We start from the raw sequence: 56,116 nt of genomic DNA, 5'->3' as shown, positions 1-56,116 counted from the left end.
TAATGATATGTGATTCCATTCCACGAAGGTGCTGCTACCAGCGAGGGCGGCAAGTGCAACATTTCCGCCGTGCGCGGCATAGGTAGTCTGCACAACAAGCAAACTCTCGTAGCTGCACAACTCATTGCGACAGCAAGCGCCTGAACCGCTTGAGCCAAGCTTTGCCTGGGAATGTTCGCTGATCTCATATATGTACCCCAGTTGATGAAGCGACTTTGTCTGATTCATCTGCACCCATTACCTGTTTAGCGGTCATGGGCCCATGAAAGCGTTGTTCGAATTTTCCCCCGAGTATGAACAGCAGAAACGCGATGGCAATCAGCGCTGCCGCACCGGCACGGGCTCGGCCACGCTGTGGGCTCTATCGCAGTCCGCGCGCAGGCCGTTGCCCGACATTATCGAGCGGGCCGCGGCCGCCGGTTACGACCTCAAGGGTGTAGTCCGGCGCATCGCCAATGGCGGCCGCACGTAAGAATCACGATCCAACGCTACCCCATTTCCGGGTAAGGAGTGTCTTCAACAGGTCGTTCGGGCCGAGGACGAGAAGTCCTGCATAGGTGAATGTCACAAGACTGATCGCAAGCGGCAGCGGTCGCAGTTCCGCCAAGCCATGAATGCCGATGAACAGGCCAAGAGCGGCATCTGCGACGATGGCAATGGCAAGTGTCCTGCTCGGCCGTGACGACCAGAACGCGCGGCGCTCACGGACCGAGACGATGGAAAAGAGGGCGAAGAAGAGCAAGGTCTGGAATGTGAAAGTCTGCAGCTTGCCGCCGGCATCCGCGAGTCCAAAGCGATGCCAGCCGAATGCGAGGAGTGCCAGCGACTCGACCAACATCAAGAAGCCAAGAGCGATGGCCACCCGCACAAGCGGGCCAATATTCCAGGTCTCCGGGCGTTTCGAAGGATGCACGCGGTCAGTCGCCAGGGCAATCTTGACAAAATCCGTCATGAAGACGAGCAGGACCATGCCAAGCGCGGAAATGGCGAATCTTCCCGTGGCCAGGAATGCCACAACGACGAAGCCGGCTTTCAGTATGGTGCGACTTACCTTGTTGATGATCCATGTCAGGACGCGCTGATAGATGGCGCGTCCGCTTTTCACCATGTCGACGATGTCAACCAAGCCCTCATGGGTTAGCACCGCGCTTGCGGCGCCCTTGGCAACGTCGGAGGCCCCGCTTACAGCAATGCCGACCTCCGCCTGGCGCAGGGCTGGCGCATCGTTCACGCCATCGCCTGTCATGCCAACCACATGGCCAGCTTCCTGAAGGCGCTTGACGACCAGGAACTTGTCCTCGGGGAATACCTCCGCATAGCCGTCAACGCCTTGCACCGGGCTCCCACCCTTCGCCATTGACTGCTCACTATGCAAATCGGGAACGCGCGCAATCGTGCCGAGTCCCAGGGCCGCCGCGATGGCTTGCGCCACCGGCAAGGCATCACCGGTCAACATCTTGACCTCGAGGCCGAGTCGGCGAAGTTCGGCAATGAGACGCGCCGAGTCGGGACGCGGAGCGTCATACAAGTAAGCCAGGCCGATCAGCTCCAGTGGACCTGCTTCAAAGGCTCGCGCCACTGCCAGAACACGCTCTCCCTTGCGCGCTTCGATGCTGGCCTGATCCTCTAGCTGCATGATCGCGTCCTGCGAAAGGCCTGCCGCCTCTGCCACGGTTCGCAAGGCTCCCTTCACGCATCGCAACGTGCCCCCGTCCACCGACACAATTGCTTCCGTACGTCGCGTCGCGGCGGAAAACGGCTGGAAGGACAGGATCGTTGCCTTGTGGCCCTCCTCTTGCCCCGACGTCCCCGCAGCGCGCAAGAATGCGAGGTCGATAGGGTCCGCGTTTGCCAGATTCGATGCCAACGCGGCGAACCGGACCACGTCGTCATCGCTGAATCCGGGCCGAGGTTGCACGAGCTTGAGGGAGAGCTGGTTCATGGTGAGCGTCCCTGTCTTGTCAGTGCAAAGCACGTCCATCGTAGCCGCGTCCTCGATACCGCTCAGGCGGGTGATGAGCACACCCTGTCGGGATAGCTCCATGGAGCCCAGTGCCATGCTCACGGTGAACATGACTGGTAGCGCGACGGGAACAGCGCTCATCAGGAGGACAAGTGCAATAGGCAAAGTATCTGGCAGTGGCAGCGCATTCAGGTACGACACCACCAGGGTCACCAGCACCAGGGTGCCAACGATCAGGAACAGCCAGCGAACCACGCGGGAAACAACTTCCTCGACATGCAACTTCGGATGCGCGCTTGCGACAAGCTCGGTCGTGCGACCGAAGTAGGTCTTGACACCTGTTGCCGTGACGATTCCGGTTCCCTCGCCATAGCAGACCGTTGCGCCGCCGTACAGCGTATCGCCGGTGGTCCGCTCCACCTCTCGCGACTCGCCCGTGAGCGCTGCCTGATCGAGCCGCAGATTCCCTTGCACGAGCAGCATGTCCGCGGGAACAAAGTCGCCAGCTCGCACCCGAACAATGTCACCTCGCACCAATGCCTTGGCGGAAATGGTCTTCCAGCTTCCGTCGCGCATCGTCCGGACTGTTATATTCAACTGTTGTCGCAGTGCAGCGACGGCAGCGGACGCGCGTTGCTCCTGGAGGAAACTCAGTACGGCATTCACGACGAGGAGGAGCAAAGCGACGACAAGGTCTGTCGTCTTGTGAAGAACCAACGACAGCAGGGCAATCAATTCGACCATCCAGGCGGACAGCCCCCAGAATTTGGCCAGGAAGCGGAGCACGTAGTGCGGTTTCCTTTCCGGCACCTCATTCGGTCCATCGCGCTTGAGCCGGATCTGCGCTTCCGCTCTCGACAGGCCAGTCTCGCAGTTCGAGCCCGATACTTGCAATGTTTCTGCTACCGCCCGCGGTAGCGCTTGCTGCGCGTTCTCTTGCTGCATCATCGTATGTCTGGGTGGGAGTGAGCGTTGCACGCCAGATGGCAGCGTGCTCTTCAACGCACCAGTAAGATTGGAGTTCGGCTCGCGCAGGATGCGATTGGTCAACTAGCTGGGCGCGGACACTCCGGTGGGGGTGGCATGGTGAGGCACCAGGATGACCGGGATGGTGCTCAGCCGGGCGACGGACTCGGCAACACTGCCAAGTACAAGGCGCTGAGCGCCACGCCGGCCATGCGTTCCGATGACGATGACGTCGGCATGCCAATCTAGCGCGACCGACTGAATTGCTGAAGCGACGCCTCGCCCGCCAGCATCCAGCGCCAGGGTGTCGCCCTGGACGCCGGACAAGTCCAGCAACTCTCTTGCTCGGGCGAGAACGCCTTCGGTTTCGGTACGCACCACGGCCTGCTTCGTCGAAGCGTGTTCGAGACCGCCTCCTAATCCGATGATATTGGGCAGTTGCTCAACCACGCCGACTACCCTGACTACCGCATGCAGTTCGTCCGCGAGCGCGAGAGCCGTAGCGAGTGCCGCGCCAGAGGCGGAACTGCCATCAAACGCGACCAGTATCCTTTGGAACAACTTCGCCTCCTCTGACAGGGAGACACCGTGGCACGTCGAAGCTTGCAGGCATCGGGCCATTGGCGCGCAGAGCGCTTCTAATAGGGCACGCCCTCTTCGATAGGCAAAGAGAGGTCCCTCGACCACTCATTCCACGAACCAAGATAGAGCCGGACGTCGGCTATCCCGGCTTCTTCCAAGGCGACAAAGCTATTGGAAGCTCGCGCCCCTTTGAAGCAGAAGACGACGACGGGCGTTTCACGACGAATTCCGACGGTAGCACACTCGGCGAGAATTTCCGCAGGTGACTTGAACATCTGGCCGGCCGGAGTCGGCTTCATCATCCGGTACCACTCGATCCAGACAGAGTTTGGAATTCGGCCTTTGCGAGGACAAAAATCCTTGCCGTAGGGCGAGGAGCTATCGGCTATCCACTCGTCGACGTCGCGTACGTCGAGTTTGACAATGTGTGGGTCCGCGACCGTCTTCTTCATTTCTTCCAGGTCGACGAGGATGCTGGCCTGCGTGCTAGCAAGCGGAAACCTGGCAGGCGCGGGCATCGGGGTGTCGGTTGAGCTGGGAAAGCCCGCCGCGTGCCATGCACGGTAGCCACCGTGGAGCACCTTGATCTTGTCCCGTGGATATCCAAGGTATCGGAGGAGTACGTATCCTCGGCAGGATTGACCGAATCCAGTCGTCATCGATTGCTCGTAGACGACGGCCACTTCCTTTCCCGACAGTCCGGCCTTGCCGAACGCCTCGGCAAATGCTTCCCGCAGGGCGGCCAGGCCCTCTTGTGTCGTTGTTGCCAAGTAGGTAAATATCTCGTGGATATTCACCGCGCCTGGCAGGTGAGCCTCGGCGTAGCTCGCCGCGTCTCTCGTATCGATGAGCACGACGGACTCAGTCCGCATCATTTCCGCCAGATCGGCCGGTGATATGAGAACCCTTACGTTCATGACGACCCTCATCTGATCGCGCCAAGCTTGCTTTGACGGGACAATTGACACTGGAGCACAGCAAGCTTTCGGACGATTGGAATAGTCCCGTTCATTCTGAATTCTGGGATGGGAAGGGCCGCGGTCGTTGATTTCTGTCAACTCAAGTCAAGTTACAGGGGCTGCTTGGCACCCGCCTGCGTCAAGACCTGGAGGGCCTGTCCGGCTGGCCGCCACCCGTTACGGCCTCGGGTGCCGCCAGCCGAGTAGCGAAGTAGGACAAAGCCTGACAACGATCGGCCCCGCCACGCGCTACAGTGAATTGCTTGTTTGCGGGTGCTCCTGTTCTGCGTTGCGGCCATTCCATGCCTGTCTCCTGCTCCATCGAAAAATGGCCGGCAACATGCGTGCTAGGCCTGCTGATCGTGGCCCCCCCTGCGGGTTTCGCAGCCCAGCCTCTCTCCGATCTGGCCAGACTGCTGCTTGGCACCGTAAGCGGCAAGCCAAGCGGCATGTCGGGCGTGACGCGGCTGACCGCCCGCGATGCCGAGCGCCAGCTGAGCCTGGCATGCTCGGAACTGGCTCGGTCGGCGCCGATCGTGCTGGATAACTCTACACGCCTCACTGGCTGCGCCGTCCGCCCCGGCAAGGTTGTGGAGTTCCAACTCAAGGTAAGCGGCGTGGACCCGCGGCGCGACGACACCAAGAAATTCATGGCTTTTGTCAGGCCGATCCTCGAGCGCGGAATCTGCCGAAACCCGGATGTGCCCTTGCTGGGCAGGCTCGGCGTGACACTGGACTACCGCTATCTGGTGGGCCAGGAGCCTCTGGTGGCGCTACACATTTTTCCTGACAGATGCACGGAGAAGGCCGAGACCTGACGTATCTCTCCAAGCACGTCCCTATCGCCATCCATTAGTTCCGCCGCTGAAGGTCCGGCACATGAGCCAGTCAGCAATTGATTGGTGACTGCCATTGCACCTGCAACGGTGTCAGTGCACGTATTGCCAGTCTTCGCGCGTCAATGGGTCCAACTGCAATGCGCTCAGTTTGTGCCGCCCGCGCCCGTATCGGGTGGAGCGTACGTTGCAGACGGTGCGGTTGGTGCGGGCGCGGCCGTCGGCGCCGTGGCGTCGGGCTTCGCGGCGGGGGCTACCGTGGCCGTCGATCCATCAGGCGCCTGCGACGTCACCGAAGGCGACGGGGTCGCTGGAGCTGGTTCAGGTGCAGCAGCGGGCGGCTGCGCAGGAACGGACGGGACGCGCGGCGTCGGCACAGCGGGCGTCGCCGTAGCGGTCGGTCGTCTGCACCCGCTTTGGCGCGGTCTTCATTTAGCGCTTTCCCTTAATGCCTTTCCCCAGGTGCTACTGATTGCAGTTGTGCCCATACTGGTGGCTCGCCGTTTCGCGTGGCGATCACTTTGACTCGTGGAATCTGCCGCCATGTTTGCACTTGCTGCTTGGATCACCTGTTCCTTCGCGGTTGGCCTTTTTGCTAACGCACTGGGACGCTCCGGCGCCACATGGATCATCTTCTCGTTGATCCTGAGCCCGTCGCTTGGGCTGATGGTCGTCGCCGTGCTCGACAAGAAGTGGACCAGGTCCGCTCGCGGGATGACTGCCATTGCACCAGCAACGGTATCTGTGCCCGTATAGCCAGCGGTAGGACCAGGCGAATTCGGGTGCCGTCCAGGGGTGAGGACGAGGAGCTTTGGTCATGAAACTACTGCCTGCGCGTGATAGAGCGACAAGGCTTTGATGGTGATTGGGGACTCAATGCCGGCCAGGGTCACGACTTTTGTCAGGGCGTCGGCCCAGATGCAGCGTGGAGCGATAACGGAGACGCTGGGGTATCGCGGCGTTTTCGGAGCTTGCCCGCGCAAGCGAGCGCCGCTGACAATCGCATACTTGCCAGCACTGTGGCCAAAGCTATCCAGAAAGTAGGCGCTGCTTGTGGCAACCGCGCCCCGATTCAATGCACCGAGTAAATGCGTTTCTGCTGGTCGCTGGGGTGACCGAACAAAAATCGGCTGGTCGGTATCGCCAAACACTCTAAGGTCGCCGCCGGCAGAAACCGCACCCGCGCGAACCCCCGCATCTCGCAAGGCACCGACGGCTACGTCAACTGCAAATCCCTTTGCGATACCTCCAAGGTCTAGCCAGACAGCCTCTTTGCGAACGACGGTGCAATCCGAATGAAGAACTATGCTATCGAAAGTGGTGCTAGTGGCTGGTCTCGGTCCAGCTGGGGCAGGCAGCAAGCCGTCCGCAACCAATGCTGCTGCAACCGACGGGTCGAATGTCCCAGAAGTTAGCTCAAACATTCGGAACGCTTGACGGAGAACATGCATCGTCCATGGATGTACGCTAACTCGCTGGCCAGGCTCTGCGGCGTGCAAGCGGCCAAGGTCGCTGTCGTGGCGATGAAAGCTCATCAGCTTATCGACGTACGCAATGGACTCGAATGCAGACGCTACTGCTGGCTCGGCGAGTCGCGCCGGTATTGGCCCCTCCGGAGCGCCGTCGACACGTATTTCAACGATAGTGCCAAGCAGTGGCCGCGCCCGCTTTAGCATCTCACCCCTTCGCAAGCACGAGTTCGTACAGTGCCAGTACGCGTTTGACGCCCTGTGTAACATTCTTGCACGACAGGGTTGCGCCACTGATATTGCGGATGTCCTTGCCGAGTCGGAGTGCATCGCGAGATGTTTTCCCTACGAATTGAGCCCGCCACTCGGCATTGCCGACTTCACGACCGTAGCTCTCTTGATAGGACAGGATTTCAATAGCACGGACAGCACCATTCGAATCCAATCCCACGGCATAGCCAATTTTCCCGTGCTTGCTGGTAACGTGGTCGACGATGAACCAGCCGCCAGTGGACGCCTTCCAGACGCCCTTTTCGTCGAAGGGCTCATGGACACCGGAGCGGTCGTACATGGCATCACGTACGCTTTTGCTCAATTTCAACAGAACTGGCTGGAAGGTAGCACCTTGGAACATCTCCGCTTGCGCTTGCTCGACGGTCAGATAATCGCTGGCGTACGCCGGCGCAACCAGCATGGCGAACGGTATTGCAGCAACTGGGGTCCATTTCATGGGAAGACTCCGACGGCTCAGAACGGAATGGCGACTTTGATGATAAGCCCGTTGCGGGCTTGCTTATCGCCAAAGATGCGGTGCGCAGTGCACTGCTGATGCTGGCGTCGCTGTCCGCCTTTTCAGCTGAAGAGCAAGCCTCGCCCTGCCCGTCCCATGTCCAGATCATCGTTGACCCCACACGCCGGAAAATGTAGGGTTCGCCAGAATCTGAAGATCCTACCTAAAGCAGGCCTTTGGCGCGTGGTGCGGCCGGCTGGAAGCCGTCCGCACTTACTTCAGCATCTTCAACCGGTTGTTCGCCACATGCGCGCCTTCGGTACCGGGATACTTGGCCACCACCTGTTCCAGCGTTTTGCGCGCGGCCGCCTTCTGGCCGGACTCAAGCTGATTATTGGCCACCGCGATCATGGCGTCCGGCACCTTGGGATGCGTCGGATTGGCATCGATCATTTTGTGCAGCACCCAGGAGGACCCCTTATAGTCGCGCTGCGCTTAGAGCGAGTTGCCGAGCCAGTACTGCGCCAGCGGCAGGTACGGGCTCTGCGGATACTTCTTGATAAACGACGAGAACGAATTCCCGGCGCTCTTGAAATCGCCCGCCTGGAAGTGCTTGAGCGCGGCGTCGTAGTCGGGCTTCTCGCCCGGCTGCGACGTGCCTTGGCGGTCTTCGACTGAAGCCTGCTGCGGCTCGAACTTCTTCAGGCGTGCATCCAGGTCGGCGTAGTAGTCCTTACCAACTGGCGCCGGCCCGTCTCCAGTTTCGTGCGCCCCGCCTCGAGCCGGGCCTGCGTGGCGGCGTGCGCCTGCCGCTCCGCGGCCAGGTCCGCCTGCACGGTCTCGGGGGCCTGCCGCGCTTCCGCCAGCTGAGCGGCGATCGCCGCGGCGTCCTCGCGCGCGGCGGCCGTCTCCACGCGCGCCGCATCGCGCTCGGCTTCCGCTTCGCTCGCGGCGTGCCGGGTTTCCGCGCGCAGCGTGGCAAGTTCCGCCATCGCGGCCTCGTTGGCCGACTGCCAGACGGTCTGCACCGCCTCGGCGGCGATCTGCTTGAGCGAATCCGGCAGGTCCGGATGGTTGATGGTCACGCGCGTGCGCCCGCGCAGCTCCTGCCAGAGGGCCGGCCGGGATTCGCCCTTATGCTCTGCAGCGCATAATTGCGAATCCCGGCCCCCCCTCCACCCGGAAACCCGCATGAATGCTTGGGTCAGTTACCCCGGTAAATTGCACCGAAAACAAGGGGATACCCGTGCAGGGTCGGGTTTTGAAAGGGGACGTTCCCTTGTACAGGGGATGAATCCCGGCTAAGTTGGAACAGCCATCATGGGCCGGCGGGGGCAGATATGGTGCGTTTGGCACATCTACCGAGATTGCTGGCCTTTGCGGCCATGCTGTCCGGACCAGCGCTACTTGCCCAGCAGAGGCCATCCATGCCGCTCATACTGACATCCTCCGCGTTTGCCCAAGGCGGGGAGATTCCCACTGTGCACACGTGCGAAGGCGCCGATGTGTCACCGCCCCTGACGTGGTCAGGGTTGCCCCCCTCCACTGCCAGCCTGGTCTTGATTGTCGATGATCCGGATGCGCCGGACCCGGCGTCACCGCAAATGACATGGGTCCATTGGCTCGTGTACAACCTACCTCCGCTCCCCGGCTCGCTTGCGCAAGGGATGAGCCGGCATATCTTGCCGGCCGGCGCTCGCGAAGGAATCAACGACTGGCATCGTGCCGATTACGGCGGCCCGTGTCCTCCAATTGGCCGGCACCGGTATTTCCACAAGCTATATGCCATGGACGTCGTGCTGCCAGATCTCGGCAAGCCGGACAAGGCGGCGCTGGAACAGGCGATGCGGGGGCATATTCTGGCGCATGCCAACCTAATTGGGACCTACCAGAAGCATGCGCGCTGACGTAGTCGTGCAGGCGGGACCATCAATCTTTCACCTTTACCTCATCTCCGTCGGGGCTCTTGCATTCCTGGAGTTTTCCAAACACCTGCGCGACTAGCGGCACTGTCGTGATAACTCCTACGGCAAGCAGCGTCCATCCGATGGCGCGGCGTTGTTTCGGATCAATTCGGTTGCTTAGCAACAGTGCGAGGCCCGCCGCACCCGCCGCCCGTGTTCCGGCAATCAATCCAATTACAGGAATGGTCAGTGATACCTATTTCATCTTTGCCTGCTCGATGAGTTGGATGGGTCTGGCCCGAGTAGTTTGTGGCGCGAGCGGCGGGCGCCTGTCCGCAAGCAAACCCGGCTGTGAAGCGATGGCAGAACGGCCGCCCTCACCCTCCGACGAGAATCTTTTGCCTTCGTCCCGATCCAATCGCTAAACGGGCGCAACACTACTCAGGAAAATATCACTTCTCCCTATTGAGCATGCAACGCACGCTGATCATTCTCGGTGGCCTGCTGATGATCGCAGGAGTCGCGTGGCCATGGCTATCCAGGCTGCCTTTCGGGCGCCTTCCCGGAGATATCCATATCCTCCGCGACGGCTTCACGTTCTACTTCCCAATCACTACTTGTATTGTGATCTCGCTGTTGCTGTCGGTCCTGTTCTGGTTGCTTCACCGCTAACGGCGATCCCTTGTGGCGCCCTTGAGACGCCCCGCCGTTACGTCGTCCGGTCGGGCAGCCGTGGCTCGAATTGGCTATGCGTATCCCCGGCCCACGCAATCCGTACTTCGGCGGCCAACTCGGCGGCGCGGCCCTCATAGCGTGGCGAGAAATGAAAGGGGGTTACCGCGCGAGCACCCGTGCAGCGGGCGATCCGGCCGGCCTGGGCTGCGGTCAAATGGTTCTTGCGCAAACCGTGAGCGCTGTCCTGGTCCAGAAACACGCTCTCGATGAAGAGCTCGTCGACGCCCTGCATAAATTGCGACAACGCTTTCACATTCTCGTCCGAGTAGCGCAGGTCGGTGACGTAGCCGATACGCCGGCCAGATCCGACATCAAGGATCAACCGGCTCAGCTCGCCTACCTGCCGCGTCGTCGCATGCTCGCCCGCGCGATCGCTCCATTGCACAAGAATCGGCGCATCATCGGGCGCGCCAGTCAGGACAGCGTGCTTCAACTCGCGCAGCCAGGCTCCTGTCGTCAGACCTGACGCGGCCAGCCGCTCCTTGTTGATACCGGGACGTGCCTTTTCTTCCAACAGATAAGCCAGGCAAGGCGTTCCATGATCCACGAAGCACGCGCGCACCCGGAAGGTTGTCTCCTCGTGGACGATGTCGCCGGTACTCCCCATCGGCACCTCACCCTGCTTCGCGAAGCCGTGCCGGCTGGAAAAGCAGGCTCTGCGCCGCTGCCAGTCCAAGCCAAGTTCGACCGCTTCAACCTTGAGCTCGATTGCATAGCGATGGACCACATTCCACGTGTAGCAGTGCAGCTTGTGCTCAATCTGCGCCAGGAATCCTGGTCCGCCGTACAGCACGATTCGATCCTTGCGTCCGAGCAACACGCGCAGCAGGTGGTCGAAGCCGGAGAAATGATCCATGTGTGCATGCGTGACGAACACCTGTGACAGCCGCATCAGCTCGCGCGGCATCAGTACGGAGATGTCGCCCAGATCGAACAGCAACGCACGCCGTTCGTCCAGGAAGTCGACGAGGAGTCCAGGATCGCCAAAGACATCGTTGACGAGGCGGACTTCCAGCAAGTGACGCATGATGGCCACGGTGCCATGAACACCGTCAGTTCCTCCGTTCCCAGCCATTTCTGGGAACTCGACATCGACATCCTATGCGCCAATTCCAGCCCCGCCAAGACGCGTGTCGTGCGCACGAACGGGACGCCGCGGGAGCCGCACGCCTTCAAGTCAGAACCGGTGCACGATGCCCGTATAGACACCCTGCTGACTTGCACCCGCCAGAGGCCGGTTGCTGCCAGCCTCGACGGAGAACGCCGCATTTCCGCCGTTCATGACGGTACCGACCGTCCCGTACAACAGGGTGCGCTTTGAGAAGAAGTAGTTTGCGCCGAGTGCAAGCAGGGTTCCGTTGCCGGCAGAGTTGTTCCGGATTGCCCTGTATGCACCACCGATCAACGTCAGCGCTGGCGATACCTGGTAGTTCGCGCCAAGCCAAAACTGTTGCTGCTTATTGGCGGCCATGGGATTGTCAGCGTCTGCCACCGTTGCGCCGCCGGAGCGAGTAAGACTATAGCCCCCGAACAGTTTCAAGCCGCCTACCACATACGCGGCGCCGGCCTCATAAAGGCGTGAGGCAGTGTATAGATTGGTAAATTCCCCTTTGGCATCTCGAATTTCTTCATAAATCGCCTTGATCAAAATGGGGCCGTTGTCGTAGCTCAAACTACCAGCCAACTGCCTGCCGGCGTTGAAATTTCCTGCGACACCATTGAGGCCGGCCTGCGCCCGGAACGAGAGTCCTCCCCAGTCCGGTGAAGCGTAGGTGATGGCATTACCACGGGACCCCCAACTTCTGCCATTTTGAAGTGTGCCAATGCTGATGGCCTGCATACCCATCGGATCGACGGTCCAGCCCTCCGAGTCAGGCAAGCCCATGGCGCGACCAAGCCACAGGGTTCCGTATGTGCTGCTGGAAAGCCCGACAACAGCATAGCGACTGAAGAGGCCCACGCCCGCTCCCTGCCCGTCACCCGATGAGAATGCGCTCTCCAGGTTCATCACCGCACTGAGACCGTCACCCAGGTCCTCCTTGGCCCGGAGCCCCCACAGGCTTACCCCCCATTGATTGCTGCCGTAACGCAGCAAATCGGCGGTTTGCCCATTTCCGGTGGCGATCTTGTTCATATAGTCGACGCCGCCTGCAACTCGCCCATAAAGGGTGATACTTCCCTGCGCATGCGCGACCGCCGCCACTAGCAACATGATCGCCACCGCCGCGGCCCTGGCACACAGCCACTTATTGCGATACCCCAGAAACATCTGTCCCTCCACTACCTGCTTCAATTTCCTGAATTAGCTTTGAAAATGGTCCCATGCTGCGCGCCGCAGAATCTCGTCATGGCAGAAAAGAGGCAATAGCATCCCCGCCCGTTCGTGAAACTCGAACAGACCTCATAGCCTGACTTGCACTTTGTGGCTGGCCGCTCCGACAGCGCCTCGACGACCTATCTATCGAAGCGACCTCGCGATGGAATCGCTCGCGTCATTCGGCGTCAGCCTGATGGAATTCCCCCGTTGTCGAACGCAGGCGAGTGCCGGGAGGAGCGGCCGATAGCGTGCTCGTTGGCCCGTCTCGGCAGCCCCTTCCGTTGAACAGAGGCATCCATGTCTTGTCTCCTTCGGTTGCTCTTCCTGGCTACAAGGCGATGTGAGAGTGACCCTGCTGGCGCGAGACAGGAAACAATCCCGGGACGCAGCCAAGAGGACTGAGTACCGCTATCACCTCTTCAGATTCGCCGCGACAGGCTCCGGCGTCGTCGAAGTTTGTCGTATTATTTAATTCACGTTGAATTAAATAATACTGAGGCATAGAACTCAACCGAGGGAATACCCGTGCGGCGAATAAGACGCTCGGGCTGCGCCCGTGGCAGGCCGACGAGCACCACGCAGGAACGAGCCGGAAATGCGTCGAGTTATTCGGGGTGATGGTGCTTTCGGTGCTGGTTGACACGGTTTCAGCAAGGAAACCGCTCTGTATCAATGATTTGCGCAAAGAGCCTTTCGTGCATAAGCCAGTGTGTGCAAACCATTGATTTCAAACACGATTTCACCGACCGGCGTATCATTTTGCAGCGAAAGCACGATCACCCCTACTTGGGCGAGCACGCATCCCGCCGGCACGCCGCCTTAAGCTCGGCGATCTCATCATGGTGGGTATCGGTCTGGACGCGCGTGAGCAGGCGCACGCTGCCGGCGTCGATCCGCAACGCATCCACTTCCAGGTATTTTCCCGAGCCGGCGGTGAGCTTGGAGATAACCAGCGCCTGGGTGCCGTCTCCGGTGATATCCGCGAACTTCACGCGCAGCTTGCCGTCATCCCGAAAGATGGTGCCGTTGCGCGAGAAGACCGCGCCGGCGTCGAAATGCAGGAGCTGCGCATCCTTGAACACGGCGACGCTGTAGCTGCCCATCGAGGCAGCTTCCAGATCGCCCTCGGACAGCACAGCGACCCGCTGGTCCGGCAGCGCAATCGCGACGCCGTCTTTCGCCATCGCGCGCAGGCCCGCGAACCCGATCGAGGCCGCAGCGCAACAGATCAGAGCGCCTTTCTTCACAGAATCCTCCTTCGGCATGGCTCAGGGCCCTGCTCGGCATTGCACACGCAGCCGAACGAAGAATCAAGAGGCGCGCGGGCGGGCCGGCGCGCCGTGCGTGCGCGCGGACTCCGGGGCAAGGTCATTCGCATGCTGCCATCGATGCCAAGCCCTCCAAATGAACAAGGGCCCCCGAAGGAGCCCTTGTCAGTAACTTTTCTGTTTCGAGGTCAGTTACAACCCAAGGCGGCTGTTAGGCGGCCAATGCGAACTTTTCGTCGTTAGCATTTACTTCGATTTAGTTTTAACGTCTTCTCTGACGAGTTGCCTCACGACCCTATCTCCCCCTGTCGAAACCAGGTCAGGCCCATCAGAAGCGCACTGCCCGTGCAATGTGCTTCTGGTGGACCTGGGCGGAATCGAACCGCCGTCCAGAAGGCCTTCAAGAAGAAGGTTCACAACCATTATCGGGAACCTTGCAGCACCCAACAGTCCAGATTCTACGCGTCCTCCCGGCAGCGTCAAGGCAGTTTGCCTGGGGCTCTACAAGGACCCGACCCGGTAAGACTCCAACGACTGCCCCGCATTGACCGCCCGCTTGAGCCACGACGGCATCTCGCCCTGCCCGTCCCAGGTGAGCCCTTCCGCGTTGCGGTAGCAGACCACCGGCGCCGGTGGTGCGGACGGTGGGGGTGGCTCCGGCGAGGGCGGCGGCGCGAAGCACCCCGCCGCGTCGAGCTCTTCGAGGGTGAGCCCGTAGTCGTCCATCTGCGCCTGGATCCAGCGGATCGCGTCCGCCCGCTCAGTTTTTGCTGTCATCGCTGCCGTCACGGCTGTCGTTGCCTTCGTCCTGGTTGTTAGGCAGCGCCACCGCCCCCGGCTCGTCTGAGTGCAACGCTGCCACTACCGACGCCTGCATCACTGGCTTCACCCATGACGGGATCCGCGTCGCGCATCGCCTGAGCGATGGGAAGCGTCGGCCGCCGTCTCGCACGAGGTCTCGCTCAAGGCAATCCGCGACGGCTGGGATGGCTTGTTGCGCCTGATCGCCTCCATCCACTCGGTGAAACCGGACGGATACAACATCGGTGAAATGTAGTCGATAAGACCACCTAGGGTTTCAAGCTGCTGACCGATGGCGGTATCGTCGAGATTCCAGCAGACGTAGCCGAAGATGTCTGCGGATAGGTAGATGTTGTAGTGCCGCAGGCGATCACGCGCCGCGGACAGAAATCCTGTGATGGCGGCCACGCGTCTGGCGCTGGTGTTGGTCTCGCTGAAGCGGAGTCCTGGCGCATCGGGAAACCGCAGATAGTCGAACTGCACCTCGTCGAACCCCATGCGTGCCGCTTCTTCGGCAAGCAGCGGCGCCAACGCGATCGCGCGAGGCGTGGTTCCGTTGGCGACCGTCTCCAGGCGCGCGTACCCCGGCGTACGGTCATCGCAATGCCGCCATCCGGACCGTTCATCGGCATCATGAACGTCCCGTCGTTTGCCGTCACCCGCTCCGCCCCGGCACTGACGACGGTTGCGCCTGCAATGGGGAGCCCTGTCACAACGTCGACAACCGTCATGGCAGCCGTCGCCCCTTGCGCGGACGTCCATGCCATGAGGCAACCTATCCAGGCGAGCCAGATCGCCAGCCGTCTAGTCATGCTGATTCTCGGTGGCGACTAACAGGCGGCTCAGGCAATGCACATCGCACTGATCGGTGATGAGGTAACGCGGCAGCGCCATCGCGGGCTGCCGCCGCGTTACCGCACCCGCCTCGATCGTGAATGCCGAGACATAACCCTCCTGCGTGGCAATCGCTTCCAGCTCGGCGTCATGAATGCCGAACGGCCAGGCAAGCAGCGTCACCGACGCGCCCACTTCCGCCTCGATCCGCTCGCGTGACCGGCGCAACTGGTCATGCGCAAAATGCCGGAATGCATCGGGCGCCAGCCGCGCCCGCTCGGTTCTGAAATTCGGGTGCCAGTACGAATGCGATTCGATGTCGAACCACCCCGTGCGCTTCAGCGCGCGCAACTGGTCCCATGTCATGGCATAGGGCGCGTTCGAGATGGCCGAAGGATAGATAAACAGCGTCACGTGCACCGGACGGCTGGCGAGCATCGGCCACAACACCTCGTAGACGGAGCGGTGGCCGTCATCAACGCTCAGCACAACCGCACGCGGCGGCAGATTGTCGGGACCCCCTGCTCGCCACGCCAGCACATCCGCCAGTGGCACGATCCTGTAGCCGTTGTCTTCGAGAAAGCGCAGATGTGCACGCATCCTTTCCGTGCGGACCGTCATCGTATCGACCGCGTGTTCGGCGAAGCGATGGTAGACGAGCACAGACACTTGACGCGCCACAGGCTGTGCATACCCAGGGTTCGCCATGGTCGGCACAAGGAACAAACAACCCAGCCATGCGAGAAAGCGCATTCTCTCTTCCATGCGACCGGTCTTCAGGGCTCGGAAGATACGGAAGATCCCCCACCGAGGGCCACAAGATGCGGGCGTGAACGTCTTGTCCATTTGCTACATGGTTCGCTTGAGCAGGCAGCGCAAACTCCGGAAGCTCCCGGGCATTGAGAACGTCATCGGCTTCCAGCCAGCCCCTTCTGGCTTGTGACAGGCCAAGCGGCAGATTGTCCAGGTCGGCGATGCGGTGTGCATCCGAAGCGATGCTCACCAGTACGCCATGCTCCCTGGCCATCCGGCAAGCGCTGTCCCACAGGTCCAGCCGGCTCGGCTGACTGTTGGCTTCGACAAAGCAGCCGCGCTCGGCCAGCGCCTTCATTACGCAGGGAACGTCGAATCTGCAGCCGTCCCGCTCACCGAGCAGGCGGCCGGAAGGATGGGCAAGGATGCTGAAATGCGGATGGTCGATGGCACGGAGAATGCGTGCTGTCTGTTTGCCTGGCGATAAATCGAAGTGGCTATGGATGGCGCCTACCACCAGATCGAGCCGGCCCAGCACCGTGTCCGGCAGATCCAGCGAGCCATCTTCCAGGATATCGACTTCCACGCTCTTCAGTATCCATGGCATGCCACCCACGCCATTGAGCGCATCGATGCGTTCGGCCTGGACAGCCAACCGCTGCGCCCCCAACCCATGGGTCATGCCCATGCGCGGCGAATGATCCGTGATCGCCAGGTATAGCAGACCGAGCCTGCCTGCTGCCTCGACCATTTCTTCGAGGCTGGCAAGTCCGTCGCTGTCACGGGTGTGGATGTGCAGGTCACCCTTGATGTCCTCCCTCCCAACGAGCCGGGGCAGCCTGCCATCGCGAGCAGCCTGTATTTCCCCGGTGTCCTCGCGCAGTTCGGGCGGAATCCACGGCAGGCCAACCGCAGCGTAGACCGATGCTTCATCGCGACCTGCGATCTTCCTGCGCCCGCGGAAAACGCCGTATTCGTTGATCTTCAGCCCCATTGACCGCGCAAGTTGGCGCAACGCCAAGTTGTGCGCCTTCGAGCCGGTCAGGTAAACCATGGCCGCGCCATAGTCCGCCGGTGGCACAACCCTGAGGTCCACCTGCATCCCGTTCGACAGCATCGCGCTCGCCCGCGTGGTGCCCGCCGACAAGACCGTCTGCGTCATCGGGTAGGCGGTGAAGGCCCGAATGACCGTGCGGGGAACGGTGGACGTGGCCACGATATCGAGGTCCCCTACCGTGTCCTTGCCCCGTCGAAGACTCCCCGCCACCGTGATCGCCGCCATCTTCGCGTTCTCGTGCAGGTACTGCATGAGCGGTGCGGCAGTACGCGCGGCGACGTCTACATTGAAACGCCGGTTGCGATCCATCTGGCTCTGGACAGCCTCGAGCAGGCGCTGTTCGCTACGCGCCCCGAATCCCTTCAGCAAACGGACACGGTGCTCGCGCGCCGCGCGCCCCAGATCGTCCACCGACGCGATATGGAGTTCACGCTGCAACGCCTGAACGCGCCGAGGCCCGAGGCCGGGCAATTTCAGCAATGCGCCCGCCTGTCCGGGCACCTCGTCGCGCACCTGGCGCAGCAGCGCACAGGTACCGGTATCGGCGATCTCGCGAATCTTGCCTGCCAGATCCCGCCCGATGCCCGGGAGGTCGGCGGGATCGCAGCCGCGCGTGAGAAAGCTCCGCAGGTCCTCTGTCATGGCGCTGATGGTGCGCGCGGCATTGCGGTACGCACGAATCCGGAATGGGTTCGCACCCGAAATATCAAGCAGGTCTGCAATTTCATTGAAGATGGCAATGACATCCTCATTGAGCAAGCCCTGCGGTGACCCAAGGTGCCCTTCCACGTCCGGAACCCTTGCCAGCTTTTGCAGCCGCGCCGGCGCGCGTAGGGGCGTCGCGCTTTTCCCCTTCGCGGCAATCGCATCTCGTACTCTGGCCGTCACAGCTAACTCCCGCGCGTATCCGTTCCCAAACATTCTGGTCGACAGGTCGCCGAACGGCTTGCGGAATGTCAAAGTGCACGGGCGTGCAGCGGCTGGCCAGGCGCAATCCGGTGACGTCACACGAAGGCAATGCGCACTGCCGGCGCCCCGCTTTCGACATCACGGGCCGCGCCGACTACGCTCGCGCGTTTCACCGTGGTTGTCGCTTCTTCCGGGTGACCCTGGTGCCGGGCTTCCTGCGGTGCAGCGGACGGGGAGGCGGCGTCAGTCCGACTTGCCGAATCCGGGCCAGCTCGGCGAGTTGGATCGCCACCTGGTAGTTGACCGAGCCTCGTGGAATTTCCCCTTCTTCGTCCGGTTCACCGGCTTCGACACCGGTCAGCAGTTCAATCGCCTCTTCGATCGTGCGCACTGCCCAGATGTGAAAGCGCCCTTCCTGGACGGCCTCGACTACCGCCGAACGCAACATCAAGTGGCAGACATTGGCGGCCGGGATCAGCACGCCCTGCTGCCCTGACAGGCCGCGCGCCCGACAGACCTCGAAGAAGCCCTCGATCTTTTCGTTGATGTCACTGACCGGTTGAACCACGCCGAACTGGTTCACGGAACCACTGACCGCGAGCGACTGCCGCACGGGAATTCCCGACAGCGCCGACAGCAGGCTGGCGAGTTCGGCCAGCGAAGCGCTATCTCCCTCGACGCCGCAATATGACTGCTCGAAAACCAGGGTGGCGCGCAGCGAGAGCGGCATCGCACACCCGAATCGCGCCGCCAGGAACGAGGAGAGAATCAGCACACCTTTCGAGTGAATCGGCCCGCCAAGCTCCACCTCGCGCTCGATGTCGACGATCTCGCCCTCGCCCATGCCGACCGTGGCCGTAATGCGTACCGGATGGGCGAACGTCGCGTCGGCCAGCGCGATCACGGCCAGCCCGTTGACCTGCCCGACATGCTCGCCGCTGGAGTCGATCAGCAGTTGCCCGCGGAGGATGTCTTCCCGGTAGCCTTCCTCGAGGCGACGGTTACGTGCGCGGCGTGCATCCAGCGCCGCTTCAATCTGCGCTCGCTCGATCAACGGCGCATCGGCCACGGCAGCCAGGTGATCGGCTTCCTGCAGGAGATCGCACAGCGGTTGCGTCTGCGTGCTGAGTTTCTCTGCGTCCCCCGCCAGGCGGGCCGCATGTTCGATGACGCGCGCCACCGCGCCCGCCGACAATGACCGCAGGCGATCGTTCCTGGCAAGCGTGGCGATCAGCCGGGCGTAATGAAGACAGGATTCCGGCGTCCTGTCGATCTCGCTTTCGAGTTCGGCATTGATTTTGAAGAGGGACAGGACATCCGGATCGAGTTCCGCGATTACGTCATAGGTGGAACGCTCGGCAATCAGGATGACCTTGACATCGACCGGCACGGGTTCCGGCTGCAATTGCGCGGAGCCGCCGAGGCCCACCACGTCGGCAAGCGACTCGATACGGATTTCGCCGGACTGCTGCGTGCGCTTGAGTGCTGCCCACGCATGCGGCTGGCTCAGTAGCTGCGCGGCGTCAATTACCAGGAACCCGCCGTTCGCACGATGCAGCGCACCCGGCCTGATCAGGGTGAAATGACTGACCATCGTTCCCATGTGGACCCGGTGGTCGATACGTCCGACAAGATTCTGCAGGGTTGGATTGGCTTCGAAAACCACGGGCCGCCCGCCGTCGGGTGGATTCTCCACGAGCAAATTGACGACGTAGCGCTGGCCGGCTGTCATCCCGGCATCCGGCGACGTGTCCGCTTCGCTGCCCCGGCGGGCCTCGTACGAGGCTTGGCCCGTTTCGACCGCGTCTTGCAGGACCGCATCGAGATACGCGACCACAGCCGGCAAATCGGCGTACGCGGGCCTGATCTCCGCAATCAGGTGCCCGACGGCCAGCCGCAAGGCGCGATGGCCGACCTCTCTGATCGCTTTCTGCAAGTTCCGCCGCCAATGGGGAAGCTTGCTCATCAGGCGCTGCAACTGCTCGTAGTGCGCATTGACGCCTTGGCTCAGCTTCTGTTGCTGCGCCTCCGGCAATCTGGCGAATTCCTCCTCGGAGATCGTTTTCTCAGCGTCGTCCTTGAGCGGCGCAAAGACCAGGCTGTCCGGCTCGCGCAACATCGCGATGCCATGTTTGCGCGCGTCCTCGCCCAGCGCCTGCAGTGCGGCTTCTTCGCGCGCCTTCTCTTCCTCTTCCAGCGATTCGACACGACTCTGGTATTGGACATCTTCGAACGCCGCTGCCACAGCGAGTCCTACCTCGCCGGAGAAGCGCTGCATATCCTGAAAGAGTTGCCTGCCCCGGCCGCCCGGCAGCCGTAGCAGCTTCACGCCTTCCGATGCTGCGAAATCGCAGACATAGCACCAGTCCTCCGGCTGCGGCCCTTCGGGCGCCGCCGCTTCCAGGATGTGACGCACCAGTGCACGGCGCCCGCTTCCCGGCTCGCCCAGTACGAACAGATTGCAGCCGCGAACACGCATGCCGATCCCAAGCTGGATGGCGGCCACGGCGCGCGGATGTATCAGGGCAAGATCGACATCAACAAGTGATTCGGTGGTGTCGAACCCAAGGCTTTTCGGTTCACACGGCGTGTACAGCCTTTCCGGCGGAAGCTCAGCGATCATCGTCATGTGCGGGCGGGACTGGTCACTGCTGCGCTTCCAGGGCTCCGGCCAGCGCATCGTCCACCGTTTCCAGTGCCACGAAGCGAAGCAAGCTGCGCGCGTCCGCAGGAATGTCTTCGATATCGGGCATATTGCGCACGGGCAACATGATGGTCCCAATTCCGCCGCGCTGCGCAGCGAGCACCTTCTCCTTGATGCCGCCGACCGGCAATACCACGCCGCGCAAGCTGATCTCGCCGGTCATGGCCACATCCCGACGCACGGGGCGGCCCATCATCAGCGAAGCTATCGCGATGAACATCGCGACACCGGCGCTCGGACCGTCCTTGGGTACCGCACCGGCGGGCACGTGCACGTGGACATCGCTCTTGTCGAACGCGGCGCTATCGATGCGCAGGCTCGTGCAGCGCGACTTGACCAACGTCAGTGCGGCCTGCGCACTTTCCTTCATCACGTCACCGAGCTGCCCGGTCAGGACCAGCCTTCCGGAGCCGGGCGTGATGCTGGCCTCGATAAACAGCAGGTCGCCACCGGCCGGCGTCCATGCCATGCCCGTCGCGACGCCTGGCAGGCTGACCCGCATCGCCGCTTCGCTCTCGAACCTGTGATGCCCCAGGATAGCCGGCAGGTCGTCAGGTCCAATCCGAGACCGCGCGCCGGGATCCTCGGCCACGCGCATGGCCGCGTACCGGAGCACGGCGCCGATTTGCCGCTCAAGACCACGCACGCCTGCCTCGCGCGTGTACTGGCGGATGATGGCTGAGAGTCCCGCAGCATCCAGTTCGCACTGGTCGACCGTCAGGCCACAAGCTGCGAGCTGGCGGGGAACGAGAAAGCGCGTCGCAATCTGCAGCTTTTCGGCATCCGTATACCCCGGAAGCTCCAGCACCTCCATGCGATCGCGCAGCGGGCCCGGAATGCTCTCGGCCTGGTTGGCTGTGCCGATGAAGACGACGGCCGACAGGTCGAACGGCATGCCCAGGTAGTTGTCGCGGAAGGTAGCGTTCTGCTCCGGATCGAGCACCTCAAGCATGGCGGCGGCAGGGTCGCCGTGCACACCACGGCCGAGTTTGTCGAGTTCATCCAGCATCATCACGCAATCACGGGTGCCCGCCTTGCGAATGGCCTGGATGATATTGCCCGGCATGGCGCCGACATAAGTGCGGCGGTGGCCGCGAATCTCGGACTCGTCATGCAGACCACCAAGGCTTACGCGTACGAATGGCCGTCCCATCGCATGCGCGATGCTCTGACCCAGGGAGGTCTTGCCGACGCCCGGCGGCCCGAGGAAGCAGAGGATCGGTCCCTTCCCTTGCGGATTGAGCTTGCGCACAGCAAGGTATTCGAGGATGCGGCGCTTCACCTTCTCCAGGCCGAAATGCTCGTTGTCCAGAATGCGTCGCGCCTCTGCCATATCTACGGATTTCTCCTGCGGCAGGCCCCACGGCAGCTCGGTCAGCCATTCGAGGTAGCTCGTGCACATCGAGTACTCGGAAGACGCCTCCGGCATCCGCTCCAGGCGCGCCAGTTCCTTGCGAGCCTGTGTCTCGATGGAGGCCGGCATGTGGGCGCCGTCGATCGCCTCGGCCAGCCTGCGGATGTCTTCCTGGTTTTCGCCGCCTTCGCCGAGTTCGTGCCGGATAGTCCGGAGTTGCTCGCGCAGCAGCATTTCGCGCTGCCGCTGGTCGAGGCGGTCCCGGGTCTGTTCGCCAATCTCGCGCGACAGGCGCAGCACTTCGATGCGGCTGGCGACAGCATCGAGAACCTTGTCCAGCCGCTTGCCGACATCGACGGTCTCGAGGATCTCCTGCCTGCGTTCAAGCGGGATGTCGACCAGGCCTGCCACCGCGTCGGCGAGCAGCCCGGGCGAATCGATCGCCTGCAAGGCAGTCGCAAGCTCGGCGGGCACATTCGGAAGCAATCCGAGCATCTCTGCGGCGCGTTCCCTCAAAACGAGCGCGCGAGCATCGGTCGCCGCGTCGGCCTGCTCCGGGTCCGAAAGGAACTCTACGCGGCAGGCGCGCAGCGGGTGGCCAGGCAATGGTTCGCGCAGCCGGAAACGCTGCGTTCCCTGGCACACAAGGTGATGCGAGCCATCCTCAGGGTTGGTCACGTAGCGCAGCACATTGGCCACGGTTCCCATGGGGTAGAGTCCCTCGAACGCCGGATCGGCTCTCTGGGGATCGCGCTGAAGCACGATGCCGAGCGGCAATTGTTCCAGGACGGCGGCCTGCACATCGGCCTTGCTACGCTCGCGGCCTATGGATAGCGGCACCACATTGCCCGGGAACAGCACGGTATTGCGTACCGGCAGCACGATCACGCAGTCGGGAGGGAGTCCTGACCCGGGCTGGATTGCCTGGCCTGGCGGTGGCGCGTCCGGGCCGGTTGCAGTGTCTTGGTTCATGGTTTTCCGTCCAAAGCGATGTGTTGCGTAACGACTCAATCCAGCCGCTCGAGTACCAGCAACAGACAGCCATCCTCGCTGCTGCGCTGGCGTAGTTGGTAGGGCCCCGGTGGCAGCGCGAGACGTCTCTCGAAGCGGCCATAGGGAATTTCCAGGCAGTGAACCGTGCCGCCACTGAACGCGCGGGGCAGGTGGCGCTGGGCGCGAATTGAGAGGACGTCGCCCTCCAGCGTCAGGTCCACGGCGTCAGGGCTGACTCCGGGAAGCGCCACGATGACCATGAGCCTGCCGCCCTGCTCGACCAGTTCCACGGGGGGCTCCCATACCGGCACTTGCCGTGACTGGCCGGCAAGGCGGAATAACTGGAGGTGCAAATGCCCCGCCCGTTCAAGCGCTACCAGCGCTGTTTCCCACATCGGGTTGAATCTCTTGTCAGGCATGGCGAATTCCCCCCCTTTCTTGCCCCGCATGGACCAGGCCCATTCCGCTGCACCGGCAACGCAGGCCCCGCTCAATCCGGTCGGACCGATGCTCCAGGTTGACCCCGCGCCGGATCGCCCCGCTCCCGGTCGTCCGCCTCAGCTTGAATGGCCGCCGCCAGCAAATTTGCAAGCACGATACGATTGGACGGATGCTCGACGGTGTCGCAACTCACAACGTCGGCAGCGACGGCGCAAAGGTCCGCGTAGGCAGTGCCGGCAAACAGCGCATGGACGCCTATGCACACTGGCGGCCGGTAGCCGTGCTCCTGCAGGCGCCTGGCGGCCTCCAGCATGGTGTGCCCCGTGGAGACGATGTCGTCGACAAGCACCGGCGTGCAGTCTCCCGCGTCAGGCAGGTTCCGTGCCGCGATATGGACGGCCATGTCGCTCAACCTGTCCTTCTCCAGCACAACGGCTGTGGCCTGGCACCGGGCTGCTATGTCCGCCACCCACTGACGGCTCTCCTCGTCCGGACCGATGATCAGCGGCGCCGTGATCTCATTGCGGATCCATTCTGCAATGGCCGGCGCAGCATGAATCGCGACGGTCGGGATGGAGAAGATCTCCGACAGACAGCGAATGCGGTGCAGGTGCGGATCGACGGTTGCCAGCCAATCGAAGTGGCCGGACAGCAATGCGGCGAAGTGCCGCGCGGAGACAATCTCTCCGGCGTGAAAGACCCTGTCCTGCCGCATGTAAGGCAGATAGGGCGCCAACAGGCCCGTCCGGGCCGCGCCATTCTCGCGCACAGCCGTTGCAAGCCACAGCAACGGCAATACCTTGGCGTCAGGGCGGTCCAGCGTGCAGACGAGGATGACATCCCGGCCCGCCACGTCCTCCTCCAGCCTGACGGCGGATTCGCCGTCAGCAAAGTGCCGCACGATGGCGTTGCCAGCCGTCGCATGCAGCGCACGGCAAAGCGCCGCGGCCTGCCGCTCGTTCCCTGGCATGGAAAAGACCACTTGCCGTGTACTGGGCTTCGGACTCATCGCGCCTCCATCGATACACCGACCGCCATAGACGCCGGTTGCCTGGCACTACCGGCGGCCGACGGCCAGCGCCACGATCGCGCCTGTCGCCGCACCGATCGCCGCGACAGTTCCGATGCATTGCCACGGATGTTCGCGGACATATAAGTCCGCCGTCTCGGCGAGCTGCCCGACACGATCACGGCCAACCTCACGCAGCGCATCGAGGCGCACCTGTAGCGCGCGCAGCCGGCCTCCGAGTTCGGTTCCCGCCTGGCTGGCTTCGGTGCCAGCCTCGTCCGCGACATCCCTGAGCAAGGCCTGTACGTCGCTGAGCAATACATTGGTGTCGCGAATCAACGCGTCCCTGTGTACCGCAAGATCTGCACGGATATCGTTCATCGTTCACTCCCTGTTCTGAAATTGCCGTCGCGGAGGCGGCAGCCATGGCGTACCGGCGCAAGGTCAATATAGGGGCGTCCTGGCACCGCGGTTTGATAAGGAACAAGACCAGGGACCAGACCGCCCTCACCCTATCCTGGTGCGCAGTGGTTCACGCCTGACGCCTCAATGCGCCGCGAGCGGTCTTTCCCCATGGCGAAGTTCGCCTCAACCCTCGGCGTTCCCCTCGCTCTTGAAAACGGCCATTGACGCTCCATATCGGAGACATGGTTGTTATCCCGGCAATCTGGCGGCGTTCTGGACAGGGGTTCGAATCCCCTCACCTCCACCTCAGCGCACCGTGACATGCGGCGCGCTAAGGTGGGGGTGTATCGGTTTCGACAGGGCGTGCAAAGGGGCGCAGGCAACCCGTCAGGCGATCGACGTAAATGAAGCAAATTCCATAAACGCCAACGATGAGCGTTTCGCACTGGCCGCCTGAGGCCAATGCCGGGGCCGCTGAAGCCTTGTAGACCAAGACAGCCGATGGGGACTTCGGTCCCCATTGTCATTTCAGCTGGTTCCTCGCTGCTGTCGTCGCCTTCCGTCTGAATGCGATGGAGGTCGAGAATCACCGCCTTGCGCTGCATCAACGTTGTCACTGGCGGGGCGCCTAACGTAGCAAAGGCAGACTAGCCCAGGAGCGAATGCGACGCGCAGCATGGCTCGCATAACCCTCCAGGTGCGCAACACCTTGGCGAAAGTACGCACGCCATGGCCATGGTCGCTGGGGGGATAATTTGGTGCGCCTCCGGGGGCCTCAGACGCAAGGGAGAGCCCATGAAGAACGAGGGAGCCACAAGCGAAAGTCCGCTGCTGACGGACCTGTACGAGTTCACGATGATGCAGGCCTACTTCGATAGCGCCATGAACGATACCGCCAGCTTCGAGTTCTTCGTGCGAAAGCTGCCGCCGGGACGCAATTTCCTGATGGCCGCAGGGCTTGAACAGGTGCTCGTATATCTCGAGAACCTGACTTTCAGCGCGGCTGACCTTTCCCTGCTTAAACAGAGCGGTCACTTTAGCGGCGCCTTCCTGAGATCGCTGGAGGGCTTCCGGTTTTGCGGCGAGGTTGCCGCCATGCCAGAAGGCACAGTGTTCTTCCCCGACGAGCCGATCCTTCGCATTACTGCTCCCATTCGCGAGGCCCAGCTCGTTGAGAGCCGTGTCATGAACCTGCTGCACTATGAAACCATCGTTGCAAGCAAGGCCGCGCGTGTGGTTCTGGCCGGACAAGGACGTACCACCCTTGTCGACTTTGGCCTACGCCGCGCCCATGGGGCCGAAGCCGGCCTGCTCTCGGCACGCGCCAGCTATCTGGCCGGGTTCACGGGGACGGCCACCCTGCTGGCCGGCGCCCGTTTCGGCATCCCTACCTTTGGCACGATGGCACACTCCTACGTGCAGGCTCATTCTGACGAACAATCGGCTTTCGAATCGTTCGCCCGCTCGCAGCCTGACAACGCCACCCTGCTGATTGACACCTATGATACCGAGGCGGCTGCGCAGAAGGTGGCTGCGCTGGCCGCTGGCCTACGGGCGGAAGGTATCTTCGTCAAGGCCGTTCGTCTTGATAGCGGTGACTTGGGCGATCACGCGCGCAAGGTACGTGCCATTCTGGATCGTGCCGGGCTACGCGACATCGGCATCTTCGCCAGCGGCAATCTCGATGAATACCGCGTACGGGACCTGATATCGCAAGATGCGCCGATCGATGGCTTCGGGGTAGGCACACGAATGAACACGTCGGCGGATTCGCCATACCTTGACTGCGCTTACAAGCTCACCGAATACGCGGGCTTGCCGCGACGCAAACGCTCCGAAGGCAAGGCCACCTGGCCGGGCAGAAAACAATCATGGCGACGCTATTCGAGCGACGGCAACATGTGTGGCGATACCGTGACGCTCGATGGCGAGACTTGCGAAGGCACGCCGCTGATGCAGCTGTGCATGGTGCAAGGCAGACGCCTGGCCGCGCCAGTGGCACTAAGCACCAGCCGCGCGCACGCCGCGCACCAGTTGGCGGCACTCCCGCCAGCATTGCGAAAGCTGGAGCCAGGGTCGACATTTCCGGTCACGATCAGCCCTTCCCTTATCGAACTGGCCCGTACCGCCGACGCACTCGGCGCATCGGCCGGGGCCGCGGCAGGATCGGCTTGAAGGAAGAATCGGGATTCCCCATCTGCAGCCCCGTGATCAGGAAGATGCATTTTGCGCCGCGCCTCCAACGCTGAACACTTCCTCGAACGCGCGCATGAAATGCGGCAAACGATCGCGCGCGAGGCAATTGATGCCTGCCGCAGCTTCCCGCCCTCCGCCACTCTCAAACTGCCGGCACAGCTTGTCGGCACCATATGGCGACGCCATCGGCGCGCGCACGCTCACCGTGTAGCCCCCATGCGCATTCACCGTCAGAACCGCGTGGGCCAGCCTTGGGTGGCTACTTGCCAGATGGTTCGAAAAGACGCCCCGTACACGCCGCGCCCAAGCCAGGTCTGGCAACACATAAATGGCGCCGCACGGCAGCGCGATGCTGGCGCGCTGCTGCATTGCCATTTCCATGTCCTGCCGCCGTCCGTCGTGTAGCGCCCGCGTGATCGGGGCTGCAACGATAAACTGGAACGGATCTGCATAGGGAAGCAAGGCCTCATAGAGTCTGGCAGGCGGGATCCGAAGATCCGCTTCGGCATCGCCATAGGCGTTGTAGTTGATGGACTCGCCGAGCTCGCGCAACTGATGTGTCTGCCCCGCTCGCAGGAAGTGTCCCCGCGCGAGCTGGTGCGCGGCGTCGGACAGATTGTCCCCAAATGCCCCGACAATGGCCCAGAGCGCATGCTTGCCACCGAGATGACGATTCACGAGCAAACTGGTGCACACAGTGGGTGCCGTCTCAATGCAGGCCATCAATCCGGGGTGCAGCGGAATGGACCCAAAGAAGTGATGATCGAAGTACTCCACCGCGACGCCGCGTCCAAGGAGTTCAAGCAATGCTTCCCGGTTCGTATCCAGAGAGATGTCCAACACCGTCACGGCGTCGCCTTGGCGGGCGGGAACGCGCGCGAGCAGCGTCACGTCACGCTTGACGCCCGTAATCAATGAGGATGCAATCGGGTTGGCCAATCGTAGTTGATGCAGCGCGCAGATGCCGTCTGCGTCACCATTGAAGACGTCGAAGTGTGTCACGCTCGGGCACCATACGGAGAAAGGGGGAGCCGGCTAGCCATGATCCATCCTGACTTGATGTTGTTCGCACTCGACGACACGCGCGAGTTCGGCGAAAAAGTCGGCCGCCACCTGGGCGTCGAGCTATGCCCGCATGAGGAGCGGGCTTTCGAGGACGGCGAGCACAAATGCCGCCCGCTGGTGAACGTACGCGGCAGAGACGTCTTCGTCGTCCAATCCTTGCACAGCGATGCCCGCCAAAGCGTCAACGACAAGCTATGCCGACTGCTCTTCTTCATTGGCGCACTCAAGGATGCCTCGGCAGCCTGCGTGACCGCCATCGTTCCGTATCTGGGCTACGCGCGCAAGGACCAGAAATCGAAGGCCCGCGACCCGGTCACCACGCGCTACGTGGCGGGCCTGTTCGAGGCGGTCGGTACCGATCATGTCATCACGCTGGATGTCCACAATATTGCTGCCTATCAGAATGCATTCCGCTGCCGCACCGATCACCTTGGGGCCAACAAGCTCTTTGTTTCCCACTTCGCGTCGCTTCTGCGCGATGAGGAGATCGCCGTCGTATCTCCGGATGCTGGCGGCATCAAGCGGGCCGAGGATTTTCGGCAACGGTTGAGCCGTGCCCTGGCCCGCCCGGTAGCCAGCGCTTTTGCCGAAAAGCACCGTAGCGAGGGAATCGTGAGCGGTGAACTGATAGTCGGCGACGTCCATGGCAAGTGCGCCATCATTGTCGACGACCTGATCGGCACAGGGACGACCATAGCTCGTACCGTGAAAGCGTGCGGCGGCCTCGGCGCCCGCCGGATCTACGCCGCCGCATCGCACGGACTGTTCGTGGGGAGCGCCGCGCAGGTGCTTGCGGATGATGCGTTGGTACAGGTTGTTGTCACGGATACCGTACCGCCATTCCGCCTCCCCGAAGGCAAGGTCAGGGACAAACTCATCCTCCTGAACAGTGCGGCCCTGTTCGCGCAGGCGATCGCGCACAGCCACAGCGGCGAGTCGATCAGCGAACTGCTCGCCGGATAACGCCTTCGTGCGAATATGCCTGCGCACAGGCTTGCATGTGCTGCTCGGCCAGTCGCAGGTAGCATCTTGCTCTCTCGGGCCACTTTGGCGAATCACGATATATTGCCTCCCGCAAATGCCAGACGGTAATTTTCGCGCGCAAGCAGGCACTGCAACTCTGGTAGAAGTGCAACAGCGCGGCATCGGGCCTGTCGCCGGTAACGTCTCGGTAAGTGCCAATCAGTACCCGGGCAAAGTCAGGATCGCCCAGCCGCTCGCATTCGAGAGCGAGAAAGCCGATTTCGTCGGCCGTATCGAGGGTTCTGAATTGGCGAGAAAACTCCAGACAATCGATGATGGCGAGCGGCGGGGCAAGGCAGATATGTTCCGGCCGCAAATCGCCATGTGCTTCCACAATCCGGCCTTCTTTGACACGCTGATCGAAGCGCGACGGATCCTGCGCCAGCAGGCGGCGCTGAGCGAGGCAGACCTCTCTCACCAGTGCGACAGGCTGCGCGAACGCCGGGTTACTGAGTTCGCGCTCGCAATCGTCGATGTCACGGCGCAAGCGGCCCCGGTATTCATCAACCGTGACCGGCGCGGGTGGCAGCGTCATGTAGAACTCGCCCAGGCGGGTTGCCACTGCGCGCGCGTCCTCCTGCGTCGCGGTGCCTTGGGATAGTGCCTTGTCCAGCATGCGATCGGCCGGCAGCCGGCGCATCTTGACCAACCAGTCGACCACCGCACCCTTGCCGCCTAATCGAGCGGTGCCGCCCGGTTCCAGGACCATAGGCACGACATCAAGATAGACGGAACCGGCCAGTCGCCGATTCAAGCGCACTTCTTCCGTGCAGTAGTACTGTCTTGCCGCAAGCGTACGAAAGTCGAGATAGTCATAGCGCACCGGCTTCTTGAGCTTGTACGCATAGTCGGGAGTGAGGAAGACCCAGGACATGTGGGTCTCCACCACTTCCACATCCCGCGGATGATCAGGGTAGATCCCAGGTTGACGCAGCAGCGCCACCTTGGCCGCAACCGGCATCGAGTCATTGGGCACTGCCGCACTGTTCCATGCCATTTCGGGAATCTCCCATCCATGTCGCGACCCCTCATAAGGAGTCGGGCCCTATAGCAAGATCGGCATGTGGTGTGGGGCAACGGTTTCTCAGGCGTCCGAATCCGGCTCTTCGCTTTCGAGAATTTCCAGAATGCGTGCGGACTTTCCCTCCAATTCGAAGCCGGGGCGATGCCGTAACCGCTGGTCGGAACGCAACCATGTGAAGGCTTCTAGGACTTGTGCACGGGTAGGCCCTTCGTCGAGAATCATTTCGACCACCTGATCCTCCACGGGTCCGACTATGTCGCGGATCTCGCTGGCGGTAGCGGCCTGCGGTGCTGCGTTGTGCGTATCCATTGCCACTCCTCGCAAAAGGGACCGCCCACGTGACCGAGGGCAGCGAAGTGGATGCCGTGCTTGTGCGCGAAGACGGGATCGACGAGAGTGGCGATGCAATCGTCGCCGAACTCTCGCCGCGATCACAGCCTGTCGTCAGGCACCCTTCACCGGAATCTTCTTTGCCGCACTTTGCGCCTCGACCGTCTTGGGAAGCGTGATCGTCAGCACACCCTTGTTGAACCTGGCTTCAATTTTGTCGGCATCAACGCCGTCGGGGAGTTGGAAGTAGCGCTCAAAGGAACCAAAGCGGCGCTCGCGCAGGTAATAGTCCTTCTCCTTTTCCTCCTTCTCCTCGCGCTTTTCGCCTTTGATGGTCAGGCCGCCATTGGCGAGCTTCACTTCGATATCCTTCTCGTCCATCCCCGGTAGCTCGGCCGTCAGCTCATAGGTCTTCTCCGTTTCGGAAAGGTCCACGGACGGGGCGGAAGGCATGCTCCAGTCATGCCGCCAGAATGGCTCGAGGCCGAACCGCGGCAGGCGTGCCGGCGTGAAGCGCGTGCCGTGATCGAAATCGTCAAACAAGCGTTCCATCTCACGCCGCAGGCTCGCAATGGGGTGCCAGGCCTGGGGGGACCAGGGGTGCTTGGCGACGTCTTCGCTTTTCTTCACGGGCACCGTAGTTTGAGATTCAGCCATTTCAGGATCCTCCTGTGGGGTCAATGTAGAAATCATCCTAGGCGCTCTCGCATTGGGCAATTTGACTCCTGTCAAAGCTACATGACAGTGATTGGGCGGCTTTGGCACGGCATGGAAGGCGACGCGAAATGCCAGTGCTTGTGAATTCCATATTGCCCCCCACATCGACAACTGTCAGGCAAGCCGAAGCGGACGGGCGTCCGCGGAGTCTCGGCGGCCTTTACCGCCCCTTAGAAGCGGCCAGATTCGCTCACGACATGACCATCCAGACCCGCGCAGCGGACGCGGACATCCATACGCAGGCCATCACCCAGTTGTTGACGCTCGCAGCTGAGCGCGGGTACCTGATCCATTCTGACGTTGTCGACGCTTTGCCGGCGGAAGACAGCTGTCCGGACAGCATCGAGCCCTTGCTATCGGCGCTGACCCAGATGGGCATTGCCGTGCTCGACGAGCGTCCTGAAACCGACGCGTTGCGCGGCCCCGATGGGCACCCCATCGACCCCGGGCTTATCGAGGAGGTGTGCAATCTGCTGACTGACGCGGCCACCGGGGTAGGCGCTTCAATAGACCCGCTCGCCATCTATGCGAGGCGCATGCAAGCCGTGCGCCTGCTTACTAGAGATGAGGAGGTAATGCTCGCAAAGGAAATCGAGACCGGGCGGCGCGGCGTACTGTGGGCGCTCGCGGGTTGTCCTCGTGCACTTGAGATCTGGCTAGCCGCGCCGTCCCGGGCCGCCGGCGGAGACCTCGCAAGGATTGGCGAGATCCGCCAGTCGCTGCGGCGCATGCAGGCCGCCCTGCGACAAGGCGACACCGAATCGGCCGGTTACCAGCGCGCCCGGCAGGCCATCTTCGCGAAGTTACTTGCAACTGGTGAACCAGCCCGCACTGCCGACGGTGCGTGGCATGTCATGCGCACCCTGAGGACATACGGAGCGGAACGCGACGGTGCCGCCAGCGAGGGGTGCGCCGCGACAAGTGCGCTGGTGAATGAAGCATTGGCGGCCGAAGACAGGATCGCTCGCGCTACCCGCAAGATGGTTGAGGCCAACCTCCGGCTGGTGGTGTCGATCGCCAGGAAGTACCAGCACCGGGGGCTGGATCTGGCGGACCTGGTTCAGGAGGGTAACATCGGCCTGATGCGGGCCATCGACAAATTCGAGTACCACCAGGGCTTCAAGTTCTCGACCTATGCAACGTGGTGGATCCGTCAAGCCGTTTCGCGCGCGGTGGCTGACCGTGCACGCACGATCCGCCTCCCGGTGAATGTCGGCGACAACCTGCGCCGCGTGCGTCTGACGGCCGAGCGTATCCGCCAGCGCACCGGACGCAAGGCAGCCCTGGCGCAACTCGCCGGTGAGAGCGGATTGGGCCAGGAGAAAGTATCCGATCTGCTCACGCTGCCCGGCGAGCCAGTCTCGCTCGATGCGCCGGTACCGTCCGGCGATACCGCGCTCGCGGAAATGCTCGAGGATCGGGCGGCGCCCGACCCGTACAGGACGGTGGCCGACAAGCGCATGCGCGAGTTTGTCGCCGCCATGCTTGCAGCCATGACACCGGATGAAGCCACCGTGTTGCAATGCAGGTTCGGCATTGGGGGCGTTACCCCGATGGGCTACGAGGAAATCGCCAGGCGGACCGGCATGTCGCGGGAAAAGGTCCGGCGCACCGAACGGCAGGCTATGGAAACGCTGCGCTCGTCGGGACAGGCAAATGCTGCCAGGACGTTTCTGGCAGAGGACACCTCGGCGGACAAAGGCGCCACGCACCCTCGGCCGCACTGAGCCCGCTCCGTCAGCGGCCGCTGCTGATCGCCTCCAGCAGTTGCCGTCCTTTCCCGGTTACACGGATTTGCCTGTGGTCTGGTGTCGCGGCTCCAAGACGGACCAACTGGCGCTCGACAAGAGCGCCAATGTCGGCGGGGTCCAGTTCACGGTGACTCTTCGCATCACTGAGAACCATCAGGGCTGCGATCTCGTGGGGACTCAGCATCTCTTGTCTCCGACAGTATTTGACGGCGCATGCCTGGTACGCCGCAGCGGCCTCTCCTGGCCGCCGGATCCGGTCGCCGGCATGTGTCTGAGACTATAGAAGTCGACGTCCCATGGCCGTCGTGAGATGCCGACCTATTTGCGCTCGATCAAATTGGATTGCCGACGTGAGCCGCGTCCGCAACTCATGAACGCGCCGAGTCGAAGTCACAGTCGGCTTTTCGTTGCTTGCACCGACTCCGAACTCCTATAGTGAGCGCATGGTGAGCCCATGGAGGAGAAGCGCGAGCATGGATCCGTCACCAGTCATCCACAAGACGGCAGCCGACCTACGGGTTGCACCAAATTTCAGCGACTATGAGGCGGAGCGCCGGCGGTTTTCGTGGGACGCCGTTAGCCGGGCTCTTGGCACGCAGCCGGACGGCGGCCTGAACATCGCATGGCAGGCGCTGGATCGACACGTGGCGAGTGGTGCGGGCGACAAGGTCGCCTTCCGCTTTCTGGCGCTGGACGAAGTGCCGCAGCGCGACGTGACCTACGCCGAACTGACCAGACTCGCCAATCGCTTTTGCAACGTGCTGCGTGAGCTTGGCGTTGGCCGGGGCGACAGGGTCTTCATTCTGACCGGTCGCATTCCCGAGCTGTATGCAACCCTGTTCGGTAGTCTGAAGAACGGCTCGGTCGTATCGCCATTGTTCTCTGCATTCGGGCCCGAGCCTATCGCCACGCGGCTCAATCTGGGCGCCGGCGCCGTCCTGGTGACTACCGACACGCTCTTCGCTCGCAAGGTTGCCGCGTGGCGGGGTCGCATGCCGGACCTCAAGCATGTTCTTCTGGTTGGCGAAGGCGGCGGCCCGACCTGCATACCGGACACCCTGGACTTCGGCGCCATGATGCAACGCGCGCCAGATGCCTGCGAGATCACCCCCACCACTGGCGAAGACATGGCGCTGCTGCACTTCACCAGTGGCACTACCGGTACCCCTAAAGGCGCGGTGCACGTGCACGGCGCAGCAGCCACCCATTGGGCTACCGGGCGCTACGCGCTGGATCTGCATCCGGACGACCTCTACTGGTGTACGGCGGATCCAGGCTGGGTGACTGGCACGTCCTATGGCGCCGTCGCCCCGCTGCTGCATGGCATCACGTCGATCGTCGACCCCGGCGAGTTTGACGCCGAGCGCTGGTACGGGATCCTGCACAGCCAGGGAGTGAGCGTCTGGTACACGGCGCCCACCGCCATCCGCATGCTGATGAAAGCGGGCGCGGAGGCAGCCAAGGCCCGCTCGTACCCACAACTGAGATTCATTGCCAGCGTTGGCGAGCCGCTGAACCCGGAGGCTGTCTGGTGGGGCAAGAACACCCTCGGTCTTCCCATTCATGACAATTGGTGGCAGACCGAAACCGGCGGCATCATGATTGCCAATACGCCCGCATTCGATATCAAGCCGGGCTCGATGGGCCGTCCCCTGCCGGGGGTGGAAGCGTCTGTCGTCCAGCGCAAGGAGGATGGCACGCTCGAACTGGCGGAAACGCCCGATGCCGAAGGCGAACTGGCGCTGCGGCGCGGCTGGCCATCGATGTTCCGCGCCTACCTCAACGACGAGGCTCGCTATCGCAAGTGCTTCGTTGGAGACTGGTACCTGACCGGCGACCTCGCGCGCCGCGACGCGGACGGTTACTACTGGTTCATCGGCAGGCTTGACGATGTGATCAAGTCGGCGGGACACCTGATCGGCCCCTTCGAAGTCGAAAGCGCACTGATGGAGCACCCGGCCGTCGCTGAAGCAGGCGTCATCGGCAAGCCTGATCCGGTAGCGGGCGAAGTGGTAAAGGCATTTGTGTCCCTCAACAAGGGCTTCGAGCCAGGCGAGGCCCTGCGCCTGGAATTGCTGGGCCACGCGAGGAGCCGTCTCGGCGCTGCCGTTGCCCCGAAAGAAATTGCCTTCCAGGCCGAACTGCCACGAACGCGTAGCGGCAAGATCATGCGCAGATTGCTCAAAGCCCGGGAGCTTGGCCTGCCCGAAGGCGACACGTCCACGCTCGAGACAGGGTCCGGATCATAATGGACATCGATCACCCCGCCCCGCCGCCGCCGGCCGGCCCGGTCCCCTATGACAAGGCATTCTCGCTCGTGCTGCTGCGCGACATGTTGCGCAGCCGGCGAATCGAGGAAAAATGCGCGGAACTTTATGGAGCTGGCAAGATTCGCGGCTTCCTTCATCTCTATATCGGCGAGGAGGCGGTATGCGTTGGCGCGCTGCATGCGTTGGCGCCCGACGATAACGTTGTGGCTACCTATCGCGAGCACGGGCATGCGCTGGTGCGCGGCATGGACATGGGTGTGCTGATGGCCGAAATGTACGGCAAGCGGGAGGGCTGTGCCCGCGGCCGGGGTGGCTCCATGCACCTGTTCGATCGCGCCACCAGACTGTTCGGCGGCAATGCCATTGTGGGCGGCGGCCTGCCGCTGGCGGCTGGCCTGGCACTTGCCGAGAAGATGCAGGGTAGCCAGCGGGTCACCGCATGCTTTTTCGGCGACGGGGCGATCGCCGAAGGCGCCTTCCATGAATCGATGAACCTGGCAGCGTTGTGGAAGCTGCCGTTGCTGTTCTGCTGTGAAAACAACCTCTATGCGATGGGGACAGCGCTTGAACGCCATGAATCGCAGACGGATCTTTGCGCCAAGGCCGCCTCCTACAAGATGCCGGCAGCCTCCGCGGACGGCATGGACGTCGTGGCCGTATGCGAAGCCACCAGGAATGCCGTAGCTCAAGTGAAACGCGGCAACGGCCCGGTGTTTCTGGAGTTCCGCACCTATCGCTTCCGAGCCCACTCCATGTACGACCCCGACCTCTATCGCGAGGCGGCCGAGGTGGAGGCATGGAAGCAGCGCGGCCCACTCCACACGTTCACCGCACGCCTGAAGGCTGAAGGGAAGCTGACCGAGGACGAATTCCTGGCGCTGGATGCCGAAGCGCAGGCCGAAGTCGACAAAGCGGAAGCCTTTGCCGAAGCGGGCAGCCTGGAACCCGTAGAGGATCTGCTGAAGGACGTTTACTCGCCCGCGGGAGATGTGCCATGAGCATTCGCCTCAGCTACCGTGCGGCTGTGCGCGAAGCACTGCGCGAGGCGCTGGCCGCGGATCCCCGCGTTTTCCTGATGGGCGAAGACGTGGGCCGCTATGGCGGCAGCTACGCCGTATCCAAGGGATTGCTGGCGGAATTCGGCCCGGACCGTGTTCGCGATACCCCGCTGTCGGAACTCGGTTTCACTGGCGCCGGCATCGGTGCCGCGCTGGGCGGCATGCGGCCCATCGTGGAACTCATGACTGTTAATTTCAGCCTGCTCGCGCTCGACCAGATCGTCAATACCGCTGCGCTGTACCGTCACATGTCCGGCGGACAGTTCTCCGTACCATTGGTGATTCGCATGGCCAGCGGGGCTGGCCGGCAGGTTGCGGCCCAGCACTCCCACAGCTTCGAAGGCTGGTATGCGGGCGTACCCGGCCTCAAGGTACTGGCACCCGCCACGGTTGAGGACGCGCGACGGATGCTGGCCCCGGCCTTGTCCGATCCCGATCCCGTGCTCATCTTCGAACACGCAGGCCTGTACAACCTCGAAGGCGAGATTCCGGAGGATTCGCAGGTGGACATCCGTTTGGCCCAGGTCAGGCGCACGGGCAAGGACGTGACGCTCATTACCTATGGCGGTAGCCTGCCCAAGGCGCTACAGGCCGCCGATGTGTTGTCGTCCCGCGGCATCGACGCCGAAGTGGTCGACTTGCGCGTCCTGCGTCCGCTGGACGACGCGACCATCATGGCATCCGTAGCGAAATGCCGTCGTGCCGTCATCATTGACGAAGGCTGGCGCAGTGTCAGCCTCGCCGCGGAAATCATGGCGCGTATCGTCGAACAAATCTTCTATGAGCTGGACGCCCCGATCGCACGCGTATGTTCGGCAGAAGTCCCGATTCCATACTCCAGGCATATGGAAGAGGCCGCCCTGCCCCAGGTCGAGGCCATCGTGGCCGCTGCTAGCCAGCTGATCGCATGAGCAACCCATCCGCCGACCACGACGCGGCCGCGCTCTCAGGTTTCCGGCGAGGACAACGTGATTGAGTTCCGCCTGCCCTCGTTGGGCGCAGACATGGACGAAGGGACGCTGCTCCAGTGGGCCGTGAAGCCCGGCGACGTGGTCAGGAAGGGGCAAATCATGGCCGTCGTCGATACCAGCAAGGCCGCCATCGAGGTGGAAACCTGGCACGACGGAATCGTCGGCGAACTGCTCGCTTCGCCCGGTGACAAGATGCCGGTCGGCACCCTGATGGCAACGCTGCTCGAACCCGGCGAATCGCCTGGCACTGTCCGCCGCGCGCCCTCCATGCCGGTCAGGCCGGCTGCCGCGCCTGGCCGGCATGGGGGGCGAATGGTCTCGCCTGCGGCACGCAAGTTCGCCCGGGAACAAGGCATCGACGCAGACAAGCTTGTCGGCAGCGGGCCTGGCGGCGCGGTCACCCTGTCGGATGTCGAGCAAGCTGTGCGCAAAGCCGGTGGCGCGGCAGGCGAGCGGCAGGCCGACATCCGCAGGGCCATTGGCGCCGCGATGGCACGCGCCAAGCGCGAGATTCCACACTACTACGTCTGCGAGACGATCCCCCTGCGGGTGGCGTCGGACTGGCTTGTCAAAGCCAACGCCGACCGACCCATCACCAAACGGGTCCTGCCGGTGGCGTTGCTGATTAAGGCGGTCGCCGTGGCTCTCAAACGCTTCCCCGAACTGAACGGCTACTACCGCAACGGTGCGTTTGAAGCAGCAAGCGCCATCAATATCGGCGTCGCGATCTCGCTGCGCCAGGGCGGACTGGCCGCACCGGCCCTGCTCGATGCATCGGGCAAACCGCTTGCGCAACTGATGCAGGAACTGGCGGACCTGGTCAGGCGCTGCCGCTCCGGCTCACTGCGGCACGCGGAACTGTCGGAGCCTACCGTGACGGTGACCAACCTCGGAGACCAGGGCGTGGAGCAGGTGTTCGGTGTCATCTATCCACCCCAGGTGGCACTGGTAGGCTTTGGCCGCATCCACAAGCGGCCATGGGTGGACAACGGAGCGCTCACGGTCGTGCCAGCCGTGACGGCCAGCCTGTCGGCCGACCATCGCGTATCGGACGGCCATTGCGGCGCACGCTTCCTGGCCGATGTGCGGGAACTGCTCCAGCACCCTGAGGAAATCGAGCCATGAACGCCACCGTTATCAGGGCCGTCGTCCTGTCCACGCTGCGCGAGATCGCGCCTGAGGTCGATCCGGGCAGCCTGCGCGCGGATCGGCCGCTGCGCAGGCAGGTCGACCTGGATTCCATGGACTGGCTGAATTTCCTGCTTGCGCTGCATGCGAAGCTGAAGGTGGAGATTCCGGAATCGGACTACGCCCGCCTGGTGACACTGGATGATGTCGTCTCGTACCTCGACGAGGCCGCCCAGCGGCAATAGACAGCCGCTGTGTCCCGCCCGGGCTGCACGGGTAGTCGAGAGCGGTTGACGTGTATCGACCCGGTCAACGCTATATGGACAAACATTGATTGTTGTCCACCGCTCTGCGGCCCTTGTGTTCTCTCTTCTGTTCTCCCTGCCGGCGTACATAAGTCAATGACTGACCTGCAGACTTCCGCTGATCCTGCCACCACCTCGCCCGGGGCTGCCGATACGCGGCGCCTTCTGGACATCGTACGCAGACTGGCGGGCGAATTGCGGCCCAACGCGCAGGAGGTGGGCACGTTGGGTATCGATCATTCGCTGGAGCGCGATTTTGGCCTGGACAGCCTGGCACGGGCGGAACTACTGACGCGCATCGAACATGACTATGGCACCCGGGTAGACGAAAAGGCGCTGATGGCGGCCGAGACGCCACGCGACCTGCTTCGCTTGACAAGGTATGCGCACAGCCCCGCGGTTGAGAACGCGGCCCAAGAATTCACCACTGCCGGATCGCTGGGGACGGCCAGGTCGGCCGCCGCCAACCGGCCGCCGGACAGCGCCCTCACCTTGATGGAACTGATTGACTGGCACGCAACGTCCCATGGGGAACTTGCGTACGCGACCATTGCGGGCAGCGGCGACCTCAGCTATCAGGCGTTGCGGACTGGCGCGCTCGCGGTTGCAGCCGGACTGGTGCGCCTCGGACTGGTACCAGGCGACCGGGTTGCACTGATGCTCCCGACAGGGCCGGACTTCTTCCGAGAGTTCTTCGGCGCGCTGTACGCAGGTTGCATCCCGGTTCCTCTCTATCCGCCTGCGCGCCTTTCACAAATCGAGGATCATATGCGGCGCAGCGCCGGCATCCTTGCCAATGCCGAGGCGGCCATCCTGATCACGGTGCCGGCTGCCAAGCCCTTGCTGCGCCTGTTGCGTGCCCATTGCGCGTCGCTGCGTCAGATCCTGACGCCCGGCGACATCAATGAGACGGGTGGCGCAGTGCCGCCCATCGCTCGCCGGTCCGACGACATTGCCTTTCTGCAGTACACCTCCGGCAGCACAGGGAACCCCAAGGGCGTCGTGCTGACGCACGCGAACCTGCTGGCCAACCTGCGTGCCATGGAGCGGGCCTCGCGTGTCACGGCGGAAGATGTGTTCGTGTCATGGCTGCCGCTCTACCATGACATGGGATTGATCGGCGCCTGCATGGGCAGCCTGCTGGTTGGTTTTCGCCTGGCGCTGATGTCTCCGACGGACTTTCTGGCGCGCCCTGCTTCATGGCTGTGGACCATCCACCGGCATCGTGGCACGCTGTCCGCAGCGCCTAACTTTGCCTACGAGCTTTGCGCGAGCAAGCTGCATGAACAGGATCTGGCCGGCCTGGACCTGAGCACGTGGCGCGTAGCCTACAACGGCGCCGAGCCGGTGAGCCCGGACACCATCGAGAAGTTCAGCGCGCGATTCGCAAGATATGGCCTGGATCCGTCCGCCATGGCCCCGGTCTACGGCCTGGCGGAATCCTCCGTCGGGCTCGCATTTCCGCCTGCGGGGCGCGGCCCGCACATCGACCAGATCGATCGGGAAGCCCTCGCTCGCCGTGGCATTGCGCGCTCGCCCGCCCAGTCGGGACGCGGTTCGCTCAGGCTCGTCTCCAGCGGCCTGCCGCTACCCGGCCACCAGATTCGCATTGCCGATCCTGCCGGGCGAGAACTGCCCGAGCGCACACTGGGACATATCGAGTTCCGCGGCCCGTCCGCGACGTCCGGCTATTTCCACAACCCCGAAGCCTCGGCAGGGCTTTTTGATAGCGCCTGGCTGAAGACTGGCGATATGGGCTATATCGCGGCCGGCGAGCTTTACCTGACCGGGCGCCTCAAGGACATCATCATCCGCGCCGGACGGCACTTGTTCCCGCAGGAGCTGGAGGAAGCGATCAGCCAACTCCCGGGCGTGCGCAGAGGCGGGGTCGCCGTGTTCCCCGCCAGTGACGCGCGCTCCGCCACCGAGCGGCTGGTCGTGCTGGCCGAAACGCGCGAGGAAAATGAAAGTGCGCGTCGTGGCATACGCGCCGAGATTGGCCACCTGGCGGTTGACCTGATAGGCATGCCGGTCGACGAGATCATTCTGGTGCCACCCCGTACCGTACTCAAGACTTCCAGTGGCAAACTGCGCCGCGCCGCCTGCCGTGCCCTCTATGAGAGCGGCAACATCCACGGCACCGCCCGCGCGCCATGGCGACAACTGCTGCAGCTGGCCGTTTCGGGCGCGGGCATCTGCTTCACTCGCCTCTGGCAGCAGGCGGCGGGCTGGCTCTGGGGTACATGGGCATGGATGGTCTTCGCCCTGTTCGCGGTACCGGCCGCCCTTTTGGTGGTAATCCTGCCGGGGCACGGACTGCGCCGCCAGGTTGCGCGAGGCGGCGCGCGGCTTGCGCTGGCGCTGACCGGCCTTTCGCCAACGACCGAAGGACTGGCCGGCCTTGATCGGGCGGCGCCCGCGATCATCGTAGCCAATCACTCCAGCTACACCGACGTGTTTCTGCTCACCGCGGTGCTCCCTGCCCGCTTCACCTTTGTGGCGAAGCAAGAGCTGCTGCAAAGTGCGGTGCTGGCGATCCTGCTGCGCCGCCTTGGCTGCGCCTTCGTCGAACGCTTCGATGCCGCGCGGGGGGTGGAAGATACCAGCGCCGTGGAAAGGCGCGTGCTGGCGGGCGATTCCTTCGTATTCTTCCCCGAAGGAACTTTCCGGCGGGAGCCTGGGCTGATGGCGTTCCGCCTGGGGGCCTTCGTGTGCGCCGCACGGGCGCACGTGCCGCTAATTCCCGTCACACTGACTGGTACCCGCTCGCTACTGCGCGACGGACGCTGGTGGCCAAGCTACGCGCCACTGACGGTTGTCGTCGGCAAGCCCTGCCTTGCCTCAGGTGATGACTGGGAGGCCCTGCTGCAGTTACGCGATGCGGCCCGCCAGGATATCCGCGCGCGACTGCAGGAGCCTGACGCGACGACCTGACTGCCTCAACCTACAGCCCTCGTGATGCCCTTGCCTATCCGAGGCAGTGCATCCAACTTATCCATGCCGCCGTTGTCAAAGAGCGAAAGAGCGGCCTTCGGCCTGGCTCATCCGAGCACCCGTTCCGTGGGCACATACGTGCAACCATGGGCGCTTGCGACGGCGGCATAGGTAACGTTGCCCTGACAGATGTTCAGCCCGGCGCGCAGGCAAGGATCTTCTTTGAGCGCACGGGACCAGCCCTTGTCAGCAAGCGCCATTGCATAGCCGATGGTGGCGTTGTTCAGGGCAAACGTGGATGTTCTGGCAACAGCCGCCGGCATGTTGGTCACGCAGTAGTGCAGCACCCCGTCCACGACATAGGTCGGATCCGAATGGCTGGTGGGACGCGAAGTCTCGAAGCAGCCCCCCTGGTCGATCGCCACGTCCACCACTACCGAGCCGCCCTTCATGCGGGCGACCATGGCGCGCGTCACTAACCTGGGGGCCTCGGCGCCCGGCACGAGGACTGCGCCAATAACCGCATCGGCCGTGAGCAGCGCGCGCTCGATGGCGTCTGCGCTGGAGTAGAGCGTGACTAGCCGATTGCCATAGACAAGCCCCAGATGCCGCAGCCGATCGACGTTGCGGTCCAGCACTGTGACACGCGCCCCCATGCCGACGGCCATCTGGATCGCGTTGGCGCCCACCACGCCGGCCCCGATCACCACCACATGGCCCGGGGCAACCCCTGGCACGCCGCCCAGCAGCACGCCCATGCCACCTCGCGGCTTCTCCAGGTAGGCGGCGGCCACCTGCACGGACATGCGGCCGGCCACTTCGCTCATGGGCGCCAGCAACGGAAGGCTGCCGTCCGGGGCTGTCACGGTCTCGTAGGCAATGCAGACCGCGCCGGATTTCACCAGCTCCGAGGTCTGCTCGCGGTCCGCCGCCAGGTGCAGATATGCATACAGAATCTGTCCGGGCTTGAGCAGTGCCCGCTCCGACGGTTGCGGTTCCTTGACTTTCACAATCATCTCGGCCGAGGCGAATACCTCCTCGGCATCCCCGGCCAGTTGGGCACCGGCCAGCTTGTAGGAATGGTCGGTGAGGCCAATTGCGGCGCCGGCACCGGCCTGCACCACCACTTGGTGACCGCGGCTGACCAGTTCGCGTACGCTGGCCGGGGTGAGTCCGACGCGGTACTCCTGGTCCTTGATTTCCCTGGGGACGCCGATTCGCATAAGGGTGGCTCACACGGGTGGCAATTCCGGGAGATTCCGGACCAGATGCTTAAATCGCCCCCAGTCGACGGCAGGATGGATCGTGGCCTCGCCGTGTCCATACGCACGCACCAGGACCGACACACGCATGGCCGCTTCGATATCGTTGGCCTCGAAGATATCGAGATAGTCATAGGGCCCGATGGTGGCGTAGCTGCCCAGCCATTTAACGTCAGGACAAGCCTTCTCTAGATAACCTGCGACACCGCGCTCGAGCGCCTCGAACGACCGGGGCTGCCGCAACGATTCCACCGATACACGAGTTTCCATGATGAAGATCGGCATCTGCCACTCCTTTTGACTGGCGGCCCCGGATAGCTGCCGCATAGCTACAGCCTAGCCCCCACTGGGGGCCGGGCTTTGTCTCAGCGCAACTTCTCCAGCAAGCGAACCACCGCACGTTCAGGTGTGCGCCGCCAAGCTTCGGATTCCCGCGTTTCCGATACGATAATTCACGGTTGCGTGTGCCATGGACGCCGGACTTTCCCTAGAGAGCACGCGAAGGAGGCCGTACTCGTACTCGTTGATCTTCAGGCCTTGCGATTGCGCAAGCTGTCAGCACAGCTCGCCAGCGTACCCGCCGCCGACAAGACCTGCTGCACCAGCGGATAAGCGAAAAAGGCCCGAATGATGTGCCGTCACGACTTCCTCCCGCGCGGGCTCGAGTTTGTTGGCGGCACAGTGTTTCGCAGAACAGCAACTTGGCAACGCGCGCGCCGCTACCTGATCCTTCAAGACCGACCCGCCCCACAGCATGGGGTGGTGCCACGGCACCCAGCGCGCCCGTCGGGCCCGGGTGTCGCCAGCTGCGCGTCCCCTGCGAGAGCACGTGTCGGCAGGCGCAGCACAAGGTCGGTCGCATGCCCGCGCGCAGCTACGTGGAAGTGATGGCACGCAATCGCCTTGCCGTAGCGGACGAGCACGCGATATGGACCTGGAGGTGGATTCAGGTAGAGGTATGGCCCTTCACTGACCACCTGCAGAACGATGTCCCGTTGAGCGTTGAACAGCGTGACGGATACATCTGACAATGCGCTGCCGTCGGCGCTGTCGAGGAAGCGCAACCGTACCTTGAACTGTGGGGCAAGGCCGCGCATGACGCTGGCCTCGTCGCTTCCAATGCCGCCCGAGAGATATTCGATCCCGTCCGCTTGCCTCAGCGGGGGAGCGTTAGTGGGCAGCGTCATGGCAACGGCCGCCTGAAGCAGCATCATGCCGGCCACGGCAGCTGAACACAAAGGCACAGCCAGACCGCGCACGATACGCTGCGAGGACTGCTCTCTTCTCAACGAAATAGTGGTCTCAACCATGGCTACTCCTGCCTACGCAGAGCCCTGACGAGGACCACGGGGCATGCCGCATGTGCTATCACGCGGCTTGCTACCGACCCCACGATGGCGTCGAGGAATGCACCGCGTCCGTGCGTACCCATGACGATCGCCTCGGCCTTGACCGCGGTGGCGTATGCGACGATGCGCTCGGGCGCGAAGCCGACAAGGGCGTGCCAGAGTGTTTGCACGTTTGCCCCCTGCAGGATGTCGATGGCGGACTTCATGACCTTGCTGCTTTCGTCGGTATGCCAGGCTTCGATGTCCTGCCTGTTGATATAGGCCTTCACCTCGCCTGACACGTCGGGCAGGCAATGCACCACATGCACGCATATGTCGTCACGGAACAACTTCCGTTCCGCAATGCATCGAGCAGCAGCATCGCTGTAGGCCGACCCATCAGTTGCCAGGACAATATTTTGCATCGCATCCTCCATTCGAAAGCAGCCAAACCTGATGCACCGCATTGAATCGACCGGCGCGAAGTCGCAGGACACATCCGCCTGTCCACTCTGTTTCAAGCTATATCCACTGAGCCGACAGTCCTTGATGCATATCAGCTTACTGGCTTGGCCCTGGCCACAACGGTCCACGCCGGGAGATTTGCGGTGGGTCAACCCGGTCGACCACGCGCCATCTAGCCTTCATAGCATGTGCGGCGCCACCCCATCGATGCTGATGAACCTGGAGGAAGTGGTATGTACAAAAAGATTCTCGTTGCGGTCGACGGCAGTCATGCGTCTCGCCTGGCGCTCTTGGCCGTCATCGATCTTGCAAAGGGCAGCAACGCCGAAGTGAAGGTAATCTACGTCGTCGACGACAGTGAAGCGTTGCTAGAGGTTGCCTTCATCAACCGCGAGGACCTGCTCCGGAACATGAAGGCTTATGGACAAGACATCCTTAGCGGATGCGGAGTTCTCCTGAAAGCTGCTGGCGTGCGCCATTCGGTGGAGCTGATTGAAAAACCTGTGGCAAAAGGGCGCATTGCCCAGACGATACTGTCGCGTGCGGCCACCTGCAACGCGGACCTAATCGCCCTTGGTACACACGGGCGCCGCGGGGTGGCACGCGTTGTCATGGGTAGCGTTGCACAGGGGGTCGTAAGCCAGAGCATCAAGCCCGTGCTTCTTGTCCGCAGCGAACCGGAAGACGAAACATGACCGGCGATTCTGGTGGCTCTATTCGGCAGATTGGTTGGCGCAATGGAGGCGAGAGGAAATCGCCAGATATGTCCCGCTCTCAACGCTTAGCTGTGGCGGCCTGTTGTTCGAACCAGCCCACTATCAGGCGCTGCAGGTCTACCAAGGCCATGGATCCATACTGCAACGTCAGCTCGTGAGACAGGACTTCATTTCCGATCCCCTCGCCCAGGTTGGTAATGCAAGCAATGGCAAGCACGCGCAGGCCACAATGCCGTGCGCTGATCACCTCCGGAACTGTCGACATGCCCACGACGTCGCCACCGATGACTTGCATCATTTGGATCTCGGCAGCGGTCTCGAATGTCGGGCCGCTGAACGCAACGTAGACGCCTTCGGCCCAAGGCAGTCCCAGCGCCTGCGCGACATCTTGCAACCCTTGCCGTAAGACCGTGTCGTACGCGTTCGCCATAGAGCAGAAACGGGGCCCGATTTGGTCATCGTTGGGGCCGATCAATGGATTGCCGGGGAGCAGATTAATATGGTCCTTGATCGCTACCAACCGGCCAGGTTCCAATTCGGGGTGGAGCGAGCCAGCTGCACAGGTCACGAATAACCGGTCGCATCCCATCCGTTTCATTGTACGGACCGCCTGCGTCATACCCGTCGTGCCATGCCCTTCATAGAAATGCTGCCGCCCTCGCATGCACATCAATTCCACCCCACCCAACCGACCCAGAACGACTTCACCGGCGTGGCCTTCAACCAGGGATTGCGGGAATCCCGGCAGCGCCGCATAGGGAATGGCAATGGCATTTTCGATCGCTCGCGCCAAACCACCGAGCCCGGAACCAAGAATCAGGCCAATCTGGGGACGGAATTCGCCGACGTGTTGACGAATTCGTTGAACTGCCTGTTCGGTCTGATCAGGCGCGTCCGCCGACGATGGCAGCGTGAGAGTCATGGCACCTGCTCCCGTATGTCGAGGTTGGTATCATCAAATGGCATCGCTCGCTTTTCGGTGGAAGCAAGAGCGGCCGAGGCAGCAATGCTTGGCACAGGCGGTGATCGACAAGGAAAACCCACCGCCGGATCGCTCGCACAGGTACTGCTGCCCAGGTCCAAAGATCATCTCCCTACCCGCCTCTCACCGGCTGCGTGTTGGCAGCCTGTTTCGTGTCCGCGCCGGGAGGCCTCAAGCTGGGGATGAGGCGAAGACCTCCCAACTGCCGGGCAGCAAGCCCATGCAGGCGCTGCTCAAAATTGCTGAGCGGCGCATGTAGAACCAATAGGCGTTGGCTGTTGTTGCCGAATATCAAAGCAGCGATGCGACACGCACTCGGTCCAACGCTGCTCAGCGTACTGACGCGATAGCTGCTTCAGCCGCAGCAACGGCGCGCTTAACTGCCAGGAAGCTGTCGGGGGTCACGGAGATCGAGTCGATTCCGCATTGGACAAGGAATCCGGCGAAATCAGGGTGATCACTCGGCGCTTGGCCGCACAAGCCCACGTGGGCGTTGGCCTCATGCGCCTGTGTAATAACGTTCCGGATCATCCATTTGACCGCGTCGTCTTCCTCGTCGAACAAGCCAGCAAGATTGGCCGAGTCGCGATCCACGCCGAGCACCAACTGTGTCAGGTCATTGCTGCCAATCGAGAAGCCGTCGAAGCGTTGGGCGAAAGCCTTTGCCAGGATGACATTGGACGGAATTTCGCACATCACGTAGACCTCAAGTCCATCCTTGTGGCGCACGATGCCATTCTCCGCCATTACCTCGAGCACCAGATCCGCTTCTTTGGTGGACCGGCAGAAGGGAATCATGACAATGACATTGTTTAAGCCCATTTGTTTGCGCAGGCGGACGATCGCTTGGCACTCCAAGGCAAACCCATCCCGATAGAGGGGTGAATAGTATCTTGAAGCCCCACGGAATCCGAGCATGGGATTCTCCTCCGTAGGTTCGAACTCCGCTCCACCAATCAGCCGCGCATATTCATTCGTCTTGAAATCGCTCATGCGAACGAGCACAGGTCGCGGATATTGCACGGCGGCAATCCTTCCCAATCCACGCGCGAGCCGGCTCACAAAGTACTCTGTCTTGCTGGCGTAAGCAGCCGTCAGCTCAGCGATGGTTCGCTTTGCTGTGTCGTCCTTGAGAGTGTCGTAGCGCGCCAGCGCCATTGGATGGATCTTGATATGGTTGCTCACTACAAACTCCATCCGCGCCAACCCGACGCCGTCGGCGGGCATTCGCCACCAGCGAAATGCTGCCGCCGGATTTGCCAAATTCAGCATGACTTTGGTGCGGGTCGTCGGGATACTGCCAAAATCGATCTCCTCGACTTCGTACTCGGCGATACCTTCGTAAACAAAGCCCTCCCGGCCTTCGGCACAAGACACCGTCACATCCTGTTTCTCATGCAGCACGCCAGTTGCATTGCCCGTCCCGACAATTGCGGGAAGCCCTAGCTCCCGGCTGACTATCGCCGCATGGGAAGTTCTCCCTCCCTGGTCGGTGACAATTGCAGCCGCGCGCCGCATTACAGGTACCCAGTCGGGATCGGTCGTCCGTGTCACGAGCACAGCGCCATCGACGAAGCGCCCCATCTCTCGCAAATTCTCGATGACACAAATAGGACCGGTCGCGATGGCATCACCAATGCTTACACCGGTAACCAATGGCATGCCAGCTTTCTTGATACGATAGGTCTTGATCGCACTTGATTCGCGTCGTGACTGGACGGTTTCAGGGCGGGCCTGCACAATGAATAGCTCTCCCGTTTTGCCGTCTTTCGCCCATTCAATGTCCATGGGCTGGCGGTAGTGATCGGCGATCGCGCAGGCCCAACGCGATAACGTGAGGATTTCCTCGTCGCTCAGCACGAAAGCTTCGCGTTCTCCTGAGGTCGTGGATACATTCCTTGTCGGGCAGGTAGAATCGCTTGTGTATATGAGCTTCCTGGCCTTGGTGCCCAGCTTTTTCCCGACGATAGGCGTGAGGGAAAGATCTGACAGCAACGGCTTGAACACTTCGTACTCGTCGGGATCGACGTCTCCCTGGACGACGTTCTCACCCAGCCCCCATGCCGCGTTGATGAGAACCACTTTATCGAAGCCGGTTTCGGTATCGATGGAGAACATCACACCAGCGCCACTCAGGTCAGAGCGCACCATGCGCTGCACACCGACGGACAGCCCAATCTGCAGGTGATTGATTCCCTTCGCTTGGCGGTAGCTGATTGCCCGATCGGTGAAAAGGGACGCGTAGCAACGGCGGCAGGCGTCGAGCAAAGCGTGCTCGCCTCTGATGTTGAGATAGGACTCCAGCTGCCCTGCAAAGCTCGCCTCCGGAAGATCTTCGGCGGTGGCACTGGAACGTACCGCGACGTCCACGTTGGACTGGCCGGTCCGCCTATTCAGGGTGGCATAGGCCTGCCCAATCGCCTGAGCGGTCTCTCTAGGCCACTCGCCGGTGAGGATTGTGCGGCGCATCTTCTGCCCTGCGTCAGACAGAGTGAGCTTTCCGCTGGCAAGGGCAGAAAGCGTTGATGACAGCACTGCGCGCAAGCCGTTTGCCTCAAGGAAATTCCAGTAAGCGTCGACAGGAATGGCGAACCCGGGGGGCACACGGATGCCGTGAGTTGTCAGGCTGGCTAACAGTTCACCCAGCGAGGCGTTCTTGCCGCCCACGCGCCAGATGTCGGCACGCCGAAGTTCCTCAAACCAGACTAACTGCGTGGTATTGATAGCCATCAACTGCTCCTCTAGTCTTCCACCTGACGCCAACGACCTTATCGGCATAGGCTGCACGCCGCACCTGTCATCAGCGTCAGACCGTGACGTCGGCGCGGGGGCAGCGGCGTCATTCGTGGCGCAATGCAAGCGGTGTTAACGCGCCAATCGGCGGCTCATCTCAGCGGCACGGGCAACTCGTGCTCGTGCAAAGCAGCCAGTCATCTTCTAGCGTATTCACCTGGAATCGGAACGTCATGTCCTGTGGGTGGTCCGCGACGACGATGTCTCGCACCTGGTCACGACCCTGGTATCCGACCGTGAGTCGGTACGCACCTTGCTTGAGCCGCATGTATAACAGGGAACCACCGGCGACAATGTGCAGTAACCGCTTGCCATCGGCGCTGGCCACGACCACGGTCGCCCCGCTTAGCGGCCTGGCGCTGCCCGCATCGATCATGCTGAGTCGAACATTAAAGCGCGGGGCGACATCTTCCATGGCCCGCCTGCCGGCTTCATCGTCTCTGGCACAGGCGTAGGGAATACCCCGCTGCTCCATGATCTGCACGCGGTCTTCCGCAGGTTCCGTCCGCGTCGCGCAACCCGCTGCCACCAGCACGGCCAACAGCGACAATATCGCGATGCCAATTCCTTTCGAGATCCGCATATGCCTGTCCTCCTCTGAATCTCGATAACGGCCCCGATTTCCGGTCAACATGGGAGCCGACTGTACAGGGTGGGTCGCCATTAGATCGATCCTTCGCCAGCAGCACTGGGCGAACCGACCTTGTAGTGACTGGCTCTGAGACGGAGCCCGATTAGCGCCTCCCCGTACCCATTACGATGACGTCCGCGCTCCACTGATCGCCTATGCGCGGATCGCCTCCCCAGTCCTGTGAGGCTGCCTGAACCTCCGCCAACCCCCATGCTCGTTCGCTCGCTAGTAGCACTTAGGCGTGTGGGCCATTGTCTGCCCGTGAGGGTAAAGATATCGGCCATCTTTGCCGTGGTTAATCTCAAAGACGAAATCGCGGTTGTCCGCGACAGACCTAGCCCAATACAGGGGCGAGTTTGGTTCGGCACGGTTTGTTCAAACGTAGCGCGCGCCAGGTGAGCTGGGTTGATGCGTGTCAACAAAGCCTCGCGTCTGCGTCGCACCCTGAGTCGCATTGGCCTGACGCCAACCAGTTTCCTCACGTCATGCGGGCCTAGGGCAGTGACGACTGAAGTCCGTGATGGTTGTGGGGGCAGAGGGTGTGCCAATCCGCGGGCGCAGCCGTGGATTTCGCCGCACACTAAACCGGTCGCGAATTGGAAAGGACTGGCAGGTCCACGCATTCGCGTCCCGCATTGAACAGCGTGACCATCCGCGGTGCCGCTTGGCCGTCGATGTTGTACTTCTCATTCACTGTTGTCAGATTTCCCTGACAAGCCGTCACCATCGTCCGACACCGGCGTTATCCGCGCCATACAAGAAGAAGCGCTCCAGCCGTACAGCACTCTCGTCCAAGGCTGATATCGGGTAAGCGCCGCGCCGCCCATACTCCAGGCATCCACGCAGGCAAAGTCGCTGGCTCGGGTTTTCGGTCACATTAGTCCCACACCAGTGGTCTGCCGGGCGCACCAGGTACAGAAGAAAGGGGCGTGCGATGACCAACGACGCGCAATACATCGAATCCGCAGCAGGTCTGACGGCACTGGTGGGAACGCTTGCGCCTGGCGCGCATCTCGTGACGCGTCGCCAAGGCTACATTCATCACGGCATCTATGCCGGCAACGGCGAGGTCATACACTATGTCGGATTCAAGGGACTCCTGCGCTGCGGCCCGGTCGAAAAGACTACCCTGGCGGACTTCTCCAACGGATATGGTCTCAGCGTCGAAACGAGCACGGCGGCGCGATATATCGGCGTGGAGATTGTCCGGCGAGCGACGTCGCGGCTTGGTGAAAATGACTACCACCTCCTTACCAACAACTGCGAACACTTCTGCACGTGGTGTCTGTCTGGTCAGGGCCGCAGCCAACAAGTGGAGACACTGATGACCCGGCCATGGCGTGCGGTGCGAGCCATCCTCAGCATTCTTTTCGCAACGCCGGCGCGCGCGGCGGCATAGCCCGCCGCCAGCCGCTACACTGAAACGATCGTCAGGCAACGGCAGCGAGGTCATCCCTTGGACGACGTGGTATTGACGGCGGCATTGGCGATGCCGGACGCCTACCCTTATCCGGTCGATCGCGTGCAGGTCATCGAGACCCACATTTCGCGCGTGTTTCTTGCCGGTGACTTCGCTTACAAGGTCCGCAAGCCGGTGCGATTCGATTTCCTGGATTTCTCGACGGCGCAAGCGCGCCGTGAAGATTGCCAGACCGAGCTCAGGCTGAACCGCCCCCTGGCCCCGGGACTCTATCTCGATGTGGTCCCCATCGTTGCCGGGGACACGGCCGGGTCCGTCAAGGTCGAAGGCGCAGGCACCCCCGTCGAGTACGCCGTCAAGATGCGGCGCTTCCCACAGCAGGACCTGTTCAGCGAAATGCTGACCGAGAACCGATTGCGGGCCGCGCATATCGATGCCCTTGCCGAGCGGATGGCCCGGTTCCATCATGATCAGCCTTGCGCGCGCCTGGAAGAGGGATATGGCACGCCCGCCCGCGTGCATGCGACCCTCGACGAATGCCTCGGCGGTATCGAGCGGCTGGACGACCGCTCCGGGCTGTCGACCGAGGTTTCCAGACTGGTTCGCGCCCGCGCAGCCGCCCTTGGTGAGGCGATACGGGCGCGCCTACAGAGCGGTCATGTGCGCGAATGCCATGGCGACCTGCACCTGGGCAACATCGTATGGCTGGACGGTGAGCCAACGCCATTCGATTGCCTGGAGTTCGATCCGGGCCTGCGCTGGATCGACACCATCAGCGACATCGCCTTTCCTTTCATGGACTTGCTCCATCATGGCCGGCAGGACCTGGCCTATCGCCTGCTCAACGCGTACCTGCAACATTCCGGCGACTACGCGGGGCTGAAGCTATTGCCGCTCTATGTCGCCATGCGCGCGCTGGTCCGGGCGCGCGTGCTGCTTGAACGGTCGCACCAGCGGCGCAACACGTTGGACGCGCCGATGTCGGCCGCCCATGTGGAATGCCGCAATCTGCTGGCCCTGGCATGGCGCATCCTTGCCCGCCGCCCAGCCGCGCTAGTGGTGATGCATGGCTTGTCTGGCAGCGGCAAGTCGACCGTCGCTGCGGGAATCTCGGAAACGGTGGGAATGGTGCGCGTGCGCTCGGACGTCGAGCGCCGGCGACTGCGCCACGGCGCGCGGGCGACAGACAGCCGGTATGACACAAGGGAGACGGATCGCACCTATGAACGCCTGCGGGCCATTTGCCGTATTGGCTGCAGTGCGGGATTTGCGATGATCGCCGACGCCACGTTCCTGTCTTGCCGGCAGAGGGACCGCGCCATGGCCCTGGCGCGCCGTCTCGGCGTGCCGTTCTTCATTGTCCAGTGCGAAGCACCCGTCGATACGCTGCGAACGCGTATCCTGGCACGGGCTCAGTCGGGCCAGGATGCATCCGAGGCCGACTGCGCCACGCTGGCCTGGCAACTGCGCGTACAGGAGCCCCTGACCGAGGCACAGCGTGCCTGTGCCGTTCCGGCAAGCAAGTTCACCCCGCCCTTTTTGCCGGCCTGACGTGCCGCAGGCTTCCCGCTTGCCTGCGGCCGTCATGCGCCGTGCGGGGTCGATCTGACCAACACAGGTCATGGCGTCCTCGGCAAATTGACTTGCCTCAATCAAGCCCTTGACGCGTATCCCGGCGCGCCGTGATCGGCGTTGCTATGCCGGCGCGTTGAGCCAACTCCGTAGCGCGGGATAGACGCGGTTGCGCCACACGGGGCCCGAGAACAACCCATAGTGGTCACAACCCGGCACGGTAATCTGCGCACATAAACGTCTATCAAGACGGCGGCATAGCGCCTGCGCGGCGTGGGTCTGCCCCGCGCCGGTGATCGCATCCAGCGCCCCTTCGACCGTCAGTAGCCGCGTTTCCCGCATGGCTGCTGCATCCACCGGCACTTCCCCGATGGACCACAAGCCACGTGGCAACAGGTGCTCGCGAAAGACGATCCGCATGGTATCCAGCACGAATTCGGCCGGCATGTCCATCATCGCCGCATACCCCGATACGGCTGCCGGCACGAGATCTCGCTGCGCTCGGAACCTTGGCCACGGATACGGCAGCGCATCGAGCACCAGGGCCGCCAGCCGTTCCGGCTGACCACTTGCCAGCGTAGGCAACTGCAGAAAGCCCGGATAGACGATGCGTCCCGCCCCGCGATACCCATGCGGCACGGCGCCTGTGCAGTGCTCGAGAAACATCGGTACGGGCGTCATCGCCGCAATGTCGCCGAGCCTGGTCGGGTGAAGCCTTGCATCCACAGGGCCGCCCATCAGCACCAGCGCCCTTACCTGCTGTGCCTCTCTGGATGCCAGGCGAGACACGGCCGCCAGGCCGGGAACGGTCGCCTGGCAGATCGCTACCACATCCAGGAACGCCGGATCGAGAAGCGTCATGAACTGTTCCAGCAGCAAAGCGCAATCCGCCAGTCCGAACGGACCGGCTTCCGGCGGCACGTCCCGGGCGTCAATCCAGTCCGTGACATAGACATCCGCATCGACGAGCATGGCTTCGATCGCATCGCGGACCACCACTGCACGGTGCCCGGCCAGCGGCGCGCACAGCATCCGACGTACGTCGCGGCCGTCGCCCGCCGAGAAATGCAGCAAACGGCAGAACTGGGCTTCGGCCACAACGCCGATTTTCACGGGTAAGCGTTTGCCATCCCGGCAGACCGTATCCAGTTGGTAGGACGGCGGCCCGAACTGGCGCATCGACCTCTGGAAGAGCTCATAGGCATAGGCAAACTGGGCGCCGCGCATGGCGGAAAAGAATGTCCCCATCCCTGCCCACGCCGCGGAAAAGTCATCCGGACTGCCTATCGAGGAATTCATGTTGCGGCTGCCAGAGGGTTCCGGCCGCTTATCTGATTTGTGCTGGGCGCGATGTCACCAACGCGATCGACCGACAGGCGCATGTCGCCGGTGTCTCCGATGATCTCGCTGTCATGCACGCGCCTGACATCAAGATAATCCACAGAAGGGGCGCTTGCTTGAGGCAGCGCAAGCTTGTCTCTAACGTTTGCGCCTGCACCACCCCTGCTTCATCCGACCCAGCCTTGACGGAGCGCAAGCCACGGCCTCCCGTGCGGTCTAGATTTTGAGGCAGGCAGCGCCGTCCAGATCCGTACGGCGCGTTCCACACTCACCGATGCGAGTCTTCCATGAACGACCTGAAGCGACTTCCGTACGAGCCCGTCAAAGGCCTGTTGCCACGTCCGGCCGTGGGCACCAGCGAGCGCGTCATCACGCTGCCCGAGCCCGACCGGACATCGGGCATGCCTCTGATGGGAACTCTCTGGCTGCGCAAGAGCACGCGTGAATTCGACCAGCAACCCTTGCCGCTGAAGCAACTGAGCGAACTGCTGTGGGCTGCCGCCGGCGTCAACCGCTCGCTCGGTGGTGGCCGTACCGCGCCATCGCCATATGGTGAGACCGTGATTGACGTCTACGTCGCACTACCGGCGGGCCTCTATCGCTATGACCCGGTGCACCATTGCCTGGAACTGAAGCGCGCTGCCGACTTGCGCAGCATGACGGGCTACCAGGACTTTGTCGGCATGGCGCCGCTTGACCTGGTCTTTGTGGCCAACCACGGGCGCATGCAGGACATGCCGCCGAAACTGCGCGAGACATTCTCCGCGGCGGCGGCGGGAGCCATGGCGGAAAACGTCTACCTGTACTGCGCATCGGCAGGGCTTGGCGCCGTCGTACGTGGCTGGCTGAACCGGCGGCTGCTCGCCGAGCATATGTCGCTGAACGAGGATGAGGAGCCGATCCTGTCGCAGACCGTCGGGCGGGCTGCCTCGCATGTCACTACACAGGCATGACGGCGCGGGAGAGCCAACGCTTTTATCAGGAGACACTGAGATGATCAAGAACACGGGAAGCGCGGAGCAGATCCGCAATGAAATCCTGCGTCGACTGCAGGAAAATGCCGACCTCCTTGTCGACGCTTGCCGTGATTCGGAGATTCCGCTCCCGCTACGCGTCGACCCCGGCACAAACAGCGGGTGCAACTGGCGCATTGAAGCCTTCCCCGGCGTCACGCCAGCATGCCAGGCCGCAGTCAAAGCCATCACCGCCGAGATGATGCGGGAGTACGATCTTCCCTAAACGCCTTCGCCGTCCTGAACCCATGGCCGGGGGCGCGCCCGCCTGTACGCGCCCTCGTTTTATTTTTTGCGATGCGGAAGTCCAGGCCCCGTCGGCTCCAATCCGTCAGTGGAGGATCAAATGGCAGAACGAGAACGGTCGTACAAAGGATTCCGGATTGTGATCTTCGTGCCCGATAGCATGGCTCCGGGCGCGTCGAGTTCAGTCGGTCGCGTCCAGATCAGCGGGCCGAACCGCGATATGGGCGTGCGCTTTACGCCGGACTGGCTTCATCCGCCCGCAACGCCGCAGGAAGCAGAGAACTGGCTGTTCGCGTATGCGGCCGGCGCCATCGACTGTGAACTGGCTGGCGGCTTCGGCATGGATCTTAGTCACGAATAGCATACCTGCGGGGCGCCACGCCTTACTGACGATCACGAGCGAACAGACGTTCGTGCCCGCGCTGGCAGTCAGCACATCGCCTGGCGGTCGGGTAAGCTTGCAGACGCGAATACGGTATCGCCTCGCCGCAATCCGTACACGTGCCGTATTGCCCCGCCTTCATGCGTTCCCTGGCCGCCCGTATGTCGGCGAGTTCCGTGCGGTAATGTTCCAGCATCGCGTCCG

At 62.5% G+C, this 56,116-nt stretch carries 48 protein-coding genes, 2 other RNA genes and 5 pseudogenes (1 of these 55 only partly in view); 21 read left to right on the top strand and 34 right to left on the bottom strand.

What is annotated here, in order from left to right; translation table 11 throughout:
- Positions 1-262 precede the first annotated feature (262 nt).
- On the top strand, positions 263-472 hold the full coding sequence (locus tag ACIGJG_RS06095) for a protein-tyrosine phosphatase family protein (RefSeq protein ID WP_140953288.1): 210 nt from the start codon (positions 263-265) through the stop codon (positions 470-472).
- A 3-nt stretch (positions 473-475) separates the two neighbouring features.
- Here ACIGJG_RS06095 and ACIGJG_RS06090 read toward each other — a convergent pair whose 3' ends face one another.
- The 3 genes from ACIGJG_RS06090 to ACIGJG_RS06080 form a co-directional block, all read right to left on the bottom strand.
- Positions 476-2,911: a plasma-membrane proton-efflux P-type ATPase gene (locus ACIGJG_RS06090; RefSeq protein ID WP_483672898.1), complete on the bottom strand. Its 2,436-nt coding sequence runs from the start codon at positions 2,909-2,911 to the stop codon at positions 476-478.
- A gap of 102 nt (positions 2,912-3,013) precedes the next feature.
- Positions 3,014-3,490 carry a universal stress protein gene (locus ACIGJG_RS06085; RefSeq protein WP_483672897.1) on the bottom strand — a complete coding sequence of 159 codons (477 nt, stop codon included), beginning with the start codon at positions 3,488-3,490 and terminating at the stop codon, positions 3,014-3,016.
- 77 nt (positions 3,491-3,567) lie between these two features.
- Entirely contained in the window at positions 3,568-4,428 is an 861-nt protein-coding gene (locus ACIGJG_RS06080) for a sulfurtransferase (RefSeq protein ID WP_011297359.1), read from the bottom strand.
- A 386-nt stretch (positions 4,429-4,814) separates the two neighbouring features.
- Here ACIGJG_RS06080 and ACIGJG_RS06075 point away from each other — a divergent pair, with 386 nt between their 5' ends.
- Positions 4,815-5,288 carry a hypothetical protein gene (locus tag ACIGJG_RS06075; RefSeq protein WP_483672896.1) on the top strand — a complete coding sequence of 158 codons (474 nt, stop codon included), beginning with the start codon at positions 4,815-4,817 and terminating at the stop codon, positions 5,286-5,288.
- Positions 5,289-5,849: 561 nt separating this feature from the next.
- Complete coding sequence (locus tag ACIGJG_RS06070) at positions 5,850-6,062, top strand: hypothetical protein (protein ID WP_181184576.1); 213 nt, start codon at positions 5,850-5,852, stop codon at positions 6,060-6,062.
- A 59-nt stretch (positions 6,063-6,121) separates the two neighbouring features.
- On the opposite strand, the gene ACIGJG_RS06065 is transcribed toward ACIGJG_RS06070, so the two are convergent.
- From ACIGJG_RS06065 to ACIGJG_RS06050, 4 genes and pseudogenes are all read right to left on the bottom strand, one after another.
- Positions 6,122-6,982, bottom strand: coding sequence for an FAD:protein FMN transferase (locus ACIGJG_RS06065; RefSeq protein ID WP_011297356.1), 861 nt, complete (start codon positions 6,980-6,982; stop codon positions 6,122-6,124).
- Position 6,983: 1 nt separating this feature from the next.
- On the bottom strand, positions 6,984-7,505 hold the full coding sequence (locus ACIGJG_RS06060) for an FMN-binding protein (protein WP_483672895.1): 522 nt from the start codon (positions 7,503-7,505) through the stop codon (positions 6,984-6,986).
- A 273-nt stretch (positions 7,506-7,778) separates the two neighbouring features.
- Positions 7,779-8,240, bottom strand: a pseudogene (gene ybgF / locus ACIGJG_RS06055) (tol-pal system protein YbgF); the annotation flags it as partial.
- A pseudogene (locus ACIGJG_RS06050) lies at positions 8,228-8,608 on the bottom strand (DNA-binding protein); the annotation flags it as partial. The pseudogenes ACIGJG_RS06050 and ybgF, both read right to left, overlap by 13 nt.
- Before the next feature lie 324 nt (positions 8,609-8,932).
- On the opposite strand from ACIGJG_RS06050, the gene ACIGJG_RS06045 reads away from it, so the two are divergent.
- The gene (locus tag ACIGJG_RS06045) at positions 8,933-9,412 is read left to right on the top strand and encodes a YbhB/YbcL family Raf kinase inhibitor-like protein (RefSeq protein ID WP_483672894.1); all 480 of its coding nucleotides are present in this window, start codon (positions 8,933-8,935) and stop codon (positions 9,410-9,412) included.
- A 468-nt stretch (positions 9,413-9,880) separates the two neighbouring features.
- Positions 9,881-10,081 (top strand): DUF2905 domain-containing protein, encoded by a 201-nt coding sequence (locus tag ACIGJG_RS06040; RefSeq protein ID WP_041679542.1) that lies wholly within the window; start codon positions 9,881-9,883, stop codon positions 10,079-10,081.
- Between the two features lie 37 nt (positions 10,082-10,118).
- On the opposite strand, the gene ACIGJG_RS06035 is transcribed toward ACIGJG_RS06040, so the two are convergent.
- From ACIGJG_RS06035 to ACIGJG_RS05975, 13 genes and pseudogenes are all read right to left on the bottom strand, one after another.
- Complete coding sequence (locus ACIGJG_RS06035) at positions 10,119-11,171, bottom strand: ribonuclease Z (RefSeq protein ID WP_483672893.1); 1,053 nt, start codon at positions 11,169-11,171, stop codon at positions 10,119-10,121.
- A 150-nt stretch (positions 11,172-11,321) separates the two neighbouring features.
- On the bottom strand, positions 11,322-12,413 hold the full coding sequence (locus tag ACIGJG_RS06030) for a porin (protein WP_011297351.1): 1,092 nt from the start codon (positions 12,411-12,413) through the stop codon (positions 11,322-11,324).
- 830 nt (positions 12,414-13,243) lie between these two features.
- Positions 13,244-13,708 carry a PliI family lysozyme inhibitor of I-type lysozyme gene (locus ACIGJG_RS06025; RefSeq protein WP_483672892.1) on the bottom strand — a complete coding sequence of 155 codons (465 nt, stop codon included), beginning with the start codon at positions 13,706-13,708 and terminating at the stop codon, positions 13,244-13,246.
- Positions 13,709-13,866: 158 nt separating this feature from the next.
- Positions 13,867-14,226: a transfer-messenger RNA gene (ssrA, locus tag ACIGJG_RS06020) on the bottom strand.
- A 4-nt stretch (positions 14,227-14,230) separates the two neighbouring features.
- Entirely contained in the window at positions 14,231-14,506 is a 276-nt protein-coding gene (locus ACIGJG_RS06015; RefSeq protein ID WP_483672891.1) for an H-NS histone family protein, read from the bottom strand.
- Between the two features lie 239 nt (positions 14,507-14,745).
- Positions 14,746-15,049 (bottom strand): annotated as a pseudogene (locus ACIGJG_RS06010) (putative glycoside hydrolase); the annotation flags it as partial.
- A 285-nt stretch (positions 15,050-15,334) separates the two neighbouring features.
- Positions 15,335-16,072, bottom strand: a complete 738-nt coding sequence (locus ACIGJG_RS06005; RefSeq protein WP_483673057.1) for a polysaccharide deacetylase family protein — start codon at positions 16,070-16,072, stop codon at positions 15,335-15,337.
- A gap of 229 nt (positions 16,073-16,301) precedes the next feature.
- Positions 16,302-18,095, bottom strand: a pseudogene (gene polX / locus ACIGJG_RS06000) (DNA polymerase/3'-5' exonuclease PolX); the annotation flags it as partial.
- Between the two features lie 1,051 nt (positions 18,096-19,146).
- Positions 19,147-20,562 (bottom strand): annotated as a pseudogene (locus ACIGJG_RS05995) (AAA family ATPase); the annotation flags it as partial.
- Between the two features lie 166 nt (positions 20,563-20,728).
- Entirely contained in the window at positions 20,729-23,113 is a 2,385-nt protein-coding gene (gene lon / locus ACIGJG_RS05990; RefSeq protein WP_140949173.1) for an endopeptidase La, read from the bottom strand.
- A 35-nt stretch (positions 23,114-23,148) separates the two neighbouring features.
- On the bottom strand, positions 23,149-23,553 hold the full coding sequence (locus ACIGJG_RS05985) for an Hsp20/alpha crystallin family protein (protein WP_258234469.1): 405 nt from the start codon (positions 23,551-23,553) through the stop codon (positions 23,149-23,151).
- 71 nt (positions 23,554-23,624) lie between these two features.
- Positions 23,625-24,545 carry a ribose-phosphate diphosphokinase gene (locus ACIGJG_RS05980; protein WP_483673056.1) on the bottom strand — a complete coding sequence of 307 codons (921 nt, stop codon included), beginning with the start codon at positions 24,543-24,545 and terminating at the stop codon, positions 23,625-23,627.
- An 87-nt stretch (positions 24,546-24,632) separates the two neighbouring features.
- Entirely contained in the window at positions 24,633-24,965 is a 333-nt protein-coding gene (locus tag ACIGJG_RS05975) for an ElaB/YgaM/YqjD family protein (protein WP_140949175.1), read from the bottom strand.
- A 218-nt stretch (positions 24,966-25,183) separates the two neighbouring features.
- Here ACIGJG_RS05975 and ssrA (ACIGJG_RS05970) point away from each other — a divergent pair.
- Positions 25,184-25,515, top strand: a transfer-messenger RNA (tmRNA) gene (gene ssrA / locus ACIGJG_RS05970).
- A 269-nt stretch (positions 25,516-25,784) separates the two neighbouring features.
- Positions 25,785-27,164, top strand: coding sequence for a nicotinate phosphoribosyltransferase (locus ACIGJG_RS05965; protein ID WP_483673055.1), 1,380 nt, complete (start codon positions 25,785-25,787; stop codon positions 27,162-27,164).
- Positions 27,165-27,200: 36 nt separating this feature from the next.
- Here ACIGJG_RS05965 and ACIGJG_RS05960 read toward each other — a convergent pair whose 3' ends face one another.
- Positions 27,201-28,187 (bottom strand): acetyltransferase, encoded by a 987-nt coding sequence (locus ACIGJG_RS05960; RefSeq protein WP_483672890.1) that lies wholly within the window; start codon positions 28,185-28,187, stop codon positions 27,201-27,203.
- A gap of 39 nt (positions 28,188-28,226) precedes the next feature.
- Between ACIGJG_RS05960 and ACIGJG_RS05955 the strand changes: the two genes are divergently transcribed.
- Positions 28,227-29,213, top strand: coding sequence for a ribose-phosphate diphosphokinase (locus ACIGJG_RS05955; protein ID WP_140949178.1), 987 nt, complete (start codon positions 28,227-28,229; stop codon positions 29,211-29,213).
- Here ACIGJG_RS05955 and ACIGJG_RS05950 read toward each other — a convergent pair.
- From ACIGJG_RS05950 to ACIGJG_RS05940, 3 genes are all read right to left on the bottom strand, one after another.
- Positions 29,191-30,270 (bottom strand): hypothetical protein, encoded by a 1,080-nt coding sequence (locus tag ACIGJG_RS05950; RefSeq protein ID WP_245001930.1) that lies wholly within the window; start codon positions 30,268-30,270, stop codon positions 29,191-29,193. The genes ACIGJG_RS05955 and ACIGJG_RS05950 overlap by 23 nt on opposite strands.
- 87 nt (positions 30,271-30,357) lie before the next feature.
- Positions 30,358-30,606 (bottom strand): hypothetical protein, encoded by a 249-nt coding sequence (locus ACIGJG_RS05945; protein WP_140949179.1) that lies wholly within the window; start codon positions 30,604-30,606, stop codon positions 30,358-30,360.
- Between the two features lie 135 nt (positions 30,607-30,741).
- Positions 30,742-31,284, bottom strand: a complete 543-nt coding sequence (locus ACIGJG_RS05940) for an Hsp20/alpha crystallin family protein (RefSeq protein WP_140949180.1) — start codon at positions 31,282-31,284, stop codon at positions 30,742-30,744.
- A gap of 257 nt (positions 31,285-31,541) precedes the next feature.
- Between ACIGJG_RS05940 and ACIGJG_RS05935 the strand changes: the two genes are divergently transcribed.
- Positions 31,542-33,071, top strand: a complete 1,530-nt coding sequence (locus tag ACIGJG_RS05935; RefSeq protein ID WP_140949181.1) for a sigma-70 family RNA polymerase sigma factor — start codon at positions 31,542-31,544, stop codon at positions 33,069-33,071.
- Between the two features lie 10 nt (positions 33,072-33,081).
- Here ACIGJG_RS05935 and ACIGJG_RS05930 read toward each other — a convergent pair whose 3' ends face one another.
- Positions 33,082-33,279, bottom strand: a complete 198-nt coding sequence (locus tag ACIGJG_RS05930) for a hypothetical protein (protein WP_140949182.1) — start codon at positions 33,277-33,279, stop codon at positions 33,082-33,084.
- A 289-nt stretch (positions 33,280-33,568) separates the two neighbouring features.
- On the opposite strand from ACIGJG_RS05930, the gene acsA reads away from it, so the two are divergent.
- From acsA to ACIGJG_RS05900, 6 genes are all read left to right on the top strand, one after another.
- Positions 33,569-35,344, top strand: a complete 1,776-nt coding sequence (gene acsA, locus ACIGJG_RS05925) for an acetate--CoA ligase (protein WP_483672888.1) — start codon at positions 33,569-33,571, stop codon at positions 35,342-35,344.
- Positions 35,344-36,363 (top strand): pyruvate dehydrogenase (acetyl-transferring) E1 component subunit alpha, encoded by a 1,020-nt coding sequence (pdhA, locus tag ACIGJG_RS05920; RefSeq protein ID WP_483672887.1) that lies wholly within the window; start codon positions 35,344-35,346, stop codon positions 36,361-36,363. The genes acsA and pdhA overlap by 1 nt, the downstream gene beginning before the upstream one ends.
- A complete protein-coding gene (locus tag ACIGJG_RS05915; RefSeq protein WP_483672886.1) occupies positions 36,360-37,334 on the top strand; it encodes an alpha-ketoacid dehydrogenase subunit beta in 975 nt (324 codons plus the stop codon). Before pdhA ends, ACIGJG_RS05915 begins: the two co-directional genes overlap by 4 nt.
- Positions 37,335-37,391: 57 nt before the next feature.
- A complete protein-coding gene (locus ACIGJG_RS05910) occupies positions 37,392-38,519 on the top strand; it encodes a dihydrolipoamide acetyltransferase family protein (RefSeq protein ID WP_483672885.1) in 1,128 nt (375 codons plus the stop codon).
- Positions 38,516-38,767 (top strand): acyl carrier protein, encoded by a 252-nt coding sequence (locus ACIGJG_RS05905; protein ID WP_224008946.1) that lies wholly within the window; start codon positions 38,516-38,518, stop codon positions 38,765-38,767. The genes ACIGJG_RS05910 and ACIGJG_RS05905 overlap by 4 nt, the downstream gene beginning before the upstream one ends.
- Before the next feature lie 255 nt (positions 38,768-39,022).
- Positions 39,023-41,761: an AMP-binding protein gene (locus ACIGJG_RS05900; protein WP_483672883.1), complete on the top strand. Its 2,739-nt coding sequence runs from the start codon at positions 39,023-39,025 to the stop codon at positions 41,759-41,761.
- Between the two features lie 107 nt (positions 41,762-41,868).
- On the opposite strand, the gene ald is transcribed toward ACIGJG_RS05900, so the two are convergent.
- The 4 genes from ald to ACIGJG_RS05880 form a co-directional block, all read right to left on the bottom strand.
- Positions 41,869-42,984, bottom strand: a complete 1,116-nt coding sequence (gene ald / locus ACIGJG_RS05895; protein ID WP_011297347.1) for an alanine dehydrogenase — start codon at positions 42,982-42,984, stop codon at positions 41,869-41,871.
- Between the two features lie 9 nt (positions 42,985-42,993).
- A complete protein-coding gene (locus tag ACIGJG_RS05890; RefSeq protein WP_011297346.1) occupies positions 42,994-43,308 on the bottom strand; it encodes a GYD domain-containing protein in 315 nt (104 codons plus the stop codon).
- Positions 43,309-43,754: 446 nt separating this feature from the next.
- Positions 43,755-44,333 carry a carboxypeptidase-like regulatory domain-containing protein gene (locus tag ACIGJG_RS05885; protein WP_483672882.1) on the bottom strand — a complete coding sequence of 193 codons (579 nt, stop codon included), beginning with the start codon at positions 44,331-44,333 and terminating at the stop codon, positions 43,755-43,757.
- Between the two features lie 2 nt (positions 44,334-44,335).
- Positions 44,336-44,776 (bottom strand): universal stress protein, encoded by a 441-nt coding sequence (locus ACIGJG_RS05880; RefSeq protein WP_140953604.1) that lies wholly within the window; start codon positions 44,774-44,776, stop codon positions 44,336-44,338.
- 273 nt (positions 44,777-45,049) lie between these two features.
- Here ACIGJG_RS05880 and ACIGJG_RS05875 point away from each other — a divergent pair, with 273 nt between their 5' ends.
- Positions 45,050-45,511, top strand: a complete 462-nt coding sequence (locus ACIGJG_RS05875) for a universal stress protein (RefSeq protein ID WP_011297343.1) — start codon at positions 45,050-45,052, stop codon at positions 45,509-45,511.
- Positions 45,512-45,590: 79 nt separating this feature from the next.
- On the opposite strand, the gene ACIGJG_RS05870 is transcribed toward ACIGJG_RS05875, so the two are convergent.
- The 3 genes from ACIGJG_RS05870 to ACIGJG_RS05860 form a co-directional block, all read right to left on the bottom strand.
- Entirely contained in the window at positions 45,591-46,454 is an 864-nt protein-coding gene (locus ACIGJG_RS05870; protein WP_483672880.1) for a purine-nucleoside phosphorylase, read from the bottom strand.
- Positions 46,455-46,844: 390 nt separating this feature from the next.
- Entirely contained in the window at positions 46,845-49,244 is a 2,400-nt protein-coding gene (gene ppsA, locus ACIGJG_RS05865) for a phosphoenolpyruvate synthase (RefSeq protein ID WP_483672879.1), read from the bottom strand.
- A gap of 160 nt (positions 49,245-49,404) precedes the next feature.
- Positions 49,405-49,890: a carboxypeptidase regulatory-like domain-containing protein gene (locus tag ACIGJG_RS05860; protein ID WP_483672878.1), complete on the bottom strand. Its 486-nt coding sequence runs from the start codon at positions 49,888-49,890 to the stop codon at positions 49,405-49,407.
- A 982-nt stretch (positions 49,891-50,872) separates the two neighbouring features.
- Between ACIGJG_RS05860 and ACIGJG_RS05855 the strand changes: the two genes are divergently transcribed.
- A complete protein-coding gene (locus ACIGJG_RS05855) occupies positions 50,873-51,337 on the top strand; it encodes a lecithin retinol acyltransferase family protein (RefSeq protein WP_483672877.1) in 465 nt (154 codons plus the stop codon).
- Between the two features lie 57 nt (positions 51,338-51,394).
- A complete protein-coding gene (locus ACIGJG_RS05850) occupies positions 51,395-52,909 on the top strand; it encodes a bifunctional aminoglycoside phosphotransferase/ATP-binding protein (protein WP_483672876.1) in 1,515 nt (504 codons plus the stop codon).
- A gap of 144 nt (positions 52,910-53,053) precedes the next feature.
- Here the strand turns inward: ACIGJG_RS05850 and phaZ are convergent, their stop codons facing one another.
- Positions 53,054-54,229: a polyhydroxyalkanoate depolymerase gene (phaZ, locus tag ACIGJG_RS05845; protein ID WP_483672875.1), complete on the bottom strand. Its 1,176-nt coding sequence runs from the start codon at positions 54,227-54,229 to the stop codon at positions 53,054-53,056.
- A gap of 329 nt (positions 54,230-54,558) precedes the next feature.
- Between phaZ and ACIGJG_RS05840 the strand changes: the two genes are divergently transcribed.
- From ACIGJG_RS05840 to ACIGJG_RS05830, 3 genes are all read left to right on the top strand, one after another.
- The gene (locus ACIGJG_RS05840) at positions 54,559-55,224 is read left to right on the top strand and encodes a SagB/ThcOx family dehydrogenase (RefSeq protein WP_483672873.1); all 666 of its coding nucleotides are present in this window, start codon (positions 54,559-54,561) and stop codon (positions 55,222-55,224) included.
- 40 nt (positions 55,225-55,264) lie between these two features.
- Positions 55,265-55,510, top strand: coding sequence for a hypothetical protein (locus ACIGJG_RS05835; protein ID WP_483672872.1), 246 nt, complete (start codon positions 55,265-55,267; stop codon positions 55,508-55,510).
- 120 nt (positions 55,511-55,630) lie between these two features.
- Complete coding sequence (locus ACIGJG_RS05830) at positions 55,631-55,891, top strand: hypothetical protein (RefSeq protein ID WP_220631468.1); 261 nt, start codon at positions 55,631-55,633, stop codon at positions 55,889-55,891.
- Positions 55,892-55,913: 22 nt separating this feature from the next.
- On the opposite strand, the gene ACIGJG_RS05825 is transcribed toward ACIGJG_RS05830, so the two are convergent.
- Positions 55,914-56,116, bottom strand: the 3' portion of a protein-coding gene (locus ACIGJG_RS05825; RefSeq protein WP_011297337.1) for a TraR/DksA family transcriptional regulator. 172 nt of this gene lie beyond the right edge of the window; only the last 203 of its 375 coding nucleotides appear in the window; its start codon lies beyond the right edge, outside the window — the gene reads right to left on this strand; its stop codon occupies positions 55,914-55,916.

The organism is Cupriavidus sp. C1SS-2L (assembly GCF_057073735.1).
Note: the sequence above shows the minus strand (reverse complement) of the source record. Positions and strands in the feature narration are given on the sequence as shown.

What these genes read in the sequence shown, in the direction of transcription:
- ACIGJG_RS05975 (WP_140949175.1), bottom strand. Translation starts at nt 24,965, where the DNA reads ATGAACGATATCCGTGCAGATCTTGCGGTACACAGGGACGCGTTGATT.
- lon (WP_140949173.1), bottom strand. Translation starts at nt 23,113, where the DNA reads ATGAACCAAGACACTGCAACCGGCCCGGACGCGCCACCGCCAGGCCAG.
- ACIGJG_RS05955 (WP_140949178.1), top strand. Translation starts at nt 28,227, where the DNA reads ATGATCCATCCTGACTTGATGTTGTTCGCACTCGACGACACGCGCGAG.
- ACIGJG_RS05835 (WP_483672872.1), top strand. Translation starts at nt 55,265, where the DNA reads ATGATCAAGAACACGGGAAGCGCGGAGCAGATCCGCAATGAAATCCTG.
- ACIGJG_RS06090 (WP_483672898.1), bottom strand. Translation starts at nt 2,911, where the DNA reads ATGATGCAGCAAGAGAACGCGCAGCAAGCGCTACCGCGGGCGGTAGCA.
- ACIGJG_RS05945 (WP_140949179.1), bottom strand. Translation starts at nt 30,606, where the DNA reads ATGGATACGCACAACGCAGCACCGCAGGCCGCTACCGCCAGCGAGATC.
- ACIGJG_RS05915 (WP_483672886.1), top strand. Translation starts at nt 36,360, where the DNA reads ATGAGCATTCGCCTCAGCTACCGTGCGGCTGTGCGCGAAGCACTGCGC.
- ACIGJG_RS05870 (WP_483672880.1), bottom strand. Translation starts at nt 46,454, where the DNA reads ATGACTCTCACGCTGCCATCGTCGGCGGACGCGCCTGATCAGACCGAA.
- ACIGJG_RS05905 (WP_224008946.1), top strand. Translation starts at nt 38,516, where the DNA reads ATGAACGCCACCGTTATCAGGGCCGTCGTCCTGTCCACGCTGCGCGAG.
- ppsA (WP_483672879.1), bottom strand. Translation starts at nt 49,244, where the DNA reads ATGGCTATCAATACCACGCAGTTAGTCTGGTTTGAGGAACTTCGGCGT.
- ACIGJG_RS06060 (WP_483672895.1), bottom strand. Translation starts at nt 7,505, where the DNA reads ATGAAATGGACCCCAGTTGCTGCAATACCGTTCGCCATGCTGGTTGCG.
- ACIGJG_RS06070 (WP_181184576.1), top strand. Translation starts at nt 5,850, where the DNA reads ATGTTTGCACTTGCTGCTTGGATCACCTGTTCCTTCGCGGTTGGCCTT.
- ACIGJG_RS06015 (WP_483672891.1), bottom strand. Translation starts at nt 14,506, where the DNA reads ATGACAGCAAAAACTGAGCGGGCGGACGCGATCCGCTGGATCCAGGCG.
- ald (WP_011297347.1), bottom strand. Translation starts at nt 42,984, where the DNA reads ATGCGAATCGGCGTCCCCAGGGAAATCAAGGACCAGGAGTACCGCGTC.
- acsA (WP_483672888.1), top strand. Translation starts at nt 33,569, where the DNA reads ATGGATCCGTCACCAGTCATCCACAAGACGGCAGCCGACCTACGGGTT.
- ACIGJG_RS05885 (WP_483672882.1), bottom strand. Translation starts at nt 44,333, where the DNA reads ATGGTTGAGACCACTATTTCGTTGAGAAGAGAGCAGTCCTCGCAGCGT.
- ACIGJG_RS05950 (WP_245001930.1), bottom strand. Translation starts at nt 30,270, where the DNA reads ATGGCATGGAACAGTGCGGCAGTGCCCAATGACTCGATGCCGGTTGCG.
- ACIGJG_RS06035 (WP_483672893.1), bottom strand. Translation starts at nt 11,171, where the DNA reads ATGCGTCACTTGCTGGAAGTCCGCCTCGTCAACGATGTCTTTGGCGAT.
- pdhA (WP_483672887.1), top strand. Translation starts at nt 35,344, where the DNA reads ATGGACATCGATCACCCCGCCCCGCCGCCGCCGGCCGGCCCGGTCCCC.
- ACIGJG_RS05965 (WP_483673055.1), top strand. Translation starts at nt 25,785, where the DNA reads ATGAAGAACGAGGGAGCCACAAGCGAAAGTCCGCTGCTGACGGACCTG.
- ACIGJG_RS05860 (WP_483672878.1), bottom strand. Translation starts at nt 49,890, where the DNA reads ATGCGGATCTCGAAAGGAATTGGCATCGCGATATTGTCGCTGTTGGCC.
- ACIGJG_RS05930 (WP_140949182.1), bottom strand. Translation starts at nt 33,279, where the DNA reads ATGCTGAGTCCCCACGAGATCGCAGCCCTGATGGTTCTCAGTGATGCG.
- ACIGJG_RS05940 (WP_140949180.1), bottom strand. Translation starts at nt 31,284, where the DNA reads ATGGCTGAATCTCAAACTACGGTGCCCGTGAAGAAAAGCGAAGACGTC.
- ACIGJG_RS06095 (WP_140953288.1), top strand. Translation starts at nt 263, where the DNA reads ATGAAAGCGTTGTTCGAATTTTCCCCCGAGTATGAACAGCAGAAACGC.
- phaZ (WP_483672875.1), bottom strand. Translation starts at nt 54,229, where the DNA reads ATGAATTCCTCGATAGGCAGTCCGGATGACTTTTCCGCGGCGTGGGCA.
- ACIGJG_RS05880 (WP_140953604.1), bottom strand. Translation starts at nt 44,776, where the DNA reads ATGCAAAATATTGTCCTGGCAACTGATGGGTCGGCCTACAGCGATGCT.
- ACIGJG_RS05980 (WP_483673056.1), bottom strand. Translation starts at nt 24,545, where the DNA reads ATGCCAGGGAACGAGCGGCAGGCCGCGGCGCTTTGCCGTGCGCTGCAT.
- ACIGJG_RS06045 (WP_483672894.1), top strand. Translation starts at nt 8,933, where the DNA reads ATGCCGCTCATACTGACATCCTCCGCGTTTGCCCAAGGCGGGGAGATT.
- ACIGJG_RS05840 (WP_483672873.1), top strand. Translation starts at nt 54,559, where the DNA reads ATGAACGACCTGAAGCGACTTCCGTACGAGCCCGTCAAAGGCCTGTTG.
- ACIGJG_RS05935 (WP_140949181.1), top strand. Translation starts at nt 31,542, where the DNA reads ATGACCATCCAGACCCGCGCAGCGGACGCGGACATCCATACGCAGGCC.
- ACIGJG_RS06030 (WP_011297351.1), bottom strand. Translation starts at nt 12,413, where the DNA reads ATGTTTCTGGGGTATCGCAATAAGTGGCTGTGTGCCAGGGCCGCGGCG.
- ACIGJG_RS06080 (WP_011297359.1), bottom strand. Translation starts at nt 4,428, where the DNA reads ATGAACGTAAGGGTTCTCATATCACCGGCCGATCTGGCGGAAATGATG.
- ACIGJG_RS06005 (WP_483673057.1), bottom strand. Translation starts at nt 16,072, where the DNA reads ATGGCGAACCCTGGGTATGCACAGCCTGTGGCGCGTCAAGTGTCTGTG.
- ACIGJG_RS05890 (WP_011297346.1), bottom strand. Translation starts at nt 43,308, where the DNA reads ATGCCGATCTTCATCATGGAAACTCGTGTATCGGTGGAATCGTTGCGG.
- ACIGJG_RS05985 (WP_258234469.1), bottom strand. Translation starts at nt 23,553, where the DNA reads ATGCCTGACAAGAGATTCAACCCGATGTGGGAAACAGCGCTGGTAGCG.
- ACIGJG_RS05830 (WP_220631468.1), top strand. Translation starts at nt 55,631, where the DNA reads ATGGCAGAACGAGAACGGTCGTACAAAGGATTCCGGATTGTGATCTTC.
- ACIGJG_RS05875 (WP_011297343.1), top strand. Translation starts at nt 45,050, where the DNA reads ATGTACAAAAAGATTCTCGTTGCGGTCGACGGCAGTCATGCGTCTCGC.
- ACIGJG_RS06065 (WP_011297356.1), bottom strand. Translation starts at nt 6,982, where the DNA reads ATGCTAAAGCGGGCGCGGCCACTGCTTGGCACTATCGTTGAAATACGT.
- ACIGJG_RS05855 (WP_483672877.1), top strand. Translation starts at nt 50,873, where the DNA reads ATGACCAACGACGCGCAATACATCGAATCCGCAGCAGGTCTGACGGCA.
- ACIGJG_RS06040 (WP_041679542.1), top strand. Translation starts at nt 9,881, where the DNA reads ATGCAACGCACGCTGATCATTCTCGGTGGCCTGCTGATGATCGCAGGA.